This window comes from Stenotrophomonas sp. RIT309 (assembly GCF_000632045.1).
GTDB lineage: Bacteria > Pseudomonadota > Gammaproteobacteria > Xanthomonadales > Xanthomonadaceae > Stenotrophomonas > Stenotrophomonas indicatrix.
The window spans coordinates 1-55507 of record NZ_JFYS01000008.1 but is presented as its reverse complement, the minus strand read 5'-3'; the positions used below and the strand labels follow the sequence as shown (position 1 = coordinate 55507).

The window sequence follows — 55507 nt, the reverse complement described above, 5'->3', positions numbered from 1 at the left end:
TCAGGCTGCCGATCAGGGTCAGCACGTTGCTGCCGCGCAGCGCGTCATGTTCGGGCACCACCACCACGTCCCAGTGACGCGAGCCGATGCGCGGGTCGAGGATCTGCACCACCTGGCTGCCGCGCGCACGCAGTACGCGCAGCGCGCCGGCAGCCTGGCGGCCACAGCCGATCGCCAGCGCGGGCGCATCGGCGGCGAGGGTTGCCAGGGCTTGGCCGTAGCCGTGTACATCACCGGGCAAGCGCCGCGGTGCCAGCCAGCGCCATGGCGCCCGGGGCTGCAGGATCAGGGGGCGGTGGGTGCCCTGGCGCAGCGCCGAGGCCAGCGCGACCGCCTGCCGGACATTGCCGGCACGGCCGTCGGTGACCGTCCAAGGCGCGCTCGATCGTTTCACCATTGGCATTAATTCGTTTCAGCCCTGCTGGGTGTTGCAACAGTCGCGACACTCTACACTGCGGATCGACGTTTCGCCCCGCGCCGCCCGCGGGCACAGACCTTAGCCGCCCTGGAGATCCACCGATGTCCCACGCGCTCGACGCTGCTGCACTGGACCAGTTGTTCCGCACTGCCCGTACCCAGAACGCCTTCCTCGACAAGCCGGTCGAAGACGCCCAGCTGCACGCCCTGTACGACCTGCTGAAGTGGGGCCCGACCGCCGCCAACGGCAGCCCGGCGCGCTTCGTGTTCGTGAAGTCGGCCGAAGCCAAGGCCAAGCTGGCCCCGGCCCTGTCCGAAGGCAACCACAACAAGACCCTGGCTGCCCCGGTCACCGTCATCGTGGCCTTCGACCAGGACTTCCACGAGAAGCTGCCGTACCTGTTCCCGCACACCGACGCCAAGGCCTGGTTCGACGGCCCGCGCGAAGGCCGCCATGAAGGCGCGTTCCGCAACGGCAGCCTGCAGGGCGCTTACCTGATCCTGGCCGCACGCGCGCTGGGCCTGGATGCCGGCCCGATGTCCGGCTTCGACAACGCCAAGGTCGATGAAGCCTTCTTCGCCGGCACCAGCATCAAGTCGAATTTCCTGGTCAACCTGGGGTACGGTGACGATTCGGGCCTGTTCCCCCGTCTGCCGCGCCTGTCCTTCGACGAAGCGGCGCGCATCGCGTAAGTCGCTGTATCGGTTTCGGGCCCGCCCGCCGTGGTGGGCCATTGCTGCACTGTGTTCCCACCCTACGATCCGGAGAGTTCCTGAGATGAGCGCCACCCGTAAACTGCTGCTGCCGCTGGCCCTGACCCTGGCCATCGCCGCCTGCTCCAAGCCGGCCGACACCGCCGCCCCGGCGGCCGATGCTGCTGCCCCGGCCGCCACCGAACAGGCTGCCACCACCCCGGCCGCCGATGCCGCTGCTGCCGCCCCGGCCGCTGCCGCCATCACCATCGCCTCGGGCACCTACAAGCTCGACCCGACCCACACCGACGTGCTGGCGCAGTGGAGCCACTTCGGCTTCTCCAACCCGAGCGCGCACTTCGGCAACGCCGAAGGCACCCTGGTGTACGACGCCACCGACGTCACCAAGTCCACCGTGGAAGTGAAGCTGCCGCTGAGCGGCCTGAACAGCTTCACCGCCAAGTTCGACGAGCACCTGAAGAGCGCCGATTTCTTCGACGCTGCCAAGTTCCCGGCTGCCAGCTTCAAGAGCACCAAGGTTGAATCGGCCGGCACCAACAAGCTGACCGTCACCGGCGACCTGACCATCAAGGACATCACCAAGCCGGTGACCCTGGACGTCACCGTCAACGGCGGCGGCGAGCACCCGATGGCCAAGGTTCCGGCCGCTGGCTTCGATGCCACCACCACGATCAAGCGCAGCGATTTCGGCGTCGGCGCCTACGCCCCGAACGTCAGCGATGAAGTGAAGATCCGCATCACCACCGAAGCCACCGGCGAGAAGCCGGCGGCTTGATCCCTCCCGCTCACTCGTCGTGAGAAGGCAGAAGGCCCGCTGAAAGGCGGGCCTTCTTTTTTGGCGATGTCCTGGACGGGTCGCTCGATTGCCTGATTGGCCGATTGTCGAATCATCCGGTCGCCCGATCGTCTGGTAGTGCCGGCCGCTGGCCGGCAACTGCACGCATCCAACTACACCGAGGTTGCCGGCCAGCGGCCGGCACTACCCGGTAGGTGCCAACCTCGGTTGGCGCACGAGCACTCCGCAGGCCAACCAAGGTTGGCCACTACCGGGTACGGGCGCTCAGCGCAGCGTACCCAGCCACGCCGCCGACGCTTCGCTCGGGCTCTGCTTGGCCTTCACCACCAACCCGCTCGCACGCACGAACGTCTGCGCCGCCTGCGCTACCACCTGGCGGGCGATCAGCGCGGCCTGCTTGGTCGTTGCCTGCTGCTTGCGCAACTGCACAATATGCACCGACGGGCGACCGACCGGCGCGTACTTCTGGTCGCGGCGCAGGATGTCGGCCACCTGTGCCACTTCGTGCTCGGCCTGCAGATAGCGGTGCTGTGCCTCGACCAGCTCACGCAGCGGTGCGCGCGCCGCAGCCGGGTCGGCAAAGGCGGACAGCGCTGCATCGCAGGCGGCATCATCAGTGAAGCGGGTACGCAGCGTGTCCACGCTGGCCAGGGTCAGTTTGGCCATGTGGGCCTCGTTGCTGCAGGAAAGGAGTGCGATTGTCGCATTGCTTGCCGGGTCGTGCCGGCCGCTGGCGGGCGACTGCGTGGGGCGTGCGGACCAACGGTCTGCACCCACCAGCTGACCGACGGTCCGCACCCAGCGGCTGGCCGACGGTCTGCACCCGCCGGCTGTCCAACAGTCTGCATCTGCCGGCGGCAGAGAGCAGCCGAGCATCGGGTCGCGGTTACCATGGCGGCCGCACTGAACCACGGAAGGCAACACCATGCAGGAAGCGCAGTACTGGCTTGGCGAATTCTGGACCGGCCTGAGCGTGCTCGATCTGATCGGCGGCAGCGTGCTGGGCACGCTGTTGGGGCTGGTGCTGGGCATCTTCGCCTGGCGCGGGCTGCATCGACGCGGTTGGCTGCGGCGGCAGCGGCGTTGGCACCACGGGCTGCTGGCCTCGTATGTGGTGCTGCTGCCGTTGCTTGTCGCGTTCTTCGGCCTGCAACTGGGCTTCACCGCCGGCGCGCATCGCGCGCTGTTCAAGCAGCTCGACCACTTCCAGCCGCACCTGCAGACGATGGTGGAAGGGTGGAGCAGTGGCTTCACCGCCTCGCTGGAAGACGAACGCATGCGTGCCGCGCTGCAGAGCCAGGGCACGGTGGGTGACGTTGCCGATTCGCTTGCCGCGATCTACCTGCGCGAGCATCCACTGCCAAGCCTGGAGCGGCTCGGTGACGGGCCGATGGCGCGCGGCGTGGGTTGGGTGATCGGCAAGGTGCGCGCCGGGTTGCTGCGCGCGATGGTGGAAGACACGCTGATCGACAAGGCCGGCACTGTTGGCCTGGAGCCGAAGATGGTGCGTGAGGCGCTGACCATGCGCATGGATGAGCTGCTGCATACGCGCGGCGTGCTGCGCCTGGTGAAGGCGCAGATCAACGGCATGATGCCGGGTGTGTACCTGGGGTTGCTGCTGCCGCTGGCGATCATCGCGCTGCTGCTGGCGCTGGAGATCTGGGCCGCGCATCGGTTCGGCTGGAAGGGTGGGGCTGCGCCCCGGTTGGTAGTGCCGGCCGCTGGCCGGCAATTGCAGGATGCTGCCGAAGGTTCATGAGGTTGCCGGCCAGCGGCCGGCACTACCCGTAGAAGAGCGTGCGGACCAACGGTCCGCACCTACCGTTTTGCGGTCAATCGCCGTCCTGTTCGTCCGGGTGCGCCTTCCAGTAACCGGTCGAGCGGATCCAGTCGCGCGGCACGCCCAGGTGGCCTTCGATGAACTTGCGCATCATCCGCGCGCGGCGCGATTCGGTGGCGATCCAGTAGAACGTATCGCCATCGGGCACCTCGAAGTCGGTCAGCATGTCTTCCAGCAGCGTGCTGCTGGCGGCCGGGAGCCCGTTGCGTTCCAGCCAGTGGATACGCACGTTCTCGTACTGCGGCAGGTCCTGGCGCTCGTCCTCGTCGGCCACCTCGATGTAGGCCTGCACCTGCGCACCTTCGGGCAGCACGTCCAGCCAGCGGGCGATGGCCGGCAGCGCGGTCTCATCGCCAATCAGCACGTAGGCGTCATAGCTGTCGGCCACCACGAACGAGCCGCGTGGGCCGCCGATCACCAGCATGTCGCCGGCCTGTGCGCGCTCGGCCCACGGCCCGGCAACGCCTTGGTCGTGCAGCACGAAGTCGATGGCCAGCTCACCGGTTTCGTGGTCCCACCAGCGCGGGGTGTAGTCGCGTGCCGGCGAAGGCTGCTTGCCCTCGGGGTAGCTGCGGCCCTCGGCAGTCAGCACCGGCAGCACCATCTCGCCGCTGACGTTGGGGAAGAACAGCTTGATGTGGTCGTCGGCGCCGGGCGAATCGAAGCCGGCCAGGTCGTCGCCGCCCAGCACGATGCGGCGCATGTGCGGGGTGACAGTCTCGGTGCGCAGCACCGTCAGTTCACGGAAGCGCACATCCAGGCGCAGGCGCGAGTTGTGATGTTCGGTCATGGGGGTACCTGTTGGAAGGTCGCGCGGGGGCGCGCGGCATGGGGGAGACCTGGCTGGAATCAGTCTGGCTGGGTCGTTGAAAAGGGAGAAGGCGCGTTGTCGCCCTGGCCGTTGATCAGCGCCGAGGCACGCGACAGCAGGGCCGCCACCTGCTCGGCTTCACCGTCGGCCCAGCGCCCGTGGTGGTGCACCAGCGCCCGCTTGAACTCGCGCAGCGCAGCGGCCAGCGGCGCCGGCAGCGAGGCCTTGGTGATCTCGCGGGCGCGGTCGAATGCGCGCCGCTGCGCCAATCGCACCTGGCTGCGCTGCACCTTCAGCTCGAACTCGCCGGCGGCAGTGATGCGGAACACACGGCGGCCGTCCACCTCTTCCGACGCCACCCAGCCGGCCTGCTCGAAGCTGGCCAACAGCGGGTACATGGTGCCGGCGCTGGGGGTATAGGCCTGCATGAACATGGTGCTGATGTGCTGCATCAGCTCGTAGCCGTGGCGCGGCTGTTCGCCGATCAGCGCCAGCACCAACAGGCGCAGGTCGCCGCGGCTGAGCACGCGTGGCTGGCCGTTGCGGCGGGGTACCGCGCCATCGTCGGTGCGGCTGCGGGGTGAGGGGGATCGGCCCATTTCGATATATCGGTAACGTGTATTGCAAACGATATATCGATAGGCCAAGCGCGGCAAGCAGGATTCCGGCCACAACACTTGCCGGATCGGGCCACGCAGCCAGGTGGCGCAAGGGATGCAGGGGAAAGATGCGCGCAGCGCAAGCCACCGTTGCGCGGCCTGACATCCGTATCGGGCCACGCAACGGCACTGCGGGTTTCCGCCCCGGGCAGGGGCGCAGCAGACGAGCGGCGAACCGCGGGAAGGGGCCTGCTCGCGGCCAACCGTGCGCAGCTGCCTCGTCCGCGTCGAGAGGCGCGCGCGACACGTTGTCGCGGGTTCAGCGGCGCCCCGTCAGACAACGCCGACATGGCGCCCGCCTTGCCCCACAACGGTCATCCATGGCGGTAACACTGCGTCCTGCGCATGGGCGCAGCAGGCCGCAAGCGACAGCTGGCGCAGCCCTTGCAGGCAGCCACAGCGGCCTGCCGCAGCGCTTTGTCCCGCCGGTGGACGTCCCGGGACAGGCCTTGCAGACATGGGTGGCCTGCATCCATACGCCAGCGTAGCCAAGTGACGAAAGCCCTTGGTGCGCTACACTTTGCGGTCTAGAAATCTATCAACAGTCGCGCGCGTGCGTGCGGTAATGGGAGCGCTAATGAACTGGTTGAACGAGGTGCTGAACAACGACCCGAATCCTGTGGAAACCCAGGAGTGGATCGAGTCGTTGAAGGCCGTTATTGATGTCGAGGGCCCCGAGCGCGCGCATCAGCTGCTGGAAGGCATGGTGGAACTGACCCGTCGTTCGGGTGCCTATCTGCCGTTCTCTCCCACTACCGAATACGTCAACACCATCGAGCCGCAGCTGGAGGCCAAGAGCCCGGGCAACGCCGAACTGGAATGGCGCATCCGTTCGATCATCCGCTGGAACGCGATGGCCACCGTGGTGCGCGCCAACCGCAAGCCGGGTGACCTGGGCGGCCACATCGCCTCGTTCGCCTCCGGCGCAACGCTGTACGACGTGGGCTTCAACCACTTCTGGCGCGCCCCCAGCGAAAACCATCCAGGCGACCTGCTGTTCATCCAGGGCCACAGCGCCCCGGGCATCTACGCGCGTTCCTTCCTGGAAGGCCGCATCAGCGAAGAGCAGCTGGACAAGTTCCGCATGGAAGTGGACGGCGGCGGCCTGTCGTCGTACCCGCACCCGTGGCTGATGCCGGAGTACTGGCAGACCCCGACCGTGTCGATGGGCCTGGGCCCGCTGGCCGCCATCTACCAGGCGCAGTTCATGCGCTACCTGGAAAACCGTGGCCTGATCGAGAAGTCCGACCGCAAGGTGTGGTGCTTCATCGGCGACGGCGAGAGCGACGAGCCGGAAACCCTGGGTGCCATCGCGCTGGCCGGCCGTGAAGGCCTGGACAACCTGATCTTCGTGGTGAACTGCAACCTGCAGCGCCTGGACGGCCCGGTGCGCGGCAACGGCAAGATCATCCAGGAACTGGAAGGCGTGTTCCGTGGCGGCGGCTGGAATGTCATCAAGCTGCTGTGGGGTGGCTACTGGGATGCCCTGCTGGCCAAGGACACCAACGGCGTCCTGAAGAAGCTGATGATGGAAACCGTCGACGGCGAATACCAGAACTGCAAGGCCTTCGGCGGCGCGTATACCCGCGAGCATTTCTTCGGCAAGTACCCGGAAACCGCTGCGATGGTGGCCGGTCTTTCCGACGACGACATCTGGCGCCTGAACCGTGGTGGCCACGACCCGCACAAGGTGTACGCCGCCTATCACCAGGCCGTGAACACCAAGGGCATGCCGACCGTGATCCTGGCCAAGACCGTGAAGGGTTACGGCATGGGCAGCGCCGGTGAAGCACTGAACCCGACCCACCAGACCAAGAAGCTGGACGACGAAGCGGTGCGCCACTTCCGCGACCGCTTCAACATTCCGGTGACCGACGCGCAGCTGGCCGACGGCCAGGTGCCGTTCTACCACCCGGGCCCGGATTCGCCGGAAGTGCAGTACCTGCAGGAACGCCGTGCGTCGCTGGGTGGTTACCTGCCGCAGCGCCGCCGCAAGGCCGAAAAGAGCTTCAACGCGCCGAAGCTGGAAAGCTACGAGCGCCTGCTCAAGAGCAGCGGCGAGCGCAGCTACTCCACCACCATGGCCTTCGTGCAGAGCCTGAACATCACCCTGCGCGACAAGGAACTGGGCCCGCATATCGTGCCGATCGTGGCCGACGAAGCCCGTACCTTCGGCATGGAAGGCCTGTTCCGCCAGATCGGCATCTACGCGCCGTTCGGCCAGAAGTACAAGCCGGTCGACGCCGACCAGCTGATGTTCTACCGCGAAGACCAGAGCGGCCAGGTGCTGCAGCAGGGCATCAGCGAGCCGGGTGCGATCAGCTCGTGGATGGCCGCCGGTACCAGCTACTCGGTCAGCAACGTGCCGATGCTGCCGTTCTACATCTACTACTCGATGTTCGGCTTCCAGCGCGTGGGCGACATCGCCTGGCAGGCAGCGGACATGCGTACCCGCGGCTTCCTGCTGGGTGGTACCGCCGGCCGCACCACGCTGAACGGTGAAGGCCTGCAGCACGAAGATGGCTTCAGCCATCTGGTGGCCGGTGGCATTCCGAACGTGCGCAGCTACGACCCGACCTTCGGCTTCGAAGTGACGGTGATCCTGCAGCACGGCACCAAGGCGATGATGGAAGATCAGATTGACGAGTACTACTACGTCACCCTGATGAACGAGAACTACACCCATCCAGAAATGCCGGAAGGTGCGGCCGAAGGCATCGTCAAGGGCATGTACCTGCTGACCGACGCCGGCAAGCCGAAGAAGGGCGAGCTGCGCGTGCAGCTGCTGGGTTCGGGCACCATCCTGCGCGAAGCCATTGCCGCGGCCGAGCTGCTGGACAAGGACTTCGGCGTGACCGCCGACATCTGGAGCTGCCCGAGCTTCAACGAACTGCGTCGCGATGGTTTCGACGTGGAACGTGCCAACCGCCTGCATCCGGAAGGTGAGCAGCGCAAGGCCTACGTGACCGAGCTGCTGGAAGGCCGCCAGGGCCCGGCGATTGCCGCCACCGACTACGTGCGCGCGTATGCGGACCAGATCCGCGCGTTCGTGCCGATGAGCTACACGGTGCTGGGTACCGATGGTTTCGGCCGTTCGGATACGCGTGCGAACCTGCGTAGGTTCTTCGAGGTTGACCGTTACTACATCGCGCATGCCGCGATTGCGGCGCTGGCGAAGGACGGGAAGATGACGGCTAAGGATGTGGCCCGGGCGATCAAGCAGTACAAGATTGATCCGGAGAAGGCTAATCCTGTTGGGGTCTAAGCCCCCATTCCCTGATTCACATATAAAGGCGGCCATATGGCCGCCTTTATTTTGTATTAAGAGTGCTGATACGATCGGGGTTCATGGAAGCGAGCTTGCAGGGGGGCCTGGTGTCAAAAGCATTCTTGTCGCACAGTAGTATGGACAAGGCATTCGTATCGAAGGTGGCGGATAGCCTCGGTAGCGCGTTGTGCCACTACGATGAAAGAACATTTGAGCCCGCAGGAGAGTCGGCGGACGAAATAATTCAGGCGCTACAAAATTCGGATTTGTTTGTTCTGTTTCTTTCCGAAAATTCTCTAAAGAGTAAGTGGGTTCAAACCGAGATTAGGTATGCGAGGCATCTCTATTTCTCTGGAGAGATAAAGAGCGTTGCAATATTTATGATGGGTGATTCGCTGAGGGAACGGCTTGACGTATGGCTTCGCCCTTTCGTTGTTCAGACGCTCATGGTCCCCAAGCTCGTCGGCTTCCGCATTCGGTCTTTGCTATCGACAGCAGATGCCAGCCATGTTTCGAGGTTTATAGGGCGGGATGACGAGGTGGCTAGGATTAAGGACTCACTTCGGGATCTTTCCGCAAGTCGTCCATCGTCAGTATTAGTCTCCGGACCCGCTGGCATTGGTAGAAAGCGACTCCTAACGCGTGTCTACCAAGACCTCTATCCATTTCTACCCACGTCATGGATACAGTTGGAGATCGCCGCTTTTGAAGGCGAAGTCGCCCTGTACGAGCGCCTTGCAGAACACTTTGATGCAGAGTGGGGCTGGGAGGATGCCGCCCAGAAGATCGAGTCTTTCGTTTCTGCGGGTGAGTCCGAGCGATTCTCGAAACTCGTGCATCTTTTGGAATGTGCCGAAAAGAGTAAGCAGGTTGTGGTTCTTCAGTCGTCCGACGACTTGATATCCGCGGATGGACGAGTCGTTCCCTGGTTGTTGTCTCTTGTAAGAGCTGCGAAGACCAGTTACCCCGTCCTGATAATTACAACCGTTAGAAGCCCGAGTCCGAGGGGGCTTCTCGACATTCCGGATATTCCTTACTCCAGAGTTGGAAGTTTGCAGGAAAAAAATGCTCGCCTCCTGCTTTCGCTATTGTGTGAGGATTTTGATGTAAAAATAGATGGCGATTTAACTAACTCCGTAATCTCATTCGTGGGTGGGCATCCTGGGTTAATCGAAATCTCTGCAAAACTAATAAAGGCAACTGGTGCAAGTCGATTCAAAATAGATCTGTCATCAGTTGAGTCCAAGTCCGCTGTTGAAGAGTATGTTGAAAAGGCCATATCAAATGTTGGTCTTGATTCGATTGAGAAGGCAATCCTCCTTTTGCTTGATGAAGTGGGAGGAGCTCCTCGTGAAGATGTACTGTTTGGATTTAGTGTTAATGGAGGAGACGCAGTTGTTGATCAATTGGCGAGACTTCTTGATTTCGGTCTGATTGAAGAGGTTGGGTCTCAGCTTCAAGTGGCTTCGCACTTGAGGCTTGTCATGAGGCGATGGAAAAATCAACGGGATCTTTCAGAAATTCTGGTCCCAGTTAGAAAGAGGTTGATCGAGATAATCGCTCAGGCTGAATCGCTGACGGGTGGATCTTATCTGGCACTCCGAGCCCCGATCGCTGCAGCAATCAGGGAGGATGGCGATTTTAAGAGTATTCTTGTTAGTAGGCCATTGCTCGCGGCTCAACAGCTCCGAGTCGCAAGGAGGCTTTACGACGAACGCAACTTCAACGACGCAGCGACACGTGCGGTAAGTGCGTACGAAAACAAAATTGCGCTAAGTGATGATGGAGTTGTTGAAGTATTGAGGTTAATCGGATTGGTGGGAGTGCGTAGACGTCGCCAGGATCTCCGTGATCAAAGTTTGAGTGAGCTTTCGAAGATTGACGGTGACAAGCCCAAGAAGCTCGCTTCGTTTATTAAGGGGTTTGAGGCGAGATTGTCGGGGGAGTTTAAGGACGCAGAAATCCACCTCAAAGTCGCGATGAAGAGAGGGGGCGGCGGGGATTTCCATGTGCTGAGAGAGTTGGCTGCCGCGCTCCTCGGTCAGGGCCTGGCCTCAGAGGCGGAGATATATGCTCGTCGTGCGCTCAAGATAGCGCCAAGTAACCCCTATGTTCTGGATATTTTGTCAGCTTGCCTAATAGACAGATTTAGGGATAGCCCGTCAGACTATAGTCTCGAAAAGGAGATATCCGACCTGCTGTCAAGGCTTCAGATATCTGATGAAAGAGAACGGCAGTCATTCAGTCCCAAGCGGCAGGTGTCATTCCTTCTCGCACAGAGAAATAGTGCAGAAGCGAAGAAAATTCTAGATCAGTCATTGGGGACCCCATGGTATCGGGTAGTACAGGCTGAGTACTTGCGATCGACGGGTGATGCGCGAGCGGCGATTACTGCTCTAGATAATATAAAGACAAGCAAGAGCGAGGAGCGCGATGAGGCAATTCAGGATGACTGGAATGAAAGGTTGATTCGAGTTCTCGCACTTGCACAGTCTGGTCGTCTGGATGAAGCGGTATCTGAATTCAGGTTTGCTAAAAGGCAATTGGCCGTGAAGCCGGCCGAAGATTTGAAAAGGTCCCTTGTCTTTGAAATTGCGAGGAAGCCAGGAAATAAATCCAAAGAAGTAACTGAATTTATAAATGGTCGTGGATAGCGCTTGCCTTCTTATGGTGTTTGAATTTTGGGCGGGAGCGAGTGTCTTCCGCCCTTCCTTTAGCCCTTTCTGAGTTCGTCTCCGCTGACAAATGCGTGCATAACGGAATTATTTCCCACGCCAGGTGCCATGCACCTGCCTTGCGGCACTGCAGCATGTCCTCCGCTGTGCAGGCAGCTACAACGAAGAATGACAAAAGTTAGCACTTGATGGGCTAGTATCTATGTAGGACAGAGTGCATTTCACGGTGTCGATGGATAACAGCACTACGAAATCCCCATTGTCCCGCAAATTAGTCGGGCTTACGGGACGTCGAGGGACGCCTCATCCCCCTATCAAAGACGACGTCTCGATGAAACTCTATGAAGCTGAGTTGCCTCAGTGAGAAGAGTCCACATCGAAGCGGGCGACTCAAGTTCAGGCCGAATCGAAGTTGTACTTCTGACGGCAGACTGTTCGAAATGAGTAGGCGGCCGTTCGATGAAAAGCTAATCCATCCTCTATCAAACAGCAGGTCCGCATGCGGAGCCAGCAGAAGGCCGTTCTCTCCATCAACGCGCTCGCTGTGAGTACTATCGGCCCATGGCTTGATATGGCTCGCGCGAAGAAATCTCAGGTCCTCAATGCCGGTCAACCGGCAACCCTTCTCAACGCCAATCACGCGCTCACGGAACAGGCGTTGCTTCGTTCGCACTTCAGTTTCGCGTCTTGCGCTGGTCGCGCCGACGTCATCGATAGCAGCATCGATCTCAGCTTGGTCCTTCTCGCTCGCCGCGAGACCCAGTGAAGCTTCCAGTGATCTCAAGCGGAACACGATCGCAGACCTTGGCTGCCCCTCTCGATCTGGCGTACCAGGTTGGACGTAGGAGGACTGACACATGAACCTACCAAGGTAACGGTAGGGCCGCCCCTTGCCCATCATCTGAAACACTACGAGCGTCTTGCCATCCTTGACGTGCTCACCAATCGCTCGGTTGCCCGCCACATACTTCATGTCTCCGACTTGACCCTCGCCGAAGTAATGAAAGAATTCGTCGTCGTCCCAGAAATCATGGTAGCCATGGGACACGCCGGCCTCGCCAGTGAACGCGATGACAAGCGGATGCTCCTTGGGTGTCGAAATGCCGCCTTGCTGTTGCCCGCCGAACACCGCATGGATTTGCTCTTTACGATTGTAGAGCGCGCCCACGTCGAATGGGAGTTCCATTCTAGATCCCTGTTCCAGAAGCTAAGTACCCAGGATTCTAGCCAGAACAAGGTTGGTTGTGACATCGATTGACGCTTTAGACCCACCATCGGATCAAAGGCGACCGACGACGGTAGGGCTTGTCGCGAGTAGGTGCGGCGGCAGGTAATTTCAGCTGGGCTCAACGTCCTATTGCTCACTCCAGAGCGGCCCCATCGGCGCTTCCGATGACGCAGGTCGATTGAGCTCCCATCTCCAGACGGGGTGAACACGAGGAGCTCTGATCCCGAGTTGTCCACGAGCAGGATTGGGTCGCCACCGACGCTAAGCTCAAAGAAGTTCTTGCTAGGATCACGACGTTCGATGGTGGCGCCTAGGCAAGCCAAGCTCTCCGCCAAGCCTTCGGCCTCTTTCTGCATCAGCGCATACTCCGATTCAGTGAGCCTTGGGTAGATTTTGAGAGCCGATGTGGCGTGCGGCAGATATGCCCGGCTTGCAGCTAGGCATAGAAAAATTCCCACCGCATAACCAACCATCGTTAGGGGCCTCATCGGAATGTCGGGTGCACGACACCGAGGGGATCATGCCGCTTTTGAAGCGCCGAGCCGCGTCTCTGATCGTGTAAGCCGATTCTCAAGGGAATCGTCGAGGTCCTCACTACCCACGCACCTGCAAGCGCTCAATCACCTGCGCAGTCAACCCCACGCACGCCATCATCAGCCCTTCCATCACCCGGTCCCCCAGGTACTCCTCCGGCGCTCCGTTCTGCCGCGTGCGCTCCGCTGCCAGCAACACTTCCTGCACCACACGCAGGCCAGCCAGAGCGCAGTCCGCGTCCGCCAGTTCCAGACAGCGCCCAGGCAGTTGATGTCGCTCCGGCCAAGGCTGGCCATCTGAACCCGCACCGGTGCCAATGCGCCGCAGCGTGGTGACGAAGGCGTTGGGGGCGGCGGACAGTTCGTGCTCCGGCTCAGCGTTGGCCGGATCGTACTGCGCGTGCAGGGGACGGAATTCCGATGCGTTCATGGCAATGCTCCGTACGGGACAGACAGCAGCGCCACCGATAGAGGCGGCGGACGATGCGTGGTTCGAAAGCCGGACAGTAACCAAGCCGGTGGGTCCGAAGACCCCCACGCACCGCCCGCCATGGAACGCGAACGGATTGCCAGCCGGCGCCACGCAGAGGTGACGCCGGCTGACAAGCGTAAAACACATGGTTACTGAACGGGCTTTCGACACCCGCGCCACCCTTTTTCGGTGGCATGCCAAGGTGTACCCGCACAGATGCCAAATGCCAAGAAGTCGCAGCTTACTGAGGCTGCAAATGCTGACGCTTACGGCATTGTCGCATAGCACGGAAGCGGCACATCTCCTGCGGCGCAGGGCTTTCGAGCGATGTTAAGCCGTCACTCGTACGGGCATCACGCTGCACGGTTTCGGTGTGGTGCTGTCCCAATTGCGACAGATCGCTAGCAGGGCCGCAGTGCAAAGAGTGGCGAATGCGTCACCGCTCGCTTTGCGGCGCCAATCCCGGCCGTGGCCACAGCGCATCGTCGCGCTCCAGGTCGTAGTCGCTGCCGAACGCCAGCGCCGCCTCGCGCGGCGGTAGGTCTGCGTAGCAGCCCAGCAGGTACTCATCCATGCCGGCATCGCCATGGTCGATGGCAAACAGGCGGAGGAGCTCCTTGTCGAAGGCTTCCAGCCATTCGGCGTCGATCTTGGTCATGGGCATCCTCCGGCAGGAAGGGCAGGAGCAGAAGGATGGCTGCGGTGGGTCTCATGGAACGCGACGCGTTGTCGGCGTTGATCAATTGCTGGAACTTCACGGCGGCCAGCCGCTAACCCCGCTGCATCAAAGGCGAAGGAGCCCGCTGCCGCCACCTTCCATCTGTGGTCCCGCCATGGCTTGCTCGCATGCTTGGTATCGTTCAATCGCTGCCACCAGCCCCATGCTCTGCCGAACGGCTTCTGTTGTCACCATCTGCGCGCGTAGTGCTGCTCGTCGCAGTAGCGACCGTTGGCTATTCCCAAGCACCTGGACCGCGGGCCTGGCGGCCAAAGCCACGCCGGTGAAACCCGAACGCCAAGAAGGCCCGCCACTGAGGAAGGGCGGGCCATTGATCAGTCTGATCATTCAAGCCCAAGCACGGAGATGGCTCTCCAAGGCATCGCCACAAGGCTTTTACATTGTCCCTTTATTGGCGAGTCAGAGTTGGCTTTTGCGACAATTCCGTATCCACTGTTTCCTTGGAAAATGGCAGCTCCACTGTCGCCTTCTCCGCATGCCAACTGAGAGCCAGTGATTCTTATCCAGGCAGCGGCACATGGAAGATTCTCGCCAGGGCCACAAGCGATTCCGGGATTGTATGTGTTTTCCTCAACTACGCCGCAACTGTACCCGCTCCTTACTCCGCGGAAGCAGATATCCTGGCCCACCTTCGCAGTCCCCCACATGAGCGTGATCGCTCGCCTACTGGAATCGACCGTGGATGTGCCGTAGACCTCTCTCAACGGTGTGTGGGAGCCCACTGTGTGCCACTGCAGGTCGTGACTGGCATCCTCGATGCCATCCACGTAAGTGAGAGGCAGGGTGTACTTGCCCGCACCGGTGGCGTAGTTCCCATAAATGAGATCGTTGGGGCAGTGTCCAGCGGTGATGATGCCTCTTCGACCTGTAGCCGTGTGCTTCACGGAAAAGCCGCTCGTGCACCAGGAGTTGTTACTTTGAAGTACTGCACCGCCAACTACATAGGCGGCATTGCGTGCCTTGGGACTATTGGGCTCAATGTCGATCTTGAGACCAGTGGCCCGCTCCAGCTTTCGCACATGGATCTTGAGGCTGCTCGCGAATTCCGCATTGCCTTCGATCCGGATGAGCACGCGATTGTCACCTGGGAAGCCTGAGATTCCCGTAACGCCGGGAATCAAGCTGTAGATGAGGGGGGTGTTTCGCTCAAGTATCTGGAAAAAATCCTTCTCCGTGTGTGCGTTTCCAACCTCGAACACCACCCGGGTGGTTCCGCTTTCCGTCTTTACGACCCGATTCGCTACCGGGTCCATACCGGTCAACTCTACAAAAATGTGCTGATCGGGCGCATGCCTCAGTGAAATGGCGGACAGGCGGTCCGCAAACTCCTTGCTCAAGTCGTCCATGGCTGGGTTAAGCTCACCTTGAACGGCTAGCCGAGTAATTGCTGCATCGACTGATACGCCGGCGTGCCGACTCATGTAGCTATGGACAAGCGTCTCCATTTCCTTCTCTGCATCCGAATCGGCTGGAGGCATCTGGGCCTGGACAGTTCCGTAGAAGATGAAGATCGCGGCGGCGGAAGCCAGCTGTTTCCATTGCATATCAAACTCCTTGAGATGGTGATTGCCTTCGTGCGACGTAGATCCTTGATTGAGAGCCGAGCATATCCGCATGCGCTTGCTCCAGCTGTGCTCGAGTTCTCATAGCGGCTTCTGATTGCGCACCCGGTCTTGGTAACACAGTTCAAGGAGCAGCAGTTGGAGGGCCAGCGCGTGCAGCAGGACATTCAGATTCTTGCGGCCATTATGGGGAGATGCCTGCTGGCCGCAGGCGAATGACTTCAGGATGGACCGCAGGCCGAGGTGGTCATGAAGCGCCTGCAGGCAAACGATGCGGCAGGCGTGCCGCTGAAGCAGGTGGTGATGCTGCCCGGTGGCGGCGGCAGCTATGTACCCCTTCCTGCCGATGGCCGGGTTTCCGGCGGCTGGGTGGGTGACGCAGACACTCTGTCACAGGAGGCCGCGGGACTTTAGATCCGTGGTGAACGATGCGCGCAACTGGTGTTTGCCGCAGCGCGTGATCTGCCGCCTGGCCGTTACCAGGTGAGCGTGCGGCTGCTTGCACCGCTGCCGGAATTGAAGCCCTATCGGCCGGAGTTGTTGGTGGCGTACTCGCGCAGGCCAAGGTAGTCCCGAAGCACGTGTCCCCGCGGCCGCCCCAGACCTCCTCCGCCTGCCCCGAAGCAGCGCGGAGGAGTGGATGGCTCAGGTCTCAGCCATGGGGTGCTGCGTGCGCGGCAGCTCGGGCGGGCGGCTGCCATGGTTCATCACCTCGCGCACCTGGTGTTCCTGTGCGTAGAACTGGTTGGCGCAGTCCTGCGCTTCGCGCGCGTAGTCCTGCATCACGCCAATCACTGCATTGCTGGCATCGTGCTGCAGATCCACCGCGGTCAGATGCCGCATGCCGCCATGCATGAACGCCACGGAGGTCACCTGGGCCACGCAGACCTCCACCCGGGTTGGTCCGAAGCGCACCGCGCCCTCGGCCAGCATGCCGTTGCCCGCGTACGCATTGCCCGCTACGCGTTGGCCGCGATGATAGGTGCCGACGTAGCGGATGCGGTACAGCGTGGACTGGAAATCGACGCGATTCCACAGCTTGTGTGCAGATGCCATCGCAAATTGTGCGGAGGCGACGAAGGCCAGTGACACCAGGCCCACCATCGCGTTGCCGCTGCTGCGCGCATACACAAAGGCCAGCACCACCCCGACAACGCCCAGCAGCAGGCCGAACAGCCCCAGCGCCAGCAGTGGTTGCTGGCTGGGCGACTGCCATGCAGCACGGAATGCCTCGATCAGCCCCGACGCGCTCTGGTCTGCACGTACGCTCGGTTCTTCTTCCACCAGCAGTTCGCCATCGAAGGTGTCCTTGCTGACGTTGTGCTCATGCACATAGCGATGATGAGGCTGCGGAATGCGGCTGGAAAGCCGCAGCAGGAGGCCGCCGCTGAGGTCTGCCATCTGCATCTTCTCGTCCACGATATGCCGTGCTGCCGACGCGCTGTAGCTCCCGGTCTGGGAGATCAGTGCGACTGTGAACAGCGCGCTGGCAATGAGGCCGCTACCGAGCACGGCGATGGTGGGCAGCACGACCGTGGAAACCGCGAACGGCGGTACGGGCACATGCACCGGCGAAAGCGTGATGGCCAGCGGCCCGGCGATGGAGATCAGCAGCAGCGTGACGATGGCCGGCCAGCGCGGTGCGGGAACGTTGTTGCTGGCCGCATCCAAGGCGCCCTTGCGAATGGCCGACAACGTTGCGAACGGGCGCAGCAGCATCACCGAGACAATGAAATAGAAGCCCGCCATCCATGCGAAGGCGGTTGGCTGTGCAAAGACCCACGCCAAGCCGAAGCTGACCAGCACCGCGGCCAGGTAGATTGCCCGCTGCAGCTGCACCTCGGCGTGCCAGCGGATGGTGGGTGGCGCGTTGATCAGCTGCGGAACCAGGCCATAGAACATGGACAGCAGCGCACCCGAAGGGCGCTGCCGCACCGGAATGCCGTTGTTGATGACGTTGAGCAGGTAGCTGCGATGCTCGGTTTCGCCGCTGGGGAGGGCGATGAGTCCCGAATCACCGGGTACAACGGTGAAGCGGAAATAGCGCATGGCCTCGCGGATGTGCACGCCACCGAACAGCAGCAGCGTGATGCCGGTGGCCATGCGCCCGACGGCACCGATGCCCATGCTGCGAACCTGATCGGCATTGGTGACGCTGAGCAGCAGGATGAGGCCAAACAGCAGTGCAAATGCGCCCAACGCGAGATGCAGGGTGTTCGGCAGCCGCATGGGATTGATGGTGACGGCCTGTGCAGGCGGCGTGCTGTACTCGGTGCTCATCGGAATCTCGAAAGGACGCTTGAACGGCAATAGCGGCCGCCTTCGAGGTTTCTTGAGAGATTCAGGGGTTTGTGGGAATCAACGCCCGCGCGCTTCGAATATCACGCGGACCCGCGCACGCACCGCGATGGCCGAACCGTCGTGCACGACAGGTTCGAAGCGCCACTGTTGGAGCGCATCCAGTGCCACACGATCCAATTCCCGCATGTATGTTGACCGCGCAACCATCACGCTGCGCACTTGCCCTTCGGTGCCGATGTCCACCACGAGGATCATCTCCGCCGGGTGTGGCAGAGGCGCTGCATCTGGCGGAACGTGCGGGGCGGGGGAAGTCAGTACCTTTGGCGGTGGGAGTGCCGGAAGCTCGGGGTTGTCGCTAGGCTCGATGAAGAGCGTGGTTGAGACCTTCGTCAGCCCCGATGGCGAGGGGGCTGTGGAGTGCGCGCGCGGCGTCGAGGCGCAGCCGGTAAGCGCAAGGGCGGCGGCTACCATGACGATGCGAGCGGCCATGATGTTGAAAGCAGTTGGGCTGGGCATCTGCTCAGCATAGTAGCTGCATCGTCGCTTGCGTCATGGCTTAAGGACTCGCCAACGCATGGCTGCTCCAGTAGACATTCCCACCCCAGCGCTGGGGTGCGTGGAGCAAGTTCATGTCCAACCGCCCGGAGCGGTGTATAAACTGCCGACAAGTGAGTGCCCGAATGTGAGGAACGGATGCGACACCCACTGAGGCCATGGATGGTACTGCTGCCCCTGATTATGGGCGGCTGTGGCACCCAGGCACCCCAGATGTATGGCGATGGTTTCCCCGTCGCCAAGCCAATGGATCTAGTCAATGAAGGTGCAACGGTAGAGTCGCGTTTTGAAGTGCCGCCGCCCTGGGAGAAGGATCCCAGACCTCGCACCTTCCTCATCGGCTTCCGTACCGGTGGGCCTGCCAAGCGCCCGGACATGAGACCGGGAGATGTCGACTTCCTCGAAGACGCCCGGATTCCCCTGAAGGTGCAGCTTTGGAAGCTGGATGGCAACACCGAGATGCCCATCGCGCTGCACGCCTTGAATCGCGATCTGCCCGCTGTGTGGCAGGGAAGCCGGTATCAACCGGCCAAGGGCGATGTATTCGAATACAGGAATGCCGTCGGCGCGGATTCGAACAGTCTGGTCAATGCAGGAAAGTACGATATGTCACTGGCCTACCGGGAATACGAGGTGGTCCGTGCCGATTCTGGAAATCTGACAGCCGGGAAGTACCGGCTGAAAGTGACCAACCTTCAGGGCAACCCGGAAGTTGCACATCTCAACATCGAGCTTCTCGTCGCCAACTACAACGTGAAATAGAGCCGGCGCCAGCCAAGGCCTCACGCGTGGCGATCACCCCATACTCGCCGCCCGTCCCCTCACTTCCTGCTGCATGCGCTCCTCCTGTGACTGCTGCTCAAGCTCACGGCTCATGGCGCGCTGCTGGGCATCCTGGCTCACGCTCTCGTACTGCTGCAGCGATTGCTCGACTGGTGTCTGAGCAGCCTGCGCTGTCGGCATCGAGGCCCGTGCATGCGAGGGATCATTTAACTCGCCCTGCACCAGAAACACCGTATGTCCCGCAGGGTTCTGCACGGTCGCGTTGCTCAGCAGCACGTGGTCTACGCGCGACAGATCGTTGTCTTTGGCCAGCACCAACAGGCTGGCGCTCATCCGCTCGCTGATCGCGTCGAAGCTGCGCCCGTGTTTGGCATCCAGTGCCGCAACACCGTCGCGTATCTGCTCGTAGAGCGGGTGGTCAGGGTGACCCGGCGACAGCGGGCCACCTGCGGTCTGGGAATCCTCCACGGCCTTGCGTGCCTGGTCGTACGCCGCATGGGCGGGGTGTTCCTGCTCCTGCACCACGGCGGGGATAGTCGGTTGTTCGCGTTGCTGTCCCTCTGCCTGCGGCAGGGGAGGGGATGGCGACCGATGGACCGATTGCATCCTCGCCATGTCCTCCACGGTGGTGGTGGAGGTCAGCACCATACGGTTGCCCGCTGCAGTGCCGAAGGACGCGATGGCGCTGTCCGGGCTGGGCGCGTGTGTGCGTGGATCGGGCATCAGCTCCAGCGTGATGTCGGCCTGTTTTCCAACGGCGGCAAGATTCTGTTCAACTGCGGCGGTGGTGGCGGCAAGCTGCTCCTCGGTGCGCGGAATGCCATGTTTCGCGTACAGCGATTCCACCTGCCCGCGCACACCCTCAGGCGCGATGTGCACGGTGGCCTTGATCTGTTCGGCCATCCTGCCCATGTCCGCAATGCCGGCGTTCTGGCTCTGCCAAGTGATTTCCAGTTCATCGCCGACGTTGCGATTGGCCTGGCTGTTGTAGACCACGCCCTCGTGCAGCCACTGGCCATCCGCCTGGCGGCTGTAGCTACGGCCGTCGCTCGCACGCAGAGTGTTGGCGCTGTCCTGCGCATCGCGGATTGCCTGCGGGATGGACGGGTTCTGGGCGTCGCCGAAATCACTCCAACGGCCTTGCTCGTGGGCCACCATGTACCGCGCGGCCACGGCCGCCTTGGTGTTGGCCGCGTTCTGTGCGATGACGGTGCGCGACTGCTCATCCAAGGCGGGTTCGCGTTCCGGCGGAACAGGCTCGCGGCGCGTGATGGGCGTGCGCCCATCTACGACCTCCTTTATCTCCAGCTCCCATTGCCGCGATACGGTGTCGCGCACGAACTCTCTTCCGGTCTCGAAGGCGCTGGGTGGCGGCTCTTTCAAGCCGCTGGCACTCAGTCGATAGGGATCCCGTGGCGGCGGAAGGTTGGCCAGGCCCAGCTCGTAGGAGGCGCGGGCGGCCTGCCAGTTCAATTGGCGCTCCAGCGTGCCAGTGGCCACATAGTCGGCGCTGAAGGTGACATCGGCGCCCTGCGCCGTTTGTACTGGCCGTACTTCCACGCCAGTCCCCAGATCAGCGCTCTGAACTTGCTGTTGCTCGGCGCTGCGCAACCAGCGGCCATCCGGGTCTGCCGGGTTGCGCGCCCAGGTGCGCTGCAATGGATCCTGCTGGATATAGACCCGCTCGATGTCCTTCTGTTCGGCCCACTTCTCACCCAGATGGGCGCCCAGCACACCGCCACCGATGCCAGCGACGACAGCGCCCGGGCCCGTCCACGAGCCGGATACAAGGCCAATGCCTGCACCTGCTGCGAAGCCGCCGAGCGCGCCGCCCAGGTTGCGGCCGACGAAGTGCGCCGAGGTTGAGTCTGCGCCTGCGGTGTTTCCTTGCGAGTTCAGTTCCACCCATTTATGGCCGGAGGTGGCGAAGTCATGCGCCATCAAGGCGACGCCGGCAACGCCCAAGGCCTTCATGCCGGGGTTTACGCCGTGGGGTACAGCTTCGGCTGCTGTTGCCGCACCCGGAGGCCCGCGTGGCGCGCCCGGTTGCAGCGTTGAATGCGGCGTTGGCTCAGGCAGATCGGCGAACAGACGAGGCCCGGTAGACAGCGCCGAGCGAGCAGCGACCCATTCCGCGCGCGTGGTCGACATCTCGCTGAGATTGAGTGAACTGAAGTCGTGCAGCGGTTTTTCGAAAAGCGTCTTGCTGACGGCGTCATAGCCATCGATGGGCTTGAGGTGCAGGCGCACCTGGGCCACATCGACCGCATGACCGGTGTTCGTGGTGGCGTGCTGTGCGAGGGTGCGCTCGAGGGTTTGGTACTCGGCGGCAGATTGGATTGCAAAGGCCAGAGGCTCTGGGCCGAATTCGCTTATGGGGTAACCATTGATGCGGACGGTGGGGTGGTCGAGAGCGGTGGTCAGTTCAAATTTGTCGAAGCCACGTCCGGACTTGGCCCCATCGACGAATGCCACCAGGGGCCTACCCGTGGCAATGGCGTTCTCGAAATACTTTGGACTGCCCGCATTCCACATGATGTCCTGCAGCGCACCTTTGTAATCGCCCCTAGGCACGAAGCCTTGCACCTTCATGAAACTTTCAAACTTATCCGTAATCGTCAGGAAGTCCGGATGCTTGGAAGGGCGATTTCCTGCATCGACGATGTATTTTCCCCAAGGCGTGTCACCAATGATTCCAGCCCTGTAGTCCGCGTCTTCCGCATACGCGCTGGCATTCAGGAAGTTGGAGACGCCTGCTCCGTCCTCTCCTGAGAAGGCGAGGTAATCGATGCCTGGCGGAAGCTTCGGTGGATGAGTGGCGATCTTCTGCTTGAGAAAATCTTCGTAGCTGGTGAGCGTGTCGGGTCCCGAGCCCGGGGATTTTAGGTAGTCAAGAACGACTGCCTTCTGCTGATCGGAAAGCAGGCTGCCATCCCCCAAATTCTTTGCGGGATTCAACGTCGTAAGCGCGAAGTCATCAAACGAGAACGTGGGCACGCCGCATCACCTCAACGATCACGGGAAGGAACGTGAAGCTCTGCGAGAATGAGCCAGTCATTCGGTAGTCGCGTGGAATTTTCAGGTGGTGATATTCCTAGCCGGAGCAGCTCGTCAACCCTGGCCATGGCCAAATAGCGGCGACTCTCCGGACTGCTGGCCTGCCCAGAGAATACGTTCACCAACCCTTCCGCAACGCTGCAGATGAAGGAGTACTTTTCATCGGTGTTCCCCAACGCCTTCTGCAGCCTAAGGATGGACTCGAGCACCTGATGCGGACTCAATTCCAGCGTGTAGCGAACTTCGCGACCTGCATGCTGTTCGACGACCTGCTCGGTGCCGAAGAATCCTGTCGCGCCAACACGCTGCTCATTACGACGGAACATGTACTGATACTCTATTGCGTCGCTTCCATCCCGCCTGGTCGCGGGCAGAATTCTTGGGAAGGAAATGGTCACGCCGCTTTCTGGGTCAAACGCGGTGTTCTCGACGGGCTTGAATCGGATCGGCATCGTTCTTCCTGGAAGGCCTTGTTGGTCGAAGATTGAGTTGCACGGTTTCGGTCAGCCCAGCCTTTGACGATGGCATGCCTTCAAAGGTGACGCCGTGCAGGCTGAATGCGACTTCTGCGCCATGAGCATTGTGACGGGGAGGCCTGGGGCCAATCGGTCTGAACTGTGGCATATCACCTAGCCTCAGCCTGCTTCCGCGGAACAAGCAGGCTGGCCAAGAGTACTACTCCATCGCGTAGCTTCAGGCTGTCATCAGGTGTCGCGATGCCGAGTTGGTTCAATGAATCAATCCGAGCTACGGCGATGTAGCGAATGCTCTCAAAGATGCTGGGTTGATTGGAAAAAACATTAACCAGCCCCTGTGCAACAGCACGGATGAATGCCGAAACATCCTCCTTGTTTCCTATTTCTTCCTTGAAATCGATGATCGAATTCAGTATTTCACTGGCGCTAAGATCTAAGGTGTAAATTCGCTCACGGCCGTTTTCGTGAACCGCTAGCGCTTCAGTGCCGAAGATGCCAAGCGAAGCAATCCGCTCTCCGTCATGACGGAACGTATATTGGTACTCAATGACTTCGCTCCCGTCGGACAGGGTGGCAGGCAGGGCTCTTGGGAAGGAAATTCTTACTGCGCTAGATGCGTCGAATGCTGAGTTGGAATCCGGCCTGAACTCAATGGGCATTGTCTTTTCCTGAAGCTGGCATTGATGATGGATGTGCCGTGTCTTCACTCTGCTGGCTTCCGCCTATTGGCGTAAGTCGGCAGAAGAGTAGGAGATTACGTCGTTCGCCGTAACCCGATTCCGGCCAGAACAGCGCAGGGTCTGGAACTGGCGTCGCGTCTTTGGCGGAGATCAGTACCCGTAAGGATCATTCTTGGCCAATCGCGACAGATCGGCTTCTGCTGGCGGTCCCGTCCGGTGGGTAAATTCTTCGCCAGTTGCGGCGCGGAGATTGACAAGGATGTGTTCATCAGCAATTCCATTGCTCTGTATTTCAGGACTATACGACCCACTACCGCCACACTCCACATTCCAGCTCCCATGGGCTAGCGGAATGTTCGCTGGTTCACACATTCAGCGAGCCAATCCCGTCACCCAGGCCGCCTCCACCTGCCCGCGAACCCACCTATGCGATCATCCGGCCAGGACCGCAGTACCCAACAAGGCTGAGCAGGCATGGAGCAAGCAACACGCTACACGGTAACCCTCTTTCTGGCCGCGCCCGGCACCCCGCTGAACAGCGGCGGCAGCTCGCCGCGCGGCCACATGTATTTCCAGACCGCCGCCGGCGAGGAGGTACACAGCTACGGCTTCGCACCGCCGCGCCTGCTACCCGATGAGGCTGCTGCCGGTGTGCAGTACGCCGAGGTCGTACACGACGACGCCGACGAGCACCGCGACCCGTACTACAGCCGCACCCTGGAGATCAGCGAAGAGCACTACGGCTGCCTGCGCGATTTCGCCGAGGAGCCGGCCGAGTTCGGCTTCGATGTCGATCGCCCGGCCACCATCAACCGCTGCAGCGATTTCGTCTGGGCCGCGCTGCACTATGCCGGCCTGCATTCGCAGCCGGCACCGCTGGATGGCGGCAGCAATCTGGGCGAGTTCGCGGTGCTGTTCAACCTGCCGGAAATCCAGTGCATTGCGGCGCCATTCCCGGCCAGCGAGCTGAATGGCGAACAGCACCACCCGATGCCCGAACGCGAGGCCGAGCTGCACCGCGAAGGCGGTCGCCCGAGCGACGAGCCGCCGCCCAGCCCGATGGAAGTGGCCGGCACGCTGCTGGACCCCTCGCACCCGGATCACCGGCTGTTCGCGCAGCTGATCCAGAAGGTGGCCGAGCTGGACGCTGCACACGGGCGCACCTTCGACGACACCAGCCAGCGCATCAGCGCCAGCCTGCTGGTGTTGGCCAAGCAGAACAACCTGTCGCGCGTGGACCACGTGCTGCTCAGCCGGCCTACCAAGAGCAGCCACGAGGCGGAGAGCATCTTCATCGTGCAGGGTGACCGCGATGACCCCGGGCACCGCCGCGCGAGCATCGCTACGGAGGTCGCGGCACAGACCGATGTGGCTGATTCGCTACGGCTGAAGGAGCAGTGATGCGGGCGGTGCGTGCAGTTGTTGCATCGGTGGTACTCGCCTTGCTGGTGGGCTGCGGCAGTACTTCGTCACCTGAAGCCCCGAAGCTGCTGACCCGGGCCGAGGCCGACGCACGTACCGTGGTGCCGTTCACGCGAGGCGTGCGGTTGGACAAGGCGAGGCGCATCGTGGACGTGACCTTTGACTTGCCGCCTGCAGTACCTCCCGCGATTCCAAGTCTGAAGATCGGGTTCCGCCTGCAAGCACAGGAGGTCAAGCCGCTGCTTGCCGAGGCCGAGCGGATAAGGGACGTCGGTGTCCCCGCGCGCGTTCGCCTGGAGCGCCTGGACGGCGACCACGCTACATCGGTGCGACTGATGACCACGGCCCCGGGAGGCCGCAGCATGGAGCCTCTTCCGCCTGACGGCCACGTCGGCAAGTTGGTTCAGGGGAAAGTTGAAAGCGGGATGCTGATTGAGGCTGGACTGTACTCGCAGGATGTTTACTACCACATGCTGCAACTGGCCGATGCGGGCCTGCTGGATGCCGGTAGATACCATTTGACCGTGGACCTGCTGGAGGATCGACCCCAGCTCAATGACATATCGGCCGAGCTTATTGTCGGCTTCCAACTACTGGGAAAATGAGAGATGCAGAAGGACACTGCAGAGCGTTTCACCGTCACGATCCATGTGGCTGCTCCGGGAACGCCTCGCTGGGGCGAAAGGGATTCCGTGCCAGTACGGCTCGAGAACTCGTCCGTGGGGCACATGTTCCTCACGATCGATGATGGCAGCGGACGCGATCCAAAAAGTTACGGATATACGCGCGCGCCCACACCAACCAACCCGGACGCAGGTGAAGTTGATACCTACGACAATCTGGTCTACAGAAATCCGCGCTACGAGCGCACGATCGAAATCAGCAGGGAACAGTACGACAAGATCATGGAGTTCGCTGAAGCCCCGGAAAAGCACGGCTTCGACAAGAACAACTACAACCTGGTCACCAATGCCTGCACCGACTTCGCCTGGGGTGCGTTGAACCACGCTGGTCTGCGCCCGGTAGGACTGGCCGGTGAGATCAGGAACTACGAAGGCTCGATCAAGGTGTTGGACAACATACCCGCGATCAACGCTATCCCACAGCAGGTCAAGGACAGCGAGCTGGACAAGGTGAAGTGGAATGACATGCCGACGCAGACCTTCGGTCAGTGGTGGATTTCGCAGAATGGCGAGCGGACGCAGGATGCCCATCCCTTGAGCGGAACCCCCGCCGATCCATCCCACGCCGATCACACTCGCCTCAATCAGCTTCACCAGCAGGTGGCCGACCTCGGAGCCTTCGGCGCCCAGAGCGGCAACGTCAGCGCAAGCCTCCTGGCACTCTCCAAGGAGCAGCAGTTCACGCGCGTAGACGATGTGCTGCTCGGCGAGCGCCGTGGCGATGCCGCCCCCAACCTCTTCATCGTGCAGGGCGATCGCAGCGACCCGGCGCATCAGCGCGCCAGTCTGCCGGCAGACGTCGCCGCGCAGACGCCGGTGGCCGCCTCGTTCGAGCGCATCGAGCAACTGGCGCAGGCACAGCCGCAGCGTGATGCCCAGCGTCAACAGGAAGAGCAGCAGCTGGCCCAGGCGCACGCCCCGCGCATGGTCTAGGCGTCCAGCGCCGAACAGCGCGTCCGCCATGCATCCGCAGGCGGACGCCACGGCCCCTACCTGCTACCATTCCCGCGCTACCCAGCCAGCCCACCCCGCGCAGACAGATGCAGGGCCGGGCCGTCGAAGAACGGCCCCGCGAGCCAGGACACCCTCCGTGCCCATTGAAGGACGCTCGCATGATCCGCAATTCCCTTTTCCGTTCGGCCGCGCTGGCCGTCGCCGTGTCGCTGAGCCTCGGTGCTCCGACCGCCTTCGCCGCCGAAGCCGCCGCCGCCACCAGCCCCGCCACCGCCGTGCAGCGCCAGGCCATCGCCCAGGGCCTGTACGAGCTGGCTTACAGCCCCAAGCAGAACGCCGTGTTCGTTGCCTCGTCCGGTGGCTTCGGTGACAACGCCGGCCCGGCCCAGGTGCTGCGCCTGAACCCGACCACGTTGGCCGTGGAAACCCGCATCCCGCTGGAGCGCAAGGCGTTCGGCGTGGTGCTGGATGACGCCCACGACCGCCTGTACGTGGGCAACACCGTGGACCTGTCGGTAACCGTGGTCGACACCGCACAGAACAAGGCCATCGGCACCGTGCAGCTGATGGAGAAGAAGACCGGCAAGGACGGCAAGGCCGCCTACACCCACGACCTGCGCGAGCTGGTGGTCGACAGCGCCGCCAACCGCCTGTACGTGACCGGCCACAGCAGCCAGCCGGATGTGAGCAGCGTGCTGTTCGTGATCGATACCAACACCCTGAAGGTGATCAACACCATTCCGGGCCTGGGTAATGCCAAGGCGCCGGGCCTGGCGCTGGATGCCGCCAACAAGCGCGTGTACACCAGCAATCTGCTGGCCGATCTGGTGGTGGTCGGCACCGACTCCAACAAGGTGGAAGCCCAGCACAAGATCGCCGCCGAGCAGCCGATGAACATCGCGCTGGACCCGGCCGGCAAGCGCCTGTTCGTGACCGACCAGGGCTCGGAAATGCTGCGTGGCTACCAGGCCAAGAGCAGCGGGCTGGTCAGCAAGCACCCGGGCCAGCGCGTGCTGGTGCTCGACCGCAGCAATGGCAAGGAACTGGCCAGCATCCCGACCGACGCCGGCCCGCTGGGCATCCTGCTGGATGCACCGCGCAAGCGCCTGTACGTGACCAACCGCGAAGCCGGGACGGTGACCGCGTACAACAGCGACAGCTACCAGAAGGTGGCGACCTACGCCGTGCCGACGCACCCGAACAGCCTGGCGCTGGATGCGAAGAACAACGTGCTGTACGTGAGCATCAAGAACGGCGAGAAGGATGCCAAGGGCTCGGACGAGAGCGTGGCGCGGATCCAGCTGTAAGGGATGGTGCCGGGTCATGCCCGGCAGCTGGCTGCTGGAAAGGGGCAGGGCTTTTTGCCCTGCCTTTTTCTTTGCCCGGTTGCGGTCCCCACCGCCAACCCGCTAGGGTTGAAACCCATGGCAGGGAGCCAAAGGATCTGAACATGCTGGGTATCCACCGCTGGCTGCGCGTTGGCCTGTTGATCATCTTGAGCACCGTGCTGGGTGCCTGTTCCAGCCGCATCCCGGAGCCACCCGAACCACTGGAACTGACGCAGCCGATTACGGTGGATCAGCCCGGCCAGGAGGTGCGGTTCGAGTTCGAGACGAATGCGCGCAATTTCGATCCAGGCCGCACCTATGCGCTGGAGCTTGAGGTGCAGCGGCAGGGCGGGCGCGAGAACGGCGAACCGGACATGCGCAAGTTGAATCTTCCCTTTGAGGTGTCATTGCAGCGATGGGGCGCAGGTGCCTGGCAGGACGTTCCCACCCATGACAGCTACCAGGCACTCGCGCTCAACGCGGGGAAGCCGCTTCCTGCATGGCACACATCCGCTGCCTGGCGCTATGCAGCGTTAAGCGCGGGCAGCGGTGGCCAGTATCGATGGAGCATCGTTGCCCTGCCGTTGGATCTTGATGCCCGTTACCGGCTGGATGTGCGCACGGTTCAGCCCAGCGCCGAGTTGAAGCACTATTCGGCTCGTTTGAAGGTTCACGCCGCCCGCCCGGTTGGAAAGTAGTCAGCACCTCACTCTTGGAAGGAACTGAAGGAGCCACCTTATGGATAAGCCGCGCTATACCGTAGAGATCGTCATCGCCGCACCTGGCACGCCTCTGATGGACCCGAAGACCGGTCGACAGGAGGTCCTTGACGGTGTTCCGCAGACATCCTCTCCAGGTCATATGTTTTATGTCCTGCATGCATCAGGCGAGCCCGCGAAGAGTTTCGGGTTCGCGCCCAAGGTACACGGAAGCATCAACGGGCCCGGTGACATCATGCCGGATGACGCAGATGTCTATAAGGACCCACGCTACACCCGCACCCTCGAGATAAGCGAGGAGCAGTACAAGAAGCTTGAGGCCTTCGGCTCGGACCCGGAGAAGTTCGGCTTCAGCAAGCACTACGAGGACGTGCGCCACAACTGCGTGGACTTCACCTGGGAAGCGCTGAACCACGCTGGCATCGAGCGGAAAAGAAGCATCGACGTGAATGCTTTTGGAGGTCCCGCAGGGCAGCTCTTTCCGGATGTCCGCATTCCCCTGGACAGCAAGGGCGCGGGCAAGGACGGTTTTCGCCCGCTGCGCAACATCCACGGCGTGGACAGCATCGAGCCGCCGTTCCCGAACAGCGATCTCAATCGCACGAAGACCAATCCGATGCCCGAGCGCACGTGGAAGCATCGCTTGCTGAGCGAGAACGACGACATCGGTGAGCGCAGCGGTGAGCGGTTGGCCAACGACGCACGTGTGCCGGGTGACACATTGCATCCGCTGGACCAGCGGGTGCGTGCGGCGCTGGGGGACGCGGCCGAGCGCCAAGGGTTGCCGCCGGGACAGCAGCCCGAGCTGTTGGCGGGCCACCTGACGCGATTGGCGGTGCAGGGTGGCTACACCGAACGCGATACCTTGCAGGTGGCCTTCAGCAGTGGCGGTGCGGTGAATTCGCCGGGCTATGTCTTCCTGCAGCGCACGGGCGACACCGCCTCACCGGACCCTGCAGCGAACCGCCAGCGTCTTTCGCTGGCCGATGCCCAGCAGGGCACGGTTGAAGAGGTGTACCAGCAAGCCAGCGTGCAGCATCAGGGCCGTGAGTCCAGCCGCGTTGCGCAGGAAGAACAGCTGCTGCAGCAGACGCAGCACGCTCAGCCCCGAATGGGCTGATACCGGCCCATGCGACAGGCGTCGACGGCATCGACGCCTGACGGCATTCACCCCATGCGATGCGCAGGGTTCTGCTGCTGATCCTGCGCCTGTGCATCCAGCGTCTGCTGCTCGGCCTGCACCGGCTGCTGCCCGCCCAGCCCCAGCTTCTGCAGTGACTGCTCGGCCGGCGTCTGCGCTGCCACGGCGGTCGGTAGCATCGCCCGCAGGTGCGCCGGGTTGGCCGGGTCGCCCTGCACCACGAAGATGTTGTGCCCGGCCGGGAGGTTGGCCGTGGCGTTGCTCACCACCACGTGGTCGGCGCGTTCCAGACCCTGTTCGCGGGCTTTGACGGCCAGGCTGGCGGCCACGTTCTCGCTGGTGGCGTCGAACGCACGGCCGTGCTTCTCGTCCAGTGCGGCTACGTTCTGGCGGATCTGCTGGTGCAGGGATTCATCAGGGGTCATTGGAGGCTCCTTGTGGCCGCTACCGTGTGGCCGGATGTGGCCAGTGTAAAGCGGTCGCCGGCTGCGCCGGTAACCGCTTTGTTGCTAGCCTGTGGCCCGGGGCGCAGGGGATGGCGCCCGGCTGCAATGGGATGGAGGGAGAAGGTGGTGCACGGGGAGACAAACCGGATACGGGGGCAGGCGGCTGTGCGGTTGCTGCTGGGCATGGGGCTGTGGGCCTGCGCAGGTATTGCGGTGGCTGACACGCCCGTGGCGGCGGACGATCCCGCTTGCCCTTCGCAGGACTTCACCCGTTTCCTGCAACGCTTCGCCGACCCGGCCGATGACCGGGTGCGCCTGCGTTACACCTCCGACCCACTGGAGTACGAGGTGCCGATGCACACCGTGCGCGATGACCACGAGGGGCTGGCGCCCACGCACGTCGTGCTGGAGCAGGGTGCCGCGCGGTTGAAACGTTTCAGCTACCGCTACCTGGCCGCGTTCAATCTGTTCGTGCCTTCACCGGTCAGCCGCGATCCGGCCGCGCTGGAGCGCATGCGCGCCGGCACCTACAACGCGCCCACACGCATCGAAGCGATCGATGACAACGGGCAGCGCGTGACCTTCGGCAGCGACGCCGAGCGCGATACCTACACCTTCGCGCGCCGCTACGGCTGCTGGATGCTGACGCGCGCCAGCAACCTGCGCGACTGAGCGGGCGCTGCGGTGGTGATATTTATTTGTCTGCCGGGTGGTGGTCGTAACTGATCACCCGCTCGGCCTGCCATTGACCGTTCACGCGGCGCCAGACCTGGATGAAACGGGCCTGGCCGGTCCAGCGTTCAACGCCATCGGCGCCGCGCTCATGGAAGCGGTGATCGCCCATTTCCAGGGCGCGATCGTCCTGCAGCGGAAAGACCTGCAGTGAGCTCTCCACCAGCTCGCGCCGCAGGTGCCAGCCTCCCTTACGCGCGTTGTCGCACAGGGTGGCCACGCTGCGGCGGAAGTCCTCGCGGCTGTTGGCGGACTTGCCGTCCTTGTCATGGAAGAACTCCATGTCTTCGGTGGTCATCGCGGCGGCCCTGTCGGCATCGCAGGCATCGAAGGCCACGGCGAACAGCTGCGTGTCGGCCGCGCGGATCTGCTCGCGCAGGGTGTCGCTGGTGGGGGAGGTGCCGGCGACGGCGGCGGCGAGCAGGGGCAGGGCGAGCAGCATGGCGTGGCTCCATTGAGGTCTGGCGCAGACTGGCATGGGCGATGGCGCACGGTAAGCGGGGCGTGACGAAACCGGCGCAGGGCCGACCAATGCCGTCCATGCGGGTGCGAACCGATGTGCCGGCTGACCGGTGCCCGTGTACGCGATGTCATGGCCTGAGCCGGATCCATCACGGGCGGCTCCGGTGCGATTGCCTAGGCTGGGTTCCTCTTTCCCCCGGGAGTTCCCATGGCTACCTCCTCCGTCCGACTGCACATTGAAGACACCGGCGGCACCGGCCGCCCGGTCGTCCTGATCCATGGCTGGCCGTTGTCTGCCGAATCCTGGAAGGCGCAGGTGCCGCTGCTGCGCGATGCCGGTTACCGGGTGATCAGTTACGACCGTCGCGGCTTCGGGCGCTCGGACAAGCCCGCCGATGGCTACGAGTACGACACATTGGCCGCTGACCTGGCCGGCCTGATCGACGAACGCGACCTGCGCGATGTCACCCTGGTCGGCTTCTCGATGGGCGGTGGCGAAGTGGCGCGCTACATCGCCAACCATGGTGAAGACCGCCTGCACAGCGTGGTGTTCGCTGCGGCTGTGCCGCCGTACCTGTTGAAGGGCGCGGACAATCCCGAAGGGCCGCTGACCCAGGAAAAGGCGGATGAGATGCGCCAGGGGCTGGAGAAGGACCGGGAGTCGTTCTTCGACGGCTTTACCCGCGATTTCTTCAGTGCCGACGGCAAGCTGATGGTCACCGAGGACGAGCGCCAGGCCGCCATCGCGCTTGCCCATCAATCTGACCAGACCGCTGCGCTGGGGTGCATGAAGGCGTTCGCCACCACCGATTTCCGTGCGGACCTGAAGAAGGTGACCGTACCGACGCTGGTGCTGCACGGTGACAGCGATGCGACGGTGCCGTTCGAAGGTTCGGGCAAGCGCACGCATGCGGCCATCGCCGGCAGCGAGGTGGTGGTGCTGAAGAATGCACCTCATGGCTGCAATACCAGCCACGCCGATGACTTCAATCTGGCACTGCTGGAATTCCTGAAGAAGTAACACCCACTACGGCATCATCCGCACATGCCCACTGCCCGCACGCCGCCCTGGAAGAAGCCCAACCCGAAGGGCCAGAAGACGCAGCCGCTGACGGAGGCGCAGAAGGCGGCGGCGCGGCAGCGGGCAGAGGAGAACGGGCGCCGTTACCCGAACCTGGTGGACAACATGTGGGCGGCGAAACTGCCGCGCGGTTGAAGCCTTACTGACTGTTGCGCCCCGGCCACGGCTGCCAACCCCATTCCCGCCATGGCGCGACGGTGCGCGGCTGTATCGTCAGCGTAACGTTGGACGATGCGCTGCACTGGTGCAGGGCATCGCGCAGCAGGGCCGCATCCACCGGCTGCGCCGTGGCCACCTGCAGCAGCGTTCCCCGGTGCCGCACCTGCACCGGCAGTACCCCGTGTACCTCGACCGGATTGCCGGTGCGGGTTCTGCGGTAGCGCATGGTGATGGGGCGGACAGTGCGATGCAGCACGGGGGCGCAGGCATCCAGCAACTGCAGCTGCCGCTGCATGGGCGCGCGGACTTCGATGACGGTGGAGGGATATCCCAAGGTGCTCTCGACCAGCACCTGGAAGCGGGCGCCATCGGGCATCAGGTAGACGGTCAGGCCCACCGTGCCGATGAACGCCATTGCTGCGAGCAGGACCCAACTGCGCGGCACCTTGGGCGGCTGGGTGAAGTGCTGCAGGCGCGGTCTGCGCCGACGCATGCGGCGATAACGTCGCTGTGCTGCGGGGCTGGGCAGCAGGCTGTCATCCGGCAGTGCAATCACGCGCGGCGGAAGACGGGCCAGCCGCGCATTGATCACGCGTGCGCCAAGCATCGCAACCAACCCGCCAAGCAGAACCGGCAGCAGGGCACGCACCAGCAGATACAGCCCTACCATCGCCAGCTCTCCTGAAGAAGTGGACATGATCGCGCATCCTCCAAGGTCGTGTCGCATCTGCCAGCCGACAGCGGCCGTTGGCTTGGCTAGCATGCGCGTCACTCGCTGGGACTACGTCGATGACCGCCTTCACTGCCCGCCTCGGACGCTTCTTTGGCGCCGGCCTGATGTTGTTGCTGCTGCAGGTGCTGGCGCTGCTGTCGGTGGGCTTGGCCGCAGGCCATTTCCACCAGCGCGTGGCCCTGCTGCTGGAGCCCCTGTCTTTGGCCTGCGGCGGCGCCGATCCTGCTGCCCGGATACTGGTTGCCGAGCAGCTGTTGGCACGTGCAGGCGCGCTGGACGACTGGCAGCCGCTGTGCTGGCTGCCGATGGCAACGCTGGTGCTGGCCCTGCTGGGTACGCTGCTGGTCTGCGTGCACTGGCTGCGCCATGTGGATGCACCGCTGCGCCGCAGCGCTTGGGGCCTGCTTGCCCTGCATGCGGCGGCGCTGCTGCTGGCGAGCGTGATGCTTCGACTGTATGAGCATGTGTGGGCGGGCATCACCACTGCGCTGCCTGCAGCATGCATGACAGACCTGACACCAGACGGACATGCGCTCCCGTCCTCGATACGGCGATGGCTGTTGCAGATCTTCGCCAGGGCCGACCTGACGCCGCCGCACGCACCTGATGCGCTGGCCATCATCCTGTGCGGACTGCTGATGGCAGCGATGGTGGTCGGCCTGTGGCTGTGGCGCACTACCTCTCAGCTGAGCCGGTTCTGAAGCTGGCGCGGGCCGCTGACTGGCACCAACTGGCGCTTTTGCGGCACGCTATGCAGATGAATACGGAAACTTCATCCAAGCAGACCAGCAAGTTCCTCAGCCTGGTGCTGCGCCATGAACCCGGGAAAATCGGGTTGATCCTGGACGGCCAGGGCTGGGCCAACGTCGACGAACTGCTGCAGAAGCTGGCTGCACACGGGCACGCGCTCGACCGTGGCGGACTGCAGCACATCGTGGCGAGCTGCAACAAGCAACGCTTTGCACTGAGCGATGATGGCCAGCGTATCCGCGCAAACCAGGGGCATTCGGTCGCGGTCGATCTTGGACTGCTGCCGGTGGCGCCGCCGCAGTGGCTGTACCACGGCACGGTGCCGCGCTTCGTCGGCTCGATCCGCGAGCAGGGCCTGCATGCGGGCGAGCGCCATCACGTGCATCTGTCACTGGACCGGGAGACGGCCCACCAGGTCGGTGCTCGCCGCGGTGCGCCGGTGATCCTCAGCGTGCACGCAGGGCGCATGCATGCCGATGGGCACGTATTCCACCGCTCGGCCAATGGTGTCTGGTTGACCGACCACGTGCCGCCGCAGTACATCGCCGACTGACCCCCTCTGGCGCTGCGGCCGGGTCCACACTCGGCGGCAAGGCCCAATCGCGTTACAGTCGCTGCATCCTCGACCCATGGATGTACCGATGCGTCTGCTCCTGCGTGCGTTGCCGTTGCTGTTGTTGTCATTGACTGTCCACGCTGCCGAAGTCGATCGGCGCATCGCGGTGACCATTGACGATCTGCCGTGGGCGCGCCTGGATGAAATCGTGCCGGCCGATCTGCAGGCACGCCATGCCGCACTGATGGCGCAGCTGCGCCAGGCCGATGTGCCGGTGGTGGGCTTCGTCAACGAAAACAAGCTGGAAGTGGATGGCCAGGTGCAGCCGGCGCGCGTGCAGATGCTGCGCGACTGGTTGGATGCCGGCTACGAACTCGGCAACCACACCTGGTCGCACATGGACCTCAACGCCAAAGGCGTAGCGGCATTCCAGCAGGACTTCCTGCGCGGCGAGCAGGTGCTGCGGCCGCTGCTGGCCGAGCGTGGGCAGACGCCGCAATGGATGCGCCACCCTTACCTGCGTGCGGGCCGTACGCCGGAAGACCGCGTGGCGATGGACGTGTTCTTCAAGCAGCACGGCTACCGCGTTGCGCCGGTGACGGTCGACAACGGTGAGTGGGTATGGGCCTTCGCCTATGCCAACGTGATGAACGAGCAGCCCGATTCACCGCAGCGCGAGGCGACGCTGGCGAGCCTGCGCAAGGGCTATGTGCCGTACATGCTGAACAAGGTGGATTACTACGAGCAGCAGTCACAGGCGCTGCTGGGGTATGCGGTGCCGCAGGTGTGGCTGATGCATGCCAACGAGCTCAACGCGGCGACGTTCGCCGAGCTGGTGGCGGCCACCAAGCGCCGTGGCTATCGCTTCGTGTCGCTGGAAGAAGCCGTGCGCGACCCCGCCTATGCGCGCGGCGCCGAGGGCTACAGTGGTCGCTATGGGCCGAGCTGGCTGCACCGCTGGGCGATGGCCGAGAACAAGCCCAAGGCGTTCTACGCCGGCGAGCCGGAAGTACCGAAGTGGGTGATGAAGCTGGCCAAGGTGGAAGGCGAGTGAGCCTCAGCGCTTGACGGCCAGCACGCCATCGAGCGCCAGCTCGGCCTTGAAGCCGGCCTTTTCCAGGCGCTTGGCCACTTCGCGCGGCACGTCGCGGCCGCTGGTCAGCTTGTTCGGCGCGCCGGTGTAGTGGAACAGGCGGCCACCCTTGCGGATGACGCGGGCGAGATGGTCGTAGAACACCTGCGAGTACAGTTCGCCGGCAATGCCGAAGCGCGGCGGGTCGTGCAGGACCGCATCGACGCTGTTGCTGGCGACCTGTTCGATCTGCTGCGAGACGTCGCCGTGGCTGAAGTGCAGGCGGCCGCCCGCGGCGGCTGAGTCAGGATCGGGCGACCACGGATTGAGCGTGCGCAGCCACATCACGTCGGCGTTCTTTTCGAACGAGCGGATCTGGCCGACGCCGGCCTCCAGTGCGCAGGCGGCGAAGTAGCCAAGCCCACCGCAGGTATCGAGGAGGCTTTTGCCCGCCGGGGCGACCAGCTCGACCTTGCGGCGCGCGTCCTCGAACGGCGACAGCTTGGAGGTCGGCAGCATCTTGATGCCGTCGATCTCGAAGGTCGGTGCGCCCCACTCGGTCGGCACCAGCTTGATCAGCGAGCCGCTGAAGCGGGAGATGGAGCAGAACTCCTCGCCATCCCAGTAGTACAGCGTGCGGTCCTTCAGCTTGCCCGGCCACGGGTAGTGCTGGCCGCGGAAGGTGAAACCCTCGGCATCCAGCTGTACCGCCGCTTCGCTGCGGCCCAGATCGAGCGAGCCCGACCATTCGGTGGCGCCCTTGTCGTGGGCACGGCGCAGGGTGTCAGCGCTGTCGCGGGTCAGCAGGGGGCCGGAGTAGTGGGGCACGGTGGGTAGCGGGAGGATTCGGGGGAGGGCATGGTACCGCAGCTGTTGCAGAGCTGAAGGCGGCGGCAGGAACCACTGCCACACCGCCTGCGACGTCCCGAAGCGCACCCATCCAGATGCCCGCCATGAGAAGGCCTGCACGCTATCCGCACTTCACCGCATACACCGGTCCGGCGCCGATCAGCAGCAGCGCCATGTAGTCGCTGTCGCGTGCCCGGGCCTTCAGCGTGGCGCCGTCCTTGACGCGGAAGATGCCGAAGCCGCCGGCCATCCTGATCAGTGCGCTGTCGATCTGGTCGGCGTCATCGCGGAAGTACTGCTGGATGTCGCTGCGGCTGGCTTTGTACAGCGCATTGGGTTCGCGCTGCCAGTGGCCATCGCGTTCGAACGAGACGAAGTACTGGCTTGCTTCCTTTTCGATGCGGAACTCGGCGGACTTGCGCGGGCTGGTGGCGAAGCAGCCGAGCATCGGGTCGGAGGAGAACGGCAGCTGGGTGTCGCCGGAACAGGCCACCAGCAGCAGGAGGGCACCGGGCAGCAGCAGGCGGAGCGTGCGCATGGGATGTCCCGACGGGGCAGGTGCGGCCAGTGTAGGCAGCACGCAGCCGTGGCCGGTACAGATTTTCGGCAAGAACCGTCGCCCTGCTGGCGTCACGCGCTGCGGTGGATCTCCACAGTGATGTGCACCAGTTCCTCGTGGATCGCCAGCGCCTGGCGCACGGTATCCGGATCCAGCGTGGCATCACTGGTGACCACGCTGGCGGCGACGGCGTACTTGCCGCGCCCCACCTGCCACACGTGCAGGTCGGCCAGGCGTGCCGGCCACGGACCCTGCTCGATCACTTCGCGTACCTCGGCCACCACCGGCGCATCCATCTGCGCGTCGAGCAGGATGCGGCCGCTGTCGCGCAGCAGGCCGATTGCCCAGACGGTGACCAGCACCGCGCCGACCAGGCCCATCACCGGATCCAGCCAGGTCAGGCCGAGCAGCTTGCCGCCCAGCAGGGCGACGATGGCCAGCACCGAGGTGGCGGCGTCGGCCAGCACGTGCACGTAGGCCGAACGCAGGTTGAGGTCGTGGCCGTGGGAATGGTCGTGGCCATGATCGTGGTCATGCCCATGATGATGGTCGTGCCCGTGTCCATGGTGGTGGTGGGCGTGGCCGGGGCTGTCGTGCAGCCACCACGCGCACAGCAGGTTCACACCCAGGCCGACCGCGGCGATGGCGATGGCTTCGTTGTAGTGGATGGGCGCGGGCACCCACAGGCGTTCCAGCGATTGCACGGCCATCAGCGCGGCGACGCCGAGCAGGGCGATGGCGCTGGTATAGCCGGCCAGGATCTCGATCTTCCAGGTGCCGAAGGCGAAGCGCGGATCGTGCGCGTAGCGCCGTGCGCAGCGATAGGCGAACACCGACAGGCCCAGTGCCAGCGCGTGCGAGCTCATGTGCCAGCCGTCGGCCAGCACGGCCATGGAGTTGAACCACCAGCCACCGACGATCTCCACCAGCATCATGCTGACGGTGAGCCACATCGCGCGGCGGGTGTTGCGTTCGGCCAGCGGATTGCCGTCGTCGAAGCGGTGCTCGTGGCGGCGGGCGGCGGCGAGGGCGTCCAGGTGCATGGCGGCGGTCAGGCTTGGGTGGATACCCTCATAGGGTATATGATCCTGCCATGGCCCATGTACACAGAAATCGAAAGCAGCTGCTGACCCGGGTGCGTCGCATCGGCGGGCAGGTGGCGGCGCTGGAACAGGCATTGAACACGCCCGAGGGCGAGGCAGGCGACTGCGCCGATGTGCTGGTGCAGGTGGCGGCCGTGCGTGGCGCTGCCCACAGCCTGCTGATGGAACTGCTGCACGAGCATCTGCAGGAACACGTGGTGGGCGCGGACGACCCGGCGCAACGGGCGGCCGAAGCCGAGGTACTGGTGGAACTGCTGCGGCGTTACGGCAAATAGCTGGGTAGTGCCGGCCGCTGGCCGGCAACCTCATGACCTGCGGACGATGCCTGCAGTTGCCGACCAGCGGCCGGCACTAGCTTCTGCGGTGCCGGTGCTGCGCGTTCCACAGGTGCGTGGCGGCCAGCAGCAGGCTGCCGGTGACCGTCAGCGGGGTCTCCCAGGCGTGCGAGGGCAGTGCCAGCGCCCCGGCCATCAACAGTGCCAGGCCCATGCCCGCGCTCAGCCATGCCAGCGCAGGCAGCGGCTGGCGGCGTTCGGCGCGCCACAGGGCAAAGCCGGTCATCGGCAGCGCGATGGCGACGAAGACCAGGTGCACCCACTCCGCTTCGGCCCAGACGCCGAACAGCGGCAGTGCGGCCGCCAGCAGGGGCAGCGCCAGGCAATGCAGCAGGCACAGGCTGGACAGGGCGACGGCGCCGGCATCAAGCAGGGCGGCAGAGGGCGACTTCATGCGGGGAGGATTCCTTGCGCGACAATTGTTATACAGTAACATTTCCATTCCGCAGCCAGCCCGCTCCGACATGAACACTGTTTCCCGCGCCGACCGCCGCCTTCCGGTCACCGTGCTTTCCGGCTTCCTCGGTGCCGGCAAGACCACCCTGCTCAACCAGATCCTGCGCAACCGCGATGGCCTGCGGGTGGCGGTGATCGTCAACGACATGAGCGAGGTCAACATCGATGCGCAGCTGGTGCGCGATGGCGGCGCCGAACTGCGTCGCACCGAAGAGACGCTGGTGGAGTTCAGCAACGGCTGCATCTGCTGCACGCTGCGTGACGATCTGCTGCAGGAGGTGCGGCGCCTGGCCGACAGCGGCCGCTACGACTACCTGCTGATCGAATCGACCGGGATCGGCGAGCCGATGCCGGTGGCGGCGACCTTCGCGGTGCGCGACGAACACGGCTTCAGCCTGAGCGATATCGCACGGCTGGACACGATGGTGACGGTGGTGGATGGCAGTGCCTTCCTGGCCGATTTCGGTTCCACACTGCGCCTGGCCGAGCGTGGCCAGCAGGCGGGGCCGGATGATGATCGTGGCGTGGTCGACCTGCTGTGCGAGCAGGCGGAATTCGCCGATGTGATCGTGGTCAGCAAGGTGGACCAGGTGGACGACGAAGTGCTGCAGGACACGCTGGCCGTGCTGCGCGGCTTGAATCGCGACGCGAAGCTGCTGCTGTCCAGTTTCGGCGACGTGCCGCTTGCCGAGCTGCTGGATACCGGTCGCTTCGATTTCGAGCGCGCGCAGCAGGCCCCCGGTTGGGTGAAGGAACTGCGTGGCGAGCACACGCCGGAAACCGAGGAGTACGGCATCGGCAGCTTCGTCTATCGCTCACGGCGGCCGTTCCATCCCGCCCGTTTCGCGCGCACATTGCAGCACGGCATGCCCGGGGTGATCCGCAGCAAGGGCTGGTTCTGGCTGGCCAACCGCATGGACTGGGTGGGTGAGTTGAACAGTGTGGGCGCGGTCACACGCACCCAGGCGGCGGGCTTCTGGTATGCGGCGCGCGAGCGGGTGCGCGCCGGCCAGGAGGACACCACGCCGCTGCTGCCGCCAACGCCGCTGCCTTACAGCGATCTGGGCTGGGCCCGGCAGCAGGCCGACTGCTGGAGCGCGCCGCTGCCGGACGTACGGGAATTCCCGGACGCGGCCGCGCACTCGGCGATGGCACGCCTGTGGCATCCGCTGTGGGGTGACCGCCGGCAGGAACTGGTGGTGATCGGCGTGCACATGGACGAGCGTGTGGTGCGGTCGGCCCTGGATGCGTGCCTGCTCAACGACACCGAGCTGCAGGCCGGGCCCTTGCTGTGGCAGCAGATGCCGCAGGCGTTCCCGGTGTGGAAGCGTTGATGCGTCTGCGCCACGCGTGGATGAGAGGCTGGCAGTAGATCCACGCCATGCGTGGATGAATGCCTGCAGGAGCCGAACACGTGCCCGGCCCTACAACGCATCGCGCCACCGCCAACCTGCATCACCGACCTGCAGCACCTGCGTTGGCCGCAGCGCCTGCAGCAGGTGGGTGTCATGGCTGACCATCAGCAACGCCCCCGGCCACGCCGCCAGCAGTTCTTCCAGCGCCTGCAGCGCAGCAAGGTCCAGCGCGTTGCCCGGCTCGTCCAGCAACAGCAGCTGCGGGGCAGGATCGGCGTACAGCACGCTGGCCAGCGCACCCTTCACCCGCTCGCCATCGCTGAGGCTGCTGGCCGGGCGCTGGACGCGTTGCGCATCCAGGCCCAGCAGGGCAAGACGCGTACGCAGTTCACCCGCATCGGCCGCGGGATTCGCAGCGCGCACGGCATCGAGGATGCTCTGTTCACCTGCAAGCCCCAGCAGTTGCTGGTCGAGCAGGGCCAGCGGCGCATGCCGCTGCACCTGACCGCTGCGCGCCGCCAGCTGTCCGGCCAGTACGCGCAGCAGGGTCGACTTGCCGCTGCCGTTGTCGCCCACGACGGCGATGCGCTGGCCGCGCCTGATCTCCAGCTGCAGCGCCGCGTTGCAGCCATGCGGCAGCACCAGATCGTGCGCCTGCAGCAGGCGGCCCTGACCACGCTCGCTCTCGCCACTGAACAACGCCAGTTCTGGTGCCACGTGTACTGCCGCAGCGGCGGCGCGCACCTGCGCTGCGCTGGCCTGCAGGCGATCACTCTGGATCTGCTGCGCACGGCCGTGGCTCGCTTCGGCGCGCTGCTTCTGCCGACCGAGCAGGATCGGTGCCTGGTTGGCCTCGCGCGCTTCGCGGTTGCCACGTGCCTGCCGCTGCTGCTGGCGCTCGTTCTGTTCGCGCGCGCTGCGTTGCCGCTGCCGGTGCTGGGCACGGGCATGCTCCAGCTGCGCGGCGGCGGCCTCGCGTTCGGCGGCGCGTGTGTCGGCATAGTGCTGCCACGGTCCGCCGTAACGATGCAGGCCGTGCGCGTCCAGTTCGACGATCTGCGCCATCTGCGCAAGCAGGCCACGGTCGTGGCTGATGGCCAGCAGGCCGCCCTGCCACTGCTGCAGCTGTGCGTACAGCTGGTGGCGATGCCGGGCGTCGAGATGATTGCTTGGCTCGTCGAGGATCAGCCAGTCCGCGCCGCTGGCCCACGCGCCGGACAGCGCCACCTGCATCGCCTGGCCGCCACTGAGCCGGGAGGCGGGCTGCGCCGGATCAAGGTCGGTCGGCAACTGCATCGCCTGCCACTGCTGCTGCAGGCGTTCGCGCAGGTCCCAGTGGTCGCCCACGCAGGCGAAATCGGCTTCATCGATGCTGCCTGCTTCGATGCGCGCCAGTGCCGCCAGCTCGGCGCCGACGCCGGCCAGTTCACCCACCGTGCCACGTGGCGGATAGCCCGGCGTAGGCAACAGGAACACCTGGCCACTGCGGTGCACGCGGCCATCGTCGGGCGACAGCTGGCCGGCGAGCAGGCGCGCGAGCACGCTCTTGCCGGCGCCATTGGCGCCGACCAGCCCGGTGGCCACCGGTTCGAAGGAAAAGGACAGATCGGAAAACAACGGTCGGCCATCGGCCAACCGATACGACACGCGATCGAGCGTGAGGGAATGCGAAGTCATGCGACCTCCATGGATGCCTGGTTCTCCCCTGCGCGCAGGGGCGGGAAGAGTCGGGCCGTCTAGTGCGAAGACGGCGGCATCACTGGCGCATTGGTCGCGAGCCTCGGTGGGGAATGAGCGGGCAGTATAGCGCCGCGAGCTGAATGGTCGCGGCCGTGGCGCTGGGTCAAGGCACCGTATCCAGCCGCGCGCCGACAAATTCGATGAATACCCGCAGCTTCGGCAGCACGTGGCGGCCGGAGGGCCACAGCAGGTGGAAGATGCCGCAGGAATGCACGTGCTCTTCAAGCACGGTGACCAGCCGGCCATCGGCCAGTGCATCGCGCACCGAATGCACCGGCACGAACGCCAGGCCCCCGTCGCGCAGCGCCAGTGCCACCCGCGCTTCGATGGTGTTGGCGACCAGGTGCACCGGCAGATCCTGTGCCGTTTCGCCTTCGGGCCAGAGGATCGGCCATGGCTCGAGCTTGCCGGTGCTGGGGAAGCGGTAGTGCAGCAGGCGGTGCTGCAGCAGGTCGGCCGGCGTGCGTGGAACGCCATGCCGTTGCAGGTACGCCGGCGATGCAACCACGCGGCGTGGGAACACCCCGAGGCGGCGTGCGGTGAGGCGTGAATCGCTGGGCTCGCCAACGCGCAGCACGGCGTCGAAGCCTTCCTCGATGACATCGACCAGGCGATCGCAGAAATCCAGCTCCAGCCGGATGTCCGGGTAGGCCGCCATGAACTCGGCCATCAGCGGCAGGGTCAGGTCGCCCACCAGCGGCAGGCTGATGCGCAGGGTGCCGCTGGGGGTTGCATGTTGCTGGGCCAGTTCGGTGCGTGCGGCATCGCATTCGTCGAGGATGCGGCGGCAGCGTGCCAGGAACAGCTGGCCCTCGGCCGTGAGGGTGATGCTGCGCGTGCTGCGGTGGAACAGGCGCACGCCGAGTGCGTGTTCAAGCCGGGCCACGCACTTGCCGGCGGCCGAGGCGGAGATGCCCTGCACGCGGCCGGTGTCGACGAAGCTGCGGGTGTCCGCGGCGTGGACGAAGGTCTGCAGGTTGGCCAGGTTGTCGAGGACGGACATGGGGAAGGTCGCTGCGAAAGTGGGCAGGGTAGGGCGCGGCAGTCCGGCCCGCTGACGTGGCCCGCGCAACACTGCGGTGCGCGGGCCTGGAGGGTCGGTGCGGCCCAGTGGTTCCGGGCATCATGCCGATTGTGGACCTTGCGGTCCATGATGCACGGAGCCCCGCCCCGCTTTTTGCCGGCGCCGGAGCTGCCTACCGTGGCGGGCCTCTCCCCACGGATCACCCCGATGACACTCGCCCTTCCTGTTGATACCGCACCGGCACTGCCCGCGGTGAGCGCGCTGCTGCGGGCCGTGCATCCGCAGCGCCTGGTCGGTGCGGTGGTACTGGTGCGCGAGCACGGCGTGCTGCGCCACGCCAGCGCCAGTGGCCTGGCCGACCGTGAATCGAACACGCCGATGCGCCGCGACCACCTGTTCCGGCTGGCCTCGGTGAGCAAACCGCTGCTGACCACGGTGATCCTGCGCCTGGTAGCAGACGGGGTGCTGGACCTGGACGCGCCGGTGCAGCGCTGGTTGCCGGCGTTCCGCCCGGCACTGGCCGATGGCAGCCGCCCGCCGATCAGCCTGCGCCAGCTGCTCAGCCACAGCAGTGGGCTGGGCTACCGCTTCCTGGAAGCCGATGCCCAGGAGCCTTATGCGCAGGCGGGTGTGAGCGATGGCATGGACGCGAACCCGGTGACGCTGCAGCAGAACGTGCAGCGCATCGCGCAGGCGCCGCTGTTGTTCGCGCCGGGCAGCCAGTGGTTGTACTCGCTGGGCGTGGATGTGGCGGGCGCCGTGGCTGAAGCGGCCACCGGCGAAAGGTTGCAGGTGTTGTTCGACCGGCTGCTGGCGCAGCCGCTGGGCCTGCGCGACACCGCGTTCGCCACCGCCGAGGGTAGTCGTCTGGCCACGCCGTATGTCAGTGACCTGCCGCAGCCGCATCGGTTGCGGGAGGGCGAGGTGGTGCCTGCGTTCGAGGGCTCGGTGGGCATCGAATACAGCGTGGCGCGGGCGACCGATCCACACCGCTATCCGTCGGCAGGCGCGGGGCTGGTGGGCAGTGCCGATGAGGTGATGGCCGTGCTGGAAGCGTTGCGCGATGTGCGCGCCTCGCAGCTGCTGCCGGACAGCGTGGTTGCACAGATGGGAACCCCACAGGTCGGCGAGCTGGGACCGGTTGATCCGCCGGGTTGGGGATTCGGCCTCGGCTTTGCGGTCCTGCGTGATGCAGCGGCCAGCGGCACACCGCAGACCGCAGGGACATGGCGTTGGGGCGGTGCTTACGGCCACAGCTGGTTCGTGGACCCGGCGCGTAGCCTGAGCGTGGTCGCGCTGACCAACACGCTGTACGAAGGCATGCATGGCGCGTTTGTCGATGAACTGCGCGATGCGGTGTACGCCGATCTGGAGACGCTGCGATGAGCGGCCACGCAATTGATGCAGGGGCTCCGGCGGGTGAAGCAACGCGCTTGCCGTGGCGCGGGCTGCTGGCACTGGCCGGTGGTGGCTTCATCACCCTGCTGACCGAAACGCTGCCAGCGGGCGTGCTGCGGCCGATGGGCGAGAGCCTCGGCGTCAGCGACGCGGCCGCAGGGCAGCTGGTGAGCGTGTATGCACTGGGCTCGGTGCTGGCTGCGTTGCCGATGACTGCGCTGACCCAGCGCCTGCCACGTCGTCCGCTGCTGCTGGCGGCGATTGCCGGCTTCATGGTGGTCAACACCGTGACCGCGCTGAGCCACGACTACGTGCTGACCCTGGTGGCGCGCTTCCTGGCGGGTGTGGGCGCGGGCCTGCTGTGGTCGCTGGTGGCCGGCTATGCCGCGCGCATGGTGGTGCCGGAACTGCAGGGAAGGGCGATCGCGGTAGCGATGATCGGCTCGCCGCTGGCGCTGTCGCTGGGGGTGCCGGCCGGCACCTTGCTGGGCCAGCAGATCGGGTGGCGCTGGGCGTTCGCGTTGATGAGCGTGCTGGCGGTGCTGCTGCTCGGCTACGCCCGATGGGCGCTGCCCGCGTTGCCGGCGGCCGGTGCAGGCCGGCGCATGTCGCTGGGTTCGGTCTGGCGCATGCCCGGCATCCGCAGCACGCTGCTGGTGATGGTGCTGTACGTGCTGGCGCACAACGTGCTGTACACCTACATCGAGCCGTTGGCAGTGCAGGCCGGCGCCGGGGCGTGGCTGGACCGGCTGCTGCTGGCATTCGGCATCGCCGCGATCGTGGGTATCGCCATCGCCGGCTGGGGCGTGGATCGCCACCTGCGCGCGCTGGTGTGGGCCAGCGTGATCGGCTTCGTGATGGCGGTGGTTTCGCTGCTGCTGTGGCCAGGCCTGCCGGGCGTGCTGCTGTTGGTGACGATCCTGTGGGGCGTCGCGTTCGGTGCGGTACCCACCCTGTTCCAGACCGCCCTGGCGCGCCGCGCCGGTGCCGCCGCCGACCTGGCGCAGTCGATGCTGGTGACCGGCTGGAACCTGGCCATCGCCGCCGGCGGCGTCGGCGGCGGCCTGATGCTGCAGGCCAGCGGCGCCCAGCACCTGGCCTGGCTGCCGTTGCTGCTGCTGGTGGTGTGCGGCCTGTGGGTCTGGGCGCGGCCGAAGGCCTGGGCGTAGGCGTCGATCAAGGATGACGGGGTTGCCGGCCAGCGGCCGGCACTACCCCGGCCGAAGCTCAACAGCGCGCGCGAGCGCAGCGACCCGCTGTTGCTTTTCTCTTCTCTATTTACGTGGTGGAACGCCGCAGAGATCTGTACCGCCCGGCCAACCCACGAACAGCTTTATGCGACCCACCACGAGGGGCGGCGCCGTTCGCCGGCTACTCCCCCGCCTGCTCGCGCTCGAACGGCACGCTGCGCGGATTCTGCATGTGCTCCCGCGCCGCGCCGTACTGCTGCTGGCGCTTGCGGTGGAAGGCGATGAACTCATCGCGCGGCAACGGCCGCGAGAACAGCCAGCCCTGGCCGAACTGCACGTGCTGGCTGTGCAGGTAGGCCAGCTGCGCTTCGGTTTCCACGCCTTCGGCCACCACCCACAGGCCCAGCTCGCGGGCCATGCCGATGATGTGCGGCGTGACCGGGCTGGTCGCGCTTTCGGTGCCGATCGCATCGACGAAGGACTTGTCGATCTTCAGTGCATCCAGTGGCAGCTGCTGCAGGTACTGCAGGCTGGAATAGCCGACGCCGAAGTCATCGATGGCCACGCTGTGGCCCGCGCGCCGCGCCGCGGCCAGCATGGTGCGGGCACGGTCGATGTCGAGGAAGCCATGTTCGGTGGCCTCCAGCCAGATCTGCTGCGGCAGGATGCCGCTGCCGGCCATGCGCTGCGAGATCACCTTCAGCGCACGTCCGCTGCTGATGTCCTCGGCCGCCAGGTTGATCGCGATGTGTGCACTGCGATCCTCGGCCAGCAGCTCACGCATGTCGGCAACCACGTTCTCGATCACCAGGTCGGTGATGGCAGCGATCATCCCGGCTTCTTCTGCCAAGGGAATGAACAGGTCCGGACGCACCTGCGTGCCGTCGGGGCGCTGCCAGCGCACCAGCGCCTCGGCGCCGACGCAGATGCCGGTGTCCAGTTCGATGATGGGCTGGTAGTGCAGGTAGAGTTCGCGGCGGCGGATGGCGATGCCCAGTTCGCCGCGCATCGACAGCCGTCGTCGCGACAGCCAGATCACCAGGCCGGCACCGGCGGCGGCCATCAGCAGGCCCAAGGGCACGAACAGCCACGCCTGCTGCCGGAACGTGGCCGCCAGCGCGGTGCGCGGCGCCGTGGCGATCGCCAGCCATTCACCGCTGCGCGCGCTGGCATACAGGGTATCGCGGTCCAGGCCTTCGCCGGGCTCACGCAGCAGGCGCTGCAGCAGGGCCGGGTCCATGCCATCCTGCTGTGTCAGCAGCCGTCCATCCGGACTTGCCAGGGCCAGCCGCACGTCCGGATCGACGATGACGTCGACGAAGCGCCGAGGGTCGACCAGCACGTCGTAGGCCCCGTACATCATGGACAGCATCGGCCGCCGGCCAGCCGCCTCGGGGCGCACGTTGACGGTGATGCCGGCACCATCGCTGGTGACGTGGTCCGGCGTGGGCTGGTCCACATCCTGCTGGAACGGCCCCCACGACGTGCAGCGCAGCTTGCCGCCCTCGAAGTAGCCCATCTGGTCCGACGATGGCGTGGTCATCACCAGGGTCTGCATGCGCTGGATGTGTTCGGCCCCGCAGGGCGGCAGCACGGTGGCCTCGGCCGACTTCAATGCCGCCAGCGCTTCCTGGTAGGACACTTCGGTACGGCGCAGGCTGCGCTCGGCGATGGCATGCAGCCGCTGCTGTTCGACACTTACGGCACGGTCCCAGGTGGCATAGACCATGACCGCGATCGGCACTGCAGCGGCCAGCACGGCCAGGACGGTGCCGCCGATGATGACCCGCAGTCGGCTCATGACCGGGGCTCCAGAGAGGTGTGCAGGGCTGGGCACATGGGCGGGGCCGGTCCTTGGGCGATGGCGGTATATGAACACGGCGCAGGGCTGGGCGGAATGGGACAAAGGCGGTAACGGGTCACATTGTGGTGAAAGTGACACTTGCTGACGGCCCTGGGCCGTCCGGCGCTGGCGTTGTGGCAGCGGGAGGACTAACGTCGAACGCTTCACCCGCCCCTTCCCGCGCCCATGACCGAGCCCGCCACGCCCCCCGAGCACCTGCGCCGCAGCCTGTCCAACCGCCACCTGCAACTGATCGCCATCGGCGGTGCCATCGGCACCGGCCTGTTCATGGGTTCGGGCAAGACCATCAGCCTGGCCGGCCCGTCCATCGTGTTCGTCTACCTGATCATCGGCGCGATGCTGTTCTTCGTGATGCGGGCGATGGGCGAGTTGCTGCTGTCCAACCTGCAGTACAAATCCTTCATCGATTTCTCCACCGATCTGCTTGGCCCATGGGCCGGGTTCTTCTGCGGGTGGACGTACTGGTTCTGCTGGATTGTCACCGCCATCGCCGACGTGATCGCCATCGCCGCCTATGCGCAGTTCTGGTTCCCGGGACTGGAAGCGTGGAAACCGGCGCTGGCCTGCGTGATGCTGCTGCTGTCGTTGAACCTGGTGACGGTGAAGCTGTTCGGCGAAATGGAGTTCTGGTTCGCGCTGATCAAGATCGTGGCGATCTGCGCGCTGATCATCACCGGTGCCGGACTGGTGGCGTGGGGCTTCACTTCGCCCAGCGGCCACACCGCATCGCTGTCGAACCTGTGGAATGACGGTGGCATGTTCCCGATGGGCCTGGTGGGTTTCTTCGCCGGTTTCCAGATCGCGGTGTTCGCCTTCGTCGGCATCGAGCTGGTGGGCACCACCGCTGCGGAAACGGCTGACCCCGAGCGCAACCTGCCCAAGGCGATCAACTCGATCCCCGTGCGCATCATCATCTTCTACGTGCTGGCGCTGATCGCGATCATGGCGGTGACCCCGTGGCGCCAGGTGGTGCCGGACAAGAGCCCGTTCGTGCAGCTGTTCGTGCTGGCCGGCATTCCCGCCGCCGCCAGCCTGATCAACTTCGTGGTGCTGACCTCGGCCACGTCCTCGGCCAACAGCGGCATCTTCTCCACCAGCCGCATGCTGTATGGCCTGGCCGAGGAAGGCCACGCGCCACGTGGCCTGTCCAAGCTCTCGCGCGCTGCAGTGCCGGCACGGGGCCTGCTGTTTTCCTGCCTGTGCCTGCTGGGCGGCACCCTGCTGATCTACCTGATCCCCAACCTGGTGACCGCCTTCACCCTGGCGACGACCCTGGCGACGGTGTTGTTCATCTTCGTCTGGTCGCTGATCCTGGTGGCCTACATGGTCTACCGCCGCCGCTACCCCGAGCGCCACGCGGCCTCGATCTTCAAGATGCCCGGCGGCGTGGCGATGTGCTGGGCCTGCCTGCTGTTCTTCGCCGCCGTGCTGGTACTGCTGAGCCTGCAGGCCGACACCCGCCAGGCGCTGATCGCCAGCCCAGCGTGGTTCGTGCTGCTGGGCGCCGGTTATTGGCTGCGGCGGAAGATGGCGAGATAGTCAGCAAGACCCTCGCCAACAGATCCAACGGCCCCGGTGAGCCCCATCCACGCATGGCGTGGATCTACGTGTCGACCAAGGTCGACACCCACCAACAGCCGCATGGTCGACATCCTTCAGCCGCCGCGGGAGATGGCGCAGTAGTCAGCAAGACCCTCGCCAACAGATCGAGCGGCCTCGGCGAGTCCCAACCACGCATGGCGTGGATCTACACGTGTCGACCAAGGTCGACACCCACCAACAGCCGCGTGGCCGACATCCTCCAGCAACCGCGGGAGATGGCGCAGTAGTCAGCAAGACCCTCGCCAACAGATCCAACGGCCTCGGCGAGTCCCATCCACGCATGGCGTGGATCTACGTGTCGACCAAGGTCGACACCCACCAACAGCCGCATGGTCGACATCCTTCAGCCGCCGCGGGAGATGGCGCAGTAGTCAGCAAGACCCTCGCCAACAGATCGAGCGGCCTCGGCGAGTCCCATCCACGCATGGCGTGGATCTACACGTGTCGACCAAGGTCGACACCCACCAGAAGCCGCGTGGTCGACACCCATCAACAGCCGCATGGTCGACACCCACCAACAGCCGCATGGTCGACACCCACCAACAGCAGCACAGAACACCGTTCCCAGATCGCGGAAATCTGTCGAAGGCGGGGTGGGTCCGGTTGCGGGGGCGTGAGCCGCATGGATGCGGCGACCGAGCTTACAGGGACGTACTTGCAGCGCCCCCCGCAACCGGACCCACCCCGCCTACCTTCAGGAAGCCAGCTTCTGCTGTTGCTTCGGCTGTTGCTGCGGCCGTTGCTTCTGCGGGTGCCGGGCGCCGCCCGGCCGAACCCCCCATTCACTCAGTGTTAGCGGCCGCAGCCGGATCATCCCGCCGCCATGTCCCTCCGTCCCGCCCTCGTCGCGCTGTTGCTGCTGTCTGGCCTGTGGCCAGGGCTGGCCGCTGCGCGCACGGTCTACCGCTGCGTGCAGGGCAACACCGTCAGCCTGGCCACCGCACCGGAGCCCGGCTCGCGCTGCACGCCGAAGGAGATCGACGACAGCGCCGTGCAGACCCCCAACCTGTGGGGCAACATGGGCGTGTTCAGTGGCGTGCTGTACGAGCGCGAGCAGGACGGCAAGCTTGTCTATTCCACCCGCAACCTGCCCGGCTCGCGGGTGTTCCTGAAGTTCACCGTGGCCACACCGCCGGGCGAACCGGCGCACGAAGGCCTGGGCAAGGTCGGCAAGCCCCAGCTGGCCCAGCACGCAAAACAGTTCAAGGCGGCGGCCAAGGCCACCGGCGTGGACGATGCCTGGTTGCGGGCGATCGCCCACGCCGAAAGCAATTTCGACGCGCTGGCGGTGTCCAGCAAGGGCGCGCAGGGCGTGATGCAGCTGATGCCGGACACCGCGCTGGAATACGGCGTGCGCGACCCGTTCTCGCCGCAGCAGTCCATCGACGGCGGCGCCCGCTATATGCGCGCGCTGCTGCGTCGCTACAACGGCGACCGTCCGCTGGCAGCGGCGGCCTACAACGCCGGCATCGGTGCGGTGGCGCGCTACAAGGGCGTGCCACCGTATGCCGAAACCCTGGCCTACGTGGACAAGGTGATGGCCCTGTATACGCGCTACCGCGAAGCAATGGGCATCCGTATCGAAGTGCCGGCAAAATGACCGGCGATCAGCGCGATGTGGAAATGCTGTAGAGAGGGTAGCGCTCAATCCGGCCGACGCGGTTGATCGCGGCACGCACATCGGCACGCTGTTTCAGTTCGCGCCAGCGCTCGTCGGCCACCCGCTCCGCGGGCAGCGAGGGATACACGCGCATGTCCTGCAGGCTGAGCAGTGCGTCGGTGCGATCCTCTGCGGATTCCAGTTGGCTTATCAGCGCGGCTGCGGCGGCCTCCATGTCGCCTTCTTCAATCAGCAGCTCCATATGGATCTGGGGTGCGTCCTTGCGGTGGCTGACGATTTCCGCGCGCGCGGCCGCTGCTGCCGCCGGATCGTTGTTCTCGCGCGCATGCACGAAGGTCAGGTAGGCGCGCGCCGCCAGCCCGAAGGGCGACAGCCCGTCCATGCCGGCAAGCAGGGTGTCGCTCTCGCGTTCGTGGCCAGTGGCAGACAGCATGAAGGCCAGGTTCATGCGGTGCTCGGCCGCGTCCGGGCCAAGGGCACCGACCGCATCGGTCAGTCGTGCGGCCGCCACCGAGTCGTCGATGCGATCCAGCCGGCGCAGTGCCAGCGTGCGGTAGTCCAGCAGCCACGCCAGCCACGTTGCCTCCTCACCCGCAGGACGCTGGCCGGCACTGACCATCCGCGCCATGTCATCGGTGAACTGCACGATCTGCTCGTTCTCGCCCACCATCAGCTGGATGAAGCCGAACGCAGCCAGCTTGGCATTCAAGCGGCGGTCGAGCAGGCCCGACACGCGCAGGTCATCCAGCTTGCGCTGTGCCACCTGCTGCGGATCGAACCGCGGATCGCGGCGATCGACGTAGCGGTCGAAGCGCTTGTCGCTGCGCAATGCGATCACCTCCAGCGGTGTATCGATGCGGGCAATCGTGGCAGCTGCCTCTGCGCTGTGGCCGTGCTCGACCTGCAATGTCGCCAGCACCAGCCAGAGGCCGGTGGGTTCAACGCCATCCCCCGTCCAACGGTTGTCGAACAGGCTCTTCAGCAGGGCCATGCGTTGAGCCGGCTGCGCACGCAGCGTGTACTGCAGGTAGCTGACGGTCTGCGTATCAACCTGCACGGGGCCATCTGCATGGGTGGCCGCTTGCAGCAGGTGGAGGGTTGCGGCGGCGGTGTTGTCCTCGGCCAGTTCCACCGATACCAAGGTGGCCAGCGTGGCCGGGTCGTTCGGCAGCGCGGTCAGTGCCTGCTGCAGGTAGCGGCGGGCAACGCCGGGGGCATCCTGCATCAACGCGGTGGCACCGGCGATCTGCGCGTTGCGCCCACGCACGGCGGGCTCGAGACGGGCGAACAACGGATCGTCCATCAGCCGTTCGAACGCGATCATGGCACCCAGCATGTTGCCGCTGCCGGCCATCATCAACGCCGACTCCCACCGTTGCTGGTAGGCGGAAAAGGGGGTATCCGCGATCTCCTGCGCTGGCGCCTCGGGATGGGGCTCGACGGCGTGTGCAGATGCTGCCGCCAGCACGGTGAGCAGCAGCGCGGCGAGAGGCAGGGTAGGTCGGGACATGACGGCATCCATCCTTGGAAAGTGCGTTGATTTGAATGCGAAGTGCGTTGATTTGAACCCGCGAAGGGCTGCCACCACAAGCACCCCCGCATTTGCAGCGGCGCGGCCTTGGCAGCCGGGAGTGCAGCGACTATCGTCTGACCCTCTTCACGGTCTGGCAGGCGAACAGGAACGATGGCACGGCGGCATTGGATGGCGGCAGGCGTAGTGGTGGCAACAGCGGTGGCGCTGGCGGCAACCTGGTGGGAGTTCCCGGCATCGGGCCCGACAGTAGCGAGTGGCCCGGCCGCCACGCCGCTGGGCTGGACCGCACAGATCGAACTGCTGGCTGGTGATGGCCATCCCGGTGATCGCGATGGCGCCGCCGCACAGGCACGCTTTGCCGACCCCTACGCGCTGCTGGCCAGTGCCAATGGCAGCGTCTACTTCACCGATGCCGGTGACAACAACCGCATTCGCCGCCGCCTGCCCGATGGCCGTATTGAAACGGTAGCGGGGCAGGGCGAGGGTCGTGTTGATGGGCCTGCCCTGCAGGCAAGTTTCAACACGCCTTCGGGTATTGCCGCCGATGCGCAGGGCAACCTGTATGTGGCCGACACCGGCAATCATGCGATCCGGCGCGTCAGTACCGATGGACAGGTGACGACGCTGGCCGGTGGCCAGCAAGGCTTCGCCGATGGTCCTGCCGCGCAGGCGCGCTTCGATGGGCCGATGGGCATCGCCGTGGATGCGCAGGGACAGGTCTATGTGGCTGATACCTGGAATGACCGCATCCGGGTGATCGGTACCGATGGCAACGTGCGTACGTTGGCCGGCGGCGACCGCCCGGGCTTCGCCGATGCGCTTGGCGCTGACGCTCGTTTCGATACACCGGTGGCGCTGGCCTTCGATGCGCACGGCGCACTGCTGGTGGCCGATCTGTTCAACAACGCAGTGCGGCGCGTCGGCACCGATGGCATGGTCAGCACCGTCGTTGCCCGCGGGGAGGTCATCAATGGCCCGCTGTCACTGGCCACCACGCATGACGGCGTGCTGTACGTGGGTGACCTGGATGGACGCATCGTGCAGGTGACCCCGCAGGGGCATCAGCTGGCACTGCTGGGCAATGACCGCCTGCCACGCCTGGCGCGCCCCAGCGGTCTGGCGGTGGAGGCCGACGGCACCCTGCTGGTGGCCGATTCCGCGGCTTATCGCCTGCATCGCCTGCGCCCGTTGCCGGTGGGTGAACTGCCCGCACCGGCGCTGGTGGGCCCGGCCTCGGATGCGGCGCTGCCGGACAGTGGCGGGCGCTGGCCACTGGCACCGCAGGATGGCTGGCACGAAGTGGTGGGCACGCTCGGCGAGGTGCGCGGCACCTTCCAGGGCGAGAGCCGCCACCACCTGCACGGCGGCTTCGATGTGCGCGGCGATGTCGGCCAGACCGTACTGGCGATCGCCGAGGGCAAGATCAGCAGCCCGATTGCCGCCTGGAGCCTCGGTGGGCAGGCTGAGGGCCTGGCCGTGGACCGGTTGAAATACATCCACATGCGCGTCGGTCGCACGCCACGCGGCGAACCGTTCGACGCGCGCTGGCAGCCGCTGTACGCCGAAGACGGCACGCTGGAGCGCATCCGCGTGCGCCGTGGTACACGCATCCACGTCGGCGACCGCCTGGGCAGCATCAACAACCAGGCGCACGTGCACCTGGCCGTGGGCAATGGCGGTTTCGAGACCAATGCGGTGGCGCTGGGGTTCAAGGGCTATGCCGACCACTTCGCGCCGCGCATCACCGATGTGGCGCTGCTGGACGACAACGACCAGCCACTGGCCGCCGGCAGCGATGGCGTGGTGATGCTGGCCCGGCAGGGACGCGGCGTGCAGATCGTGGTGGAAGCCTGGGACCAGGTGGACAACAACCTGCCGCGTCGCCGGCTGGGGCCGTACCAGGTGGGCTACCAGATCCTCGATGCCGCCGGGCAGCCACTGCAGGGCTACGAGCAGCCGCGCTGGAACATCGTCTTCAACCGCATGCCACCGCAGAAGCAGGCGGTGAAAGTGGCTTACGCACCCGACAGCGGCATCACCGTGCATGGCAGCGCGGTCACCCGCTTCCGTTATCTGGTGACCAACACCGTGCGCGATGGGCTGATGGAAACCGGGCGCTGGCAGCCGGCGGCGTTGCCGCCGGGCGAGTACATCGTGCGTGCCAGTGCGCGCGACTACAGCGGCAACGAAGGCGTGGGCCCGCGCGACATCAGGGTACGGCTGCTGCCATAGCCGCGGCCGGGGCGCCGCAGCGTTCGCGCTCGGCGTCCATGTCTTCCAGCGGCCGCACCTCGATGCTGCCGAAGCGGGCCCACGGGAAGCCCTGGGCGATACGCATGGCCTCATCGCGGTCACGAGCAACGATCAGGTTGAAGCCGGCCAGCAGTTCGCGGGTTTCGGCGAAGGGGCCATCGAGTATCCGGCTGTGACCATCGCGCACGCGCAGGGTCTGCGCTGATTCGATCGGCTGCAGTTTCTGCGCGGCCAGCAACGTGCCTTCGGCCTGCAGTTTGTCGGCATGGGCGAGGCAGTCGCGCATCAACGTATTGAAGTCGTCGATGGGCAGTGTGCGCAGCAGTGACGGGTCGATGTAGATCAGAAGCAGGTACTGCTGCATGGCGGAGTCCTGGCGGGGGCGGGGGTCCATGATCGCGCAGGTTTGCGCGGGGGCATGCTGCACTGCGAAAGGCAGAGCGGGAAGCGCGCCTTCGGCGGGGATTGGCGAACGGCGGGGCCCCTCCGTGGTGGGGTTGGGCGTGAAGAGCTGCATCTCTGCGGGTTGGCCGGGCAAGTGGGCTGCGCAGGGGACGCCGTGAATACGTCCTTGTAGGCTCGGGCGCGCCATCCATGGCGCTTACGCCCCTGCGCAACCCACCCGCCCGGCCACGGACAGGTTCCTGCGGCGTCCACCACGGGAAATCACAGGAAAAGGCAAACGCGGGTCGCTTCGCTCGCAAAGCGAAGGCTGCCAGCCAACCGCTTTTGCTGTTGCTGTTGCTGTTGCTGTTGCTTCTGCCTTTTTTCTTGATCTTCCCGTGGTGGTTCGGCCACCGGAATCTGTCTGGGGCTGGGC

51 protein-coding genes (1 of these 51 cut by a window edge) are annotated in these 55507 nt (G+C 64.7%); 26 read left to right on the top strand and 25 right to left on the bottom strand.

From position 1 onward, the window contains the following. On the bottom strand, nt 1–397 hold the 5' end (the start) of the coding sequence (locus tag BW38_RS14415; protein WP_032975594.1) for a mitochondrial fission ELM1 family protein. The gene continues 563 nt to the left of window position 1, outside the view; 397 of the gene's 960 nt are visible here — the first part of the coding sequence; the start codon lies at nt 395–397; its stop codon lies off the left edge, out of view. Nucleotides 398–519: 122 nt separating this feature from the next. Between BW38_RS14415 and BW38_RS14420 the strand changes: the two genes are divergently transcribed. Beyond that, complete coding sequence (locus tag BW38_RS14420) at nt 520–1110, top strand: malonic semialdehyde reductase (RefSeq protein ID WP_025878215.1); 591 nt, start codon at nt 520–522, stop codon at nt 1108–1110. A gap of 85 nt (nt 1111–1195) precedes the next feature. Then, on the top strand, nt 1196–1906 hold the full coding sequence (locus BW38_RS0120580) for a YceI family protein (protein ID WP_025878214.1): 711 nt from the start codon (nt 1196–1198) through the stop codon (nt 1904–1906). Nucleotides 1907–2191: 285 nt separating this feature from the next. On the opposite strand, the gene BW38_RS14425 is transcribed toward BW38_RS0120580, so the two are convergent. Further along, nucleotides 2192–2593 (bottom strand): hypothetical protein, encoded by a 402-nt coding sequence (locus BW38_RS14425; RefSeq protein WP_032975593.1) that lies wholly within the window; start codon nt 2591–2593, stop codon nt 2192–2194. A 259-nt stretch (nt 2594–2852) separates the two neighbouring features. Between BW38_RS14425 and BW38_RS14430 the strand changes: the two genes are divergently transcribed. Beyond that, nucleotides 2853–3686, top strand: a complete 834-nt coding sequence (locus tag BW38_RS14430) for a hypothetical protein (RefSeq protein ID WP_032975592.1) — start codon at nt 2853–2855, stop codon at nt 3684–3686. A 73-nt stretch (nt 3687–3759) separates the two neighbouring features. Here the strand turns inward: BW38_RS14430 and BW38_RS14435 are convergent, their stop codons facing one another. Continuing rightward, the gene (locus BW38_RS14435) at nt 3760–4557 is read right to left on the bottom strand and encodes a siderophore-interacting protein (protein WP_032975591.1); all 798 of its coding nucleotides are present in this window, start codon (nt 4555–4557) and stop codon (nt 3760–3762) included. Between the two features lie 59 nt (nt 4558–4616). Further along, the gene (locus BW38_RS14440) at nt 4617–5177 is read right to left on the bottom strand and encodes a PadR family transcriptional regulator (RefSeq protein WP_032975590.1); all 561 of its coding nucleotides are present in this window, start codon (nt 5175–5177) and stop codon (nt 4617–4619) included. A gap of 637 nt (nt 5178–5814) precedes the next feature. On the opposite strand from BW38_RS14440, the gene aceE reads away from it, so the two are divergent. Both aceE and BW38_RS21425 read left to right on the top strand, forming a co-directional pair. Beyond that, nucleotides 5815–8502 (top strand): pyruvate dehydrogenase (acetyl-transferring), homodimeric type, encoded by a 2688-nt coding sequence (gene aceE / locus BW38_RS14445; protein ID WP_032975588.1) that lies wholly within the window; start codon nt 5815–5817, stop codon nt 8500–8502. 83 nt (nt 8503–8585) lie between these two features. Next, complete coding sequence (locus tag BW38_RS21425) at nt 8586–11159, top strand: toll/interleukin-1 receptor domain-containing protein (RefSeq protein ID WP_152543290.1); 2574 nt, start codon at nt 8586–8588, stop codon at nt 11157–11159. Between the two features lie 292 nt (nt 11160–11451). Here BW38_RS21425 and BW38_RS21190 read toward each other — a convergent pair whose 3' ends face one another. The 4 genes from BW38_RS21190 to BW38_RS14460 form a co-directional block, all read right to left on the bottom strand. Then, nucleotides 11452–12366 carry an HNH endonuclease signature motif containing protein gene (locus tag BW38_RS21190; protein WP_051584946.1) on the bottom strand — a complete coding sequence of 305 codons (915 nt, stop codon included), beginning with the start codon at nt 12364–12366 and terminating at the stop codon, nt 11452–11454. 636 nt (nt 12367–13002) lie between these two features. Then, complete coding sequence (locus tag BW38_RS14450; RefSeq protein ID WP_032975586.1) at nt 13003–13371, bottom strand: hypothetical protein; 369 nt, start codon at nt 13369–13371, stop codon at nt 13003–13005. A 478-nt stretch (nt 13372–13849) separates the two neighbouring features. Beyond that, nucleotides 13850–14071, bottom strand: coding sequence for a hypothetical protein (locus BW38_RS14455; protein ID WP_200867498.1), 222 nt, complete (start codon nt 14069–14071; stop codon nt 13850–13852). Between the two features lie 404 nt (nt 14072–14475). After that, nucleotides 14476–15696 (bottom strand): S1 family peptidase, encoded by a 1221-nt coding sequence (locus BW38_RS14460; protein ID WP_051584944.1) that lies wholly within the window; start codon nt 15694–15696, stop codon nt 14476–14478. Nucleotides 15697–15963: 267 nt separating this feature from the next. On the opposite strand from BW38_RS14460, the gene BW38_RS21925 reads away from it, so the two are divergent. Continuing rightward, nucleotides 15964–16128 (top strand): hypothetical protein, encoded by a 165-nt coding sequence (locus tag BW38_RS21925; protein WP_161763232.1) that lies wholly within the window; start codon nt 15964–15966, stop codon nt 16126–16128. Between the two features lie 231 nt (nt 16129–16359). Here BW38_RS21925 and BW38_RS14465 read toward each other — a convergent pair whose 3' ends face one another. Together BW38_RS14465 and BW38_RS21420 are read right to left on the bottom strand one after the other, a co-directional pair. Next, the gene (locus tag BW38_RS14465; RefSeq protein WP_152543289.1) at nt 16360–17994 is read right to left on the bottom strand and encodes a hypothetical protein; all 1635 of its coding nucleotides are present in this window, start codon (nt 17992–17994) and stop codon (nt 16360–16362) included. Between the two features lie 78 nt (nt 17995–18072). After that, nucleotides 18073–18504 carry a TonB family protein gene (locus BW38_RS21420; protein ID WP_161763229.1) on the bottom strand — a complete coding sequence of 144 codons (432 nt, stop codon included), beginning with the start codon at nt 18502–18504 and terminating at the stop codon, nt 18073–18075. 228 nt (nt 18505–18732) lie between these two features. On the opposite strand from BW38_RS21420, the gene BW38_RS14470 reads away from it, so the two are divergent. Then, complete coding sequence (locus tag BW38_RS14470; RefSeq protein ID WP_032975583.1) at nt 18733–19332, top strand: hypothetical protein; 600 nt, start codon at nt 18733–18735, stop codon at nt 19330–19332. Nucleotides 19333–19365: 33 nt separating this feature from the next. On the opposite strand, the gene BW38_RS0120560 is transcribed toward BW38_RS14470, so the two are convergent. From BW38_RS0120560 to BW38_RS14480, 3 genes are all read right to left on the bottom strand, one after another. Further along, nucleotides 19366–22350, bottom strand: coding sequence for an XVIPCD domain-containing protein (locus tag BW38_RS0120560; protein WP_152543288.1), 2985 nt, complete (start codon nt 22348–22350; stop codon nt 19366–19368). Nucleotides 22351–22361: 11 nt separating this feature from the next. Beyond that, nucleotides 22362–22862 (bottom strand): hypothetical protein, encoded by a 501-nt coding sequence (locus tag BW38_RS14475; RefSeq protein ID WP_032975579.1) that lies wholly within the window; start codon nt 22860–22862, stop codon nt 22362–22364. 173 nt (nt 22863–23035) lie between these two features. Continuing rightward, nucleotides 23036–23545, bottom strand: a complete 510-nt coding sequence (locus BW38_RS14480) for a hypothetical protein (protein WP_032975578.1) — start codon at nt 23543–23545, stop codon at nt 23036–23038. Between the two features lie 495 nt (nt 23546–24040). Between BW38_RS14480 and BW38_RS14485 the strand changes: the two genes are divergently transcribed. From BW38_RS14485 to BW38_RS14510, 6 genes are all read left to right on the top strand, one after another. After that, complete coding sequence (locus BW38_RS14485; RefSeq protein ID WP_032975577.1) at nt 24041–24967, top strand: XVIPCD domain-containing protein; 927 nt, start codon at nt 24041–24043, stop codon at nt 24965–24967. Further along, entirely contained in the window at nt 24967–25593 is a 627-nt protein-coding gene (locus BW38_RS14490) for a hypothetical protein (RefSeq protein WP_032975576.1), read from the top strand. The genes BW38_RS14485 and BW38_RS14490 overlap by 1 nt, the downstream gene beginning before the upstream one ends. A gap of 3 nt (nt 25594–25596) precedes the next feature. Beyond that, the gene (locus BW38_RS14495; protein ID WP_032975575.1) at nt 25597–26604 is read left to right on the top strand and encodes an XVIPCD domain-containing protein; all 1008 of its coding nucleotides are present in this window, start codon (nt 25597–25599) and stop codon (nt 26602–26604) included. A gap of 179 nt (nt 26605–26783) precedes the next feature. Beyond that, nucleotides 26784–27932, top strand: a complete 1149-nt coding sequence (locus BW38_RS14500) for a YncE family protein (RefSeq protein WP_032975573.1) — start codon at nt 26784–26786, stop codon at nt 27930–27932. A gap of 143 nt (nt 27933–28075) precedes the next feature. Then, nucleotides 28076–28651 carry a hypothetical protein gene (locus tag BW38_RS14505; protein ID WP_032975572.1) on the top strand — a complete coding sequence of 192 codons (576 nt, stop codon included), beginning with the start codon at nt 28076–28078 and terminating at the stop codon, nt 28649–28651. A 40-nt stretch (nt 28652–28691) separates the two neighbouring features. Then, nucleotides 28692–29792: a hypothetical protein gene (locus BW38_RS14510; RefSeq protein WP_032975571.1), complete on the top strand. Its 1101-nt coding sequence runs from the start codon at nt 28692–28694 to the stop codon at nt 29790–29792. 47 nt (nt 29793–29839) lie between these two features. On the opposite strand, the gene BW38_RS14515 is transcribed toward BW38_RS14510, so the two are convergent. Next, nucleotides 29840–30238, bottom strand: a complete 399-nt coding sequence (locus BW38_RS14515; RefSeq protein WP_032975570.1) for an XVIPCD domain-containing protein — start codon at nt 30236–30238, stop codon at nt 29840–29842. A 234-nt stretch (nt 30239–30472) separates the two neighbouring features. Here BW38_RS14515 and BW38_RS14520 point away from each other — a divergent pair, with 234 nt between their 5' ends. After that, nucleotides 30473–30931 carry a hypothetical protein gene (locus BW38_RS14520; RefSeq protein WP_152543287.1) on the top strand — a complete coding sequence of 153 codons (459 nt, stop codon included), beginning with the start codon at nt 30473–30475 and terminating at the stop codon, nt 30929–30931. 22 nt (nt 30932–30953) lie between these two features. Here BW38_RS14520 and BW38_RS14525 read toward each other — a convergent pair whose 3' ends face one another. Continuing rightward, the gene (locus BW38_RS14525) at nt 30954–31433 is read right to left on the bottom strand and encodes a DUF4440 domain-containing protein (protein WP_032975568.1); all 480 of its coding nucleotides are present in this window, start codon (nt 31431–31433) and stop codon (nt 30954–30956) included. Between the two features lie 228 nt (nt 31434–31661). Here BW38_RS14525 and BW38_RS14530 point away from each other — a divergent pair, with 228 nt between their 5' ends. Together BW38_RS14530 and BW38_RS21990 are read left to right on the top strand one after the other, a co-directional pair. Further along, on the top strand, nt 31662–32474 hold the full coding sequence (locus BW38_RS14530; protein ID WP_032975567.1) for an alpha/beta hydrolase: 813 nt from the start codon (nt 31662–31664) through the stop codon (nt 32472–32474). A 24-nt stretch (nt 32475–32498) separates the two neighbouring features. Next, nucleotides 32499–32669, top strand: coding sequence for a hypothetical protein (locus tag BW38_RS21990; RefSeq protein ID WP_099782623.1), 171 nt, complete (start codon nt 32499–32501; stop codon nt 32667–32669). A 4-nt stretch (nt 32670–32673) separates the two neighbouring features. Here the strand turns inward: BW38_RS21990 and BW38_RS14535 are convergent, their stop codons facing one another. Beyond that, the gene (locus BW38_RS14535) at nt 32674–33390 is read right to left on the bottom strand and encodes a hypothetical protein (RefSeq protein ID WP_152543286.1); all 717 of its coding nucleotides are present in this window, start codon (nt 33388–33390) and stop codon (nt 32674–32676) included. A 92-nt stretch (nt 33391–33482) separates the two neighbouring features. Here BW38_RS14535 and BW38_RS14540 point away from each other — a divergent pair, with 92 nt between their 5' ends. From BW38_RS14540 to BW38_RS14550, 3 genes are all read left to right on the top strand, one after another. Beyond that, the gene (locus BW38_RS14540) at nt 33483–34127 is read left to right on the top strand and encodes a hypothetical protein (protein ID WP_032975565.1); all 645 of its coding nucleotides are present in this window, start codon (nt 33483–33485) and stop codon (nt 34125–34127) included. 56 nt (nt 34128–34183) lie between these two features. Continuing rightward, nucleotides 34184–34729: an RNA 2'-phosphotransferase gene (locus BW38_RS14545; protein WP_032975639.1), complete on the top strand. Its 546-nt coding sequence runs from the start codon at nt 34184–34186 to the stop codon at nt 34727–34729. Between the two features lie 88 nt (nt 34730–34817). Then, on the top strand, nt 34818–35786 hold the full coding sequence (locus BW38_RS14550) for a polysaccharide deacetylase family protein (RefSeq protein ID WP_032975564.1): 969 nt from the start codon (nt 34818–34820) through the stop codon (nt 35784–35786). A gap of 3 nt (nt 35787–35789) precedes the next feature. On the opposite strand, the gene BW38_RS14555 is transcribed toward BW38_RS14550, so the two are convergent. The 3 genes from BW38_RS14555 to dmeF all read right to left on the bottom strand — a co-directional run bounded on the left by BW38_RS14555 (nt 35790) and on the right by dmeF (nt 38255). Further along, nucleotides 35790–36632, bottom strand: coding sequence for an MnmC family methyltransferase (locus BW38_RS14555; protein ID WP_032975563.1), 843 nt, complete (start codon nt 36630–36632; stop codon nt 35790–35792). A gap of 142 nt (nt 36633–36774) precedes the next feature. After that, nucleotides 36775–37191, bottom strand: a complete 417-nt coding sequence (locus BW38_RS14560; protein WP_032975562.1) for a hypothetical protein — start codon at nt 37189–37191, stop codon at nt 36775–36777. Nucleotides 37192–37283: 92 nt separating this feature from the next. Next, entirely contained in the window at nt 37284–38255 is a 972-nt protein-coding gene (dmeF, locus tag BW38_RS14565; protein ID WP_032975561.1) for a CDF family Co(II)/Ni(II) efflux transporter DmeF, read from the bottom strand. A gap of 50 nt (nt 38256–38305) precedes the next feature. On the opposite strand from dmeF, the gene BW38_RS14570 reads away from it, so the two are divergent. Then, complete coding sequence (locus BW38_RS14570; protein ID WP_032975559.1) at nt 38306–38590, top strand: metal/formaldehyde-sensitive transcriptional repressor; 285 nt, start codon at nt 38306–38308, stop codon at nt 38588–38590. 76 nt (nt 38591–38666) lie between these two features. Here the strand turns inward: BW38_RS14570 and BW38_RS14575 are convergent, their stop codons facing one another. Continuing rightward, nucleotides 38667–39044, bottom strand: coding sequence for a MerC domain-containing protein (locus BW38_RS14575; protein ID WP_025879198.1), 378 nt, complete (start codon nt 39042–39044; stop codon nt 38667–38669). Between the two features lie 70 nt (nt 39045–39114). Here BW38_RS14575 and BW38_RS14580 point away from each other — a divergent pair, with 70 nt between their 5' ends. Continuing rightward, nucleotides 39115–40440: a GTP-binding protein gene (locus tag BW38_RS14580; protein WP_032975558.1), complete on the top strand. Its 1326-nt coding sequence runs from the start codon at nt 39115–39117 to the stop codon at nt 40438–40440. A gap of 90 nt (nt 40441–40530) precedes the next feature. Here BW38_RS14580 and BW38_RS14585 read toward each other — a convergent pair whose 3' ends face one another. Beyond that, nucleotides 40531–42138, bottom strand: coding sequence for an ATP-binding cassette domain-containing protein (locus BW38_RS14585; protein ID WP_032975556.1), 1608 nt, complete (start codon nt 42136–42138; stop codon nt 40531–40533). Nucleotides 42139–42304: 166 nt separating this feature from the next. After that, nucleotides 42305–43204 carry a LysR family transcriptional regulator gene (locus BW38_RS14590; RefSeq protein WP_032975555.1) on the bottom strand — a complete coding sequence of 300 codons (900 nt, stop codon included), beginning with the start codon at nt 43202–43204 and terminating at the stop codon, nt 42305–42307. Between the two features lie 228 nt (nt 43205–43432). On the opposite strand from BW38_RS14590, the gene BW38_RS14595 reads away from it, so the two are divergent. Beyond that, entirely contained in the window at nt 43433–44611 is a 1179-nt protein-coding gene (locus BW38_RS14595) for a serine hydrolase domain-containing protein (protein ID WP_032975554.1), read from the top strand. Continuing rightward, nucleotides 44608–45792: an MFS transporter gene (locus BW38_RS14600; protein WP_032975553.1), complete on the top strand. Its 1185-nt coding sequence runs from the start codon at nt 44608–44610 to the stop codon at nt 45790–45792. The genes BW38_RS14595 and BW38_RS14600 overlap by 4 nt, the downstream gene beginning before the upstream one ends. A 202-nt stretch (nt 45793–45994) precedes the next feature. Here BW38_RS14600 and BW38_RS14605 read toward each other — a convergent pair whose 3' ends face one another. Next, the gene (locus BW38_RS14605; RefSeq protein WP_032975552.1) at nt 45995–47614 is read right to left on the bottom strand and encodes an EAL domain-containing protein; all 1620 of its coding nucleotides are present in this window, start codon (nt 47612–47614) and stop codon (nt 45995–45997) included. Nucleotides 47615–47842: 228 nt separating this feature from the next. On the opposite strand from BW38_RS14605, the gene cycA reads away from it, so the two are divergent. Then, nucleotides 47843–49216 (top strand): D-serine/D-alanine/glycine transporter, encoded by a 1374-nt coding sequence (gene cycA, locus BW38_RS14610; protein WP_032975550.1) that lies wholly within the window; start codon nt 47843–47845, stop codon nt 49214–49216. Nucleotides 49217–50102: 886 nt separating this feature from the next. Next, nucleotides 50103–50879, top strand: coding sequence for a lytic transglycosylase domain-containing protein (locus BW38_RS14615; RefSeq protein ID WP_032975549.1), 777 nt, complete (start codon nt 50103–50105; stop codon nt 50877–50879). 7 nt (nt 50880–50886) lie between these two features. Here the strand turns inward: BW38_RS14615 and BW38_RS14620 are convergent, their stop codons facing one another. Then, on the bottom strand, nt 50887–52410 hold the full coding sequence (locus BW38_RS14620) for a hypothetical protein (RefSeq protein ID WP_032975548.1): 1524 nt from the start codon (nt 52408–52410) through the stop codon (nt 50887–50889). 174 nt (nt 52411–52584) lie between these two features. Between BW38_RS14620 and BW38_RS14625 the strand changes: the two genes are divergently transcribed. Beyond that, nucleotides 52585–54666 carry an SMP-30/gluconolactonase/LRE family protein gene (locus BW38_RS14625; RefSeq protein WP_032975547.1) on the top strand — a complete coding sequence of 694 codons (2082 nt, stop codon included), beginning with the start codon at nt 52585–52587 and terminating at the stop codon, nt 54664–54666. Here the strand turns inward: BW38_RS14625 and BW38_RS14630 are convergent. Continuing rightward, nucleotides 54644–55051 carry a YciI family protein gene (locus tag BW38_RS14630; protein WP_032975546.1) on the bottom strand — a complete coding sequence of 136 codons (408 nt, stop codon included), beginning with the start codon at nt 55049–55051 and terminating at the stop codon, nt 54644–54646. The genes BW38_RS14625 and BW38_RS14630 overlap by 23 nt on opposite strands. Between the last annotated feature and the right edge of the window lie 456 nt (nt 55052–55507).

What these genes read in the sequence shown, in the direction of transcription:
- BW38_RS14560 (WP_032975562.1), bottom strand. Translation starts at nt 37,191, where the DNA reads ATGCGCACGCTCCGCCTGCTGCTGCCCGGTGCCCTCCTGCTGCTGGTG.
- BW38_RS14540 (WP_032975565.1), top strand. Translation starts at nt 33,483, where the DNA reads ATGACCGCCTTCACTGCCCGCCTCGGACGCTTCTTTGGCGCCGGCCTG.
- BW38_RS14475 (WP_032975579.1), bottom strand. Translation starts at nt 22,862, where the DNA reads ATGCCGATCCGATTCAAGCCCGTCGAGAACACCGCGTTTGACCCAGAA.
- BW38_RS14465 (WP_152543289.1), bottom strand. Translation starts at nt 17,994, where the DNA reads ATGAGCACCGAGTACAGCACGCCGCCTGCACAGGCCGTCACCATCAAT.
- BW38_RS14605 (WP_032975552.1), bottom strand. Translation starts at nt 47,614, where the DNA reads ATGAGCCGACTGCGGGTCATCATCGGCGGCACCGTCCTGGCCGTGCTG.
- BW38_RS21190 (WP_051584946.1), bottom strand. Translation starts at nt 12,366, where the DNA reads ATGGAACTCCCATTCGACGTGGGCGCGCTCTACAATCGTAAAGAGCAA.
- BW38_RS14600 (WP_032975553.1), top strand. Translation starts at nt 44,608, where the DNA reads ATGAGCGGCCACGCAATTGATGCAGGGGCTCCGGCGGGTGAAGCAACG.
- BW38_RS14450 (WP_032975586.1), bottom strand. Translation starts at nt 13,371, where the DNA reads ATGAACGCATCGGAATTCCGTCCCCTGCACGCGCAGTACGATCCGGCC.
- BW38_RS14505 (WP_032975572.1), top strand. Translation starts at nt 28,076, where the DNA reads ATGCTGGGTATCCACCGCTGGCTGCGCGTTGGCCTGTTGATCATCTTG.
- BW38_RS14625 (WP_032975547.1), top strand. Translation starts at nt 52,585, where the DNA reads ATGGCACGGCGGCATTGGATGGCGGCAGGCGTAGTGGTGGCAACAGCG.
- BW38_RS21425 (WP_152543290.1), top strand. Translation starts at nt 8,586, where the DNA reads ATGGAAGCGAGCTTGCAGGGGGGCCTGGTGTCAAAAGCATTCTTGTCG.
- BW38_RS14500 (WP_032975573.1), top strand. Translation starts at nt 26,784, where the DNA reads ATGATCCGCAATTCCCTTTTCCGTTCGGCCGCGCTGGCCGTCGCCGTG.
- BW38_RS21925 (WP_161763232.1), top strand. Translation starts at nt 15,964, where the DNA reads ATGAAGCGCCTGCAGGCAAACGATGCGGCAGGCGTGCCGCTGAAGCAG.
- BW38_RS14620 (WP_032975548.1), bottom strand. Translation starts at nt 52,410, where the DNA reads ATGTCCCGACCTACCCTGCCTCTCGCCGCGCTGCTGCTCACCGTGCTG.
- dmeF (WP_032975561.1), bottom strand. Translation starts at nt 38,255, where the DNA reads ATGCACCTGGACGCCCTCGCCGCCGCCCGCCGCCACGAGCACCGCTTC.
- BW38_RS14495 (WP_032975575.1), top strand. Translation starts at nt 25,597, where the DNA reads ATGCAGAAGGACACTGCAGAGCGTTTCACCGTCACGATCCATGTGGCT.
- BW38_RS0120580 (WP_025878214.1), top strand. Translation starts at nt 1,196, where the DNA reads ATGAGCGCCACCCGTAAACTGCTGCTGCCGCTGGCCCTGACCCTGGCC.
- BW38_RS14485 (WP_032975577.1), top strand. Translation starts at nt 24,041, where the DNA reads ATGGAGCAAGCAACACGCTACACGGTAACCCTCTTTCTGGCCGCGCCC.
- BW38_RS14490 (WP_032975576.1), top strand. Translation starts at nt 24,967, where the DNA reads ATGCGGGCGGTGCGTGCAGTTGTTGCATCGGTGGTACTCGCCTTGCTG.
- BW38_RS14430 (WP_032975592.1), top strand. Translation starts at nt 2,853, where the DNA reads ATGCAGGAAGCGCAGTACTGGCTTGGCGAATTCTGGACCGGCCTGAGC.
- BW38_RS14590 (WP_032975555.1), bottom strand. Translation starts at nt 43,204, where the DNA reads ATGTCCGTCCTCGACAACCTGGCCAACCTGCAGACCTTCGTCCACGCC.
- BW38_RS14515 (WP_032975570.1), bottom strand. Translation starts at nt 30,238, where the DNA reads ATGACCCCTGATGAATCCCTGCACCAGCAGATCCGCCAGAACGTAGCC.
- BW38_RS14585 (WP_032975556.1), bottom strand. Translation starts at nt 42,138, where the DNA reads ATGACTTCGCATTCCCTCACGCTCGATCGCGTGTCGTATCGGTTGGCC.
- BW38_RS14550 (WP_032975564.1), top strand. Translation starts at nt 34,818, where the DNA reads ATGCGTCTGCTCCTGCGTGCGTTGCCGTTGCTGTTGTTGTCATTGACT.
- BW38_RS14425 (WP_032975593.1), bottom strand. Translation starts at nt 2,593, where the DNA reads ATGGCCAAACTGACCCTGGCCAGCGTGGACACGCTGCGTACCCGCTTC.
- BW38_RS14420 (WP_025878215.1), top strand. Translation starts at nt 520, where the DNA reads ATGTCCCACGCGCTCGACGCTGCTGCACTGGACCAGTTGTTCCGCACT.
- BW38_RS14530 (WP_032975567.1), top strand. Translation starts at nt 31,662, where the DNA reads ATGGCTACCTCCTCCGTCCGACTGCACATTGAAGACACCGGCGGCACC.
- BW38_RS14535 (WP_152543286.1), bottom strand. Translation starts at nt 33,390, where the DNA reads ATGTCCACTTCTTCAGGAGAGCTGGCGATGGTAGGGCTGTATCTGCTG.
- BW38_RS14570 (WP_032975559.1), top strand. Translation starts at nt 38,306, where the DNA reads ATGGCCCATGTACACAGAAATCGAAAGCAGCTGCTGACCCGGGTGCGT.
- aceE (WP_032975588.1), top strand. Translation starts at nt 5,815, where the DNA reads ATGAACTGGTTGAACGAGGTGCTGAACAACGACCCGAATCCTGTGGAA.
- cycA (WP_032975550.1), top strand. Translation starts at nt 47,843, where the DNA reads ATGACCGAGCCCGCCACGCCCCCCGAGCACCTGCGCCGCAGCCTGTCC.
- BW38_RS14510 (WP_032975571.1), top strand. Translation starts at nt 28,692, where the DNA reads ATGGATAAGCCGCGCTATACCGTAGAGATCGTCATCGCCGCACCTGGC.
- BW38_RS14595 (WP_032975554.1), top strand. Translation starts at nt 43,433, where the DNA reads ATGACACTCGCCCTTCCTGTTGATACCGCACCGGCACTGCCCGCGGTG.
- BW38_RS14545 (WP_032975639.1), top strand. Translation starts at nt 34,184, where the DNA reads ATGAATACGGAAACTTCATCCAAGCAGACCAGCAAGTTCCTCAGCCTG.
- BW38_RS21990 (WP_099782623.1), top strand. Translation starts at nt 32,499, where the DNA reads ATGCCCACTGCCCGCACGCCGCCCTGGAAGAAGCCCAACCCGAAGGGC.
- BW38_RS14470 (WP_032975583.1), top strand. Translation starts at nt 18,733, where the DNA reads ATGGTACTGCTGCCCCTGATTATGGGCGGCTGTGGCACCCAGGCACCC.
- BW38_RS14525 (WP_032975568.1), bottom strand. Translation starts at nt 31,433, where the DNA reads ATGCTGCTCGCCCTGCCCCTGCTCGCCGCCGCCGTCGCCGGCACCTCC.
- BW38_RS21420 (WP_161763229.1), bottom strand. Translation starts at nt 18,504, where the DNA reads ATGGCCGCTCGCATCGTCATGGTAGCCGCCGCCCTTGCGCTTACCGGC.
- BW38_RS14440 (WP_032975590.1), bottom strand. Translation starts at nt 5,177, where the DNA reads ATGGGCCGATCCCCCTCACCCCGCAGCCGCACCGACGATGGCGCGGTA.
- BW38_RS14480 (WP_032975578.1), bottom strand. Translation starts at nt 23,545, where the DNA reads ATGCCCATTGAGTTCAGGCCGGATTCCAACTCAGCATTCGACGCATCT.
- BW38_RS14435 (WP_032975591.1), bottom strand. Translation starts at nt 4,557, where the DNA reads ATGACCGAACATCACAACTCGCGCCTGCGCCTGGATGTGCGCTTCCGT.
- BW38_RS14455 (WP_200867498.1), bottom strand. Translation starts at nt 14,071, where the DNA reads ATGACCAAGATCGACGCCGAATGGCTGGAAGCCTTCGACAAGGAGCTC.
- BW38_RS14615 (WP_032975549.1), top strand. Translation starts at nt 50,103, where the DNA reads ATGTCCCTCCGTCCCGCCCTCGTCGCGCTGTTGCTGCTGTCTGGCCTG.
- BW38_RS14630 (WP_032975546.1), bottom strand. Translation starts at nt 55,051, where the DNA reads ATGCAGCAGTACCTGCTTCTGATCTACATCGACCCGTCACTGCTGCGC.
- BW38_RS14460 (WP_051584944.1), bottom strand. Translation starts at nt 15,696, where the DNA reads ATGCAATGGAAACAGCTGGCTTCCGCCGCCGCGATCTTCATCTTCTAC.
- BW38_RS14580 (WP_032975558.1), top strand. Translation starts at nt 39,115, where the DNA reads ATGAACACTGTTTCCCGCGCCGACCGCCGCCTTCCGGTCACCGTGCTT.
- BW38_RS14575 (WP_025879198.1), bottom strand. Translation starts at nt 39,044, where the DNA reads ATGAAGTCGCCCTCTGCCGCCCTGCTTGATGCCGGCGCCGTCGCCCTG.